The sequence below is a fragment of the Enterobacter cloacae complex sp. FDA-CDC-AR_0132 genome (assembly GCF_003010695.1).
Taxonomy (GTDB): Bacteria; Pseudomonadota; Gammaproteobacteria; order Enterobacterales; family Enterobacteriaceae; genus Enterobacter; species Enterobacter ludwigii.
Genome location: NZ_CP027618.1, coordinates 1 through 57,038, shown reverse-complemented (window position 1 = coordinate 57,038; position 57,038 = coordinate 1). Strand labels below are relative to the sequence as shown.

The 57,038-nt window shown below is 54.0% G+C and carries 51 protein-coding genes and 4 pseudogenes (1 of these 55 running past the window's edge); 32 read left to right on the top strand and 23 right to left on the bottom strand.

The annotated features are described in order from the left end of the window. From folE to mglC, 6 genes are all read left to right on the top strand, one after another. Window positions 1-267, top strand: the final stretch of a protein-coding gene (gene folE / locus AM379_RS00265; RefSeq protein WP_020883194.1) for a GTP cyclohydrolase I FolE. 402 nt of this gene lie to the left of the window's left edge; only the last 267 of its 669 coding nucleotides appear in the window; its start codon lies off the left edge, out of view; the stop codon is at window positions 265-267. Window positions 268-285: 18 nt separating this feature from the next. Then, entirely contained in the window at window positions 286-1,443 is a 1,158-nt protein-coding gene (gene yeiB, locus AM379_RS00260) for a DUF418 domain-containing protein YeiB (protein ID WP_014170909.1), read from the top strand. Between the two features lie 155 nt (window positions 1,444-1,598). Next, window positions 1,599-2,621, top strand: a complete 1,023-nt coding sequence (galS, locus tag AM379_RS00255; protein WP_020883196.1) for an HTH-type transcriptional regulator GalS — start codon at window positions 1,599-1,601, stop codon at window positions 2,619-2,621. Window positions 2,622-2,916: 295 nt separating this feature from the next. Next, entirely contained in the window at window positions 2,917-3,915 is a 999-nt protein-coding gene (mglB, locus tag AM379_RS00250; RefSeq protein WP_014170907.1) for a galactose/glucose ABC transporter substrate-binding protein MglB, read from the top strand. Window positions 3,916-3,994: 79 nt separating this feature from the next. Continuing rightward, a complete protein-coding gene (gene mglA, locus AM379_RS00245; protein WP_020883197.1) occupies window positions 3,995-5,515 on the top strand; it encodes a galactose/methyl galactoside ABC transporter ATP-binding protein MglA in 1,521 nt (506 codons plus the stop codon). Window positions 5,516-5,530: 15 nt separating this feature from the next. Next, window positions 5,531-6,541, top strand: a complete 1,011-nt coding sequence (gene mglC / locus AM379_RS00240; protein ID WP_014170905.1) for a galactose/methyl galactoside ABC transporter permease MglC — start codon at window positions 5,531-5,533, stop codon at window positions 6,539-6,541. 49 nt (window positions 6,542-6,590) lie between these two features. Here the strand turns inward: mglC and AM379_RS00235 are convergent, their stop codons facing one another. From AM379_RS00235 to AM379_RS00215, 5 genes are all read right to left on the bottom strand, one after another. Next, window positions 6,591-7,979, bottom strand: a complete 1,389-nt coding sequence (locus AM379_RS00235; RefSeq protein ID WP_106503352.1) for a glutamine synthetase family protein — start codon at window positions 7,977-7,979, stop codon at window positions 6,591-6,593. Window positions 7,980-8,100: 121 nt separating this feature from the next. Then, a complete protein-coding gene (gene sanA, locus AM379_RS00230) occupies window positions 8,101-8,820 on the bottom strand; it encodes an outer membrane permeability protein SanA (RefSeq protein WP_106503351.1) in 720 nt (239 codons plus the stop codon). A gap of 127 nt (window positions 8,821-8,947) precedes the next feature. Next, window positions 8,948-9,832, bottom strand: coding sequence for a cytidine deaminase (gene cdd / locus AM379_RS00225; protein ID WP_063214757.1), 885 nt, complete (start codon window positions 9,830-9,832; stop codon window positions 8,948-8,950). 129 nt (window positions 9,833-9,961) lie between these two features. Continuing rightward, window positions 9,962-10,657, bottom strand: coding sequence for a CidB/LrgB family autolysis modulator (locus AM379_RS00220; RefSeq protein WP_014170901.1), 696 nt, complete (start codon window positions 10,655-10,657; stop codon window positions 9,962-9,964). Next, window positions 10,654-11,052, bottom strand: a complete 399-nt coding sequence (locus AM379_RS00215) for a CidA/LrgA family protein (protein ID WP_063214759.1) — start codon at window positions 11,050-11,052, stop codon at window positions 10,654-10,656. The genes AM379_RS00220 and AM379_RS00215 overlap by 4 nt, the downstream gene beginning before the upstream one ends. A 194-nt stretch (window positions 11,053-11,246) precedes the next feature. On the opposite strand from AM379_RS00215, the gene dusC reads away from it, so the two are divergent. The 5 genes and pseudogenes from dusC (at window position 11,247) to AM379_RS00190 (ending at window position 18,243) form a co-directional block, all read left to right on the top strand. Then, window positions 11,247-12,179, top strand: a complete 933-nt coding sequence (gene dusC / locus AM379_RS00210; protein WP_040017989.1) for a tRNA dihydrouridine(16) synthase DusC — start codon at window positions 11,247-11,249, stop codon at window positions 12,177-12,179. A 312-nt stretch (window positions 12,180-12,491) separates the two neighbouring features. Beyond that, entirely contained in the window at window positions 12,492-13,847 is a 1,356-nt protein-coding gene (locus AM379_RS00205) for a carbohydrate porin (RefSeq protein WP_373687636.1), read from the top strand. 166 nt (window positions 13,848-14,013) lie between these two features. Continuing rightward, entirely contained in the window at window positions 14,014-14,847 is an 834-nt protein-coding gene (licT, locus tag AM379_RS00200; protein WP_014170897.1) for a BglG family transcription antiterminator LicT, read from the top strand. Window positions 14,848-14,872: 25 nt separating this feature from the next. Beyond that, window positions 14,873-16,836 (top strand): annotated as a pseudogene (bglF, locus tag AM379_RS00195) (PTS beta-glucoside transporter subunit IIABC). A 12-nt stretch (window positions 16,837-16,848) separates the two neighbouring features. Continuing rightward, the gene (locus tag AM379_RS00190; protein ID WP_106503348.1) at window positions 16,849-18,243 is read left to right on the top strand and encodes a glycoside hydrolase family 1 protein; all 1,395 of its coding nucleotides are present in this window, start codon (window positions 16,849-16,851) and stop codon (window positions 18,241-18,243) included. 38 nt (window positions 18,244-18,281) lie between these two features. Here the strand turns inward: AM379_RS00190 and yohP are convergent, their stop codons facing one another. Then, on the bottom strand, window positions 18,282-18,365 hold the full coding sequence (gene yohP / locus AM379_RS24585; RefSeq protein WP_015572324.1) for a small membrane protein YohP: 84 nt from the start codon (window positions 18,363-18,365) through the stop codon (window positions 18,282-18,284). Window positions 18,366-18,568: 203 nt separating this feature from the next. Between yohP and mdtQ the strand changes: the two genes are divergently transcribed. Further along, window positions 18,569-19,978, top strand: coding sequence for a multidrug resistance outer membrane protein MdtQ (mdtQ, locus tag AM379_RS00185; RefSeq protein ID WP_106503347.1), 1,410 nt, complete (start codon window positions 18,569-18,571; stop codon window positions 19,976-19,978). Between the two features lie 50 nt (window positions 19,979-20,028). Continuing rightward, entirely contained in the window at window positions 20,029-20,793 is a 765-nt protein-coding gene (locus AM379_RS00180) for an SDR family oxidoreductase (protein WP_020883205.1), read from the top strand. 42 nt (window positions 20,794-20,835) lie between these two features. Here the strand turns inward: AM379_RS00180 and AM379_RS00175 are convergent, their stop codons facing one another. After that, a complete protein-coding gene (locus AM379_RS00175) occupies window positions 20,836-21,408 on the bottom strand; it encodes a DedA family protein (RefSeq protein ID WP_032678567.1) in 573 nt (190 codons plus the stop codon). Window positions 21,409-21,565: 157 nt separating this feature from the next. Here AM379_RS00175 and AM379_RS00170 point away from each other — a divergent pair, with 157 nt between their 5' ends. Both AM379_RS00170 and pbpG read left to right on the top strand, forming a co-directional pair. Then, window positions 21,566-22,153 carry a Yip1 family protein gene (locus AM379_RS00170; RefSeq protein ID WP_014170891.1) on the top strand — a complete coding sequence of 196 codons (588 nt, stop codon included), beginning with the start codon at window positions 21,566-21,568 and terminating at the stop codon, window positions 22,151-22,153. Window positions 22,154-22,320: 167 nt separating this feature from the next. Further along, complete coding sequence (gene pbpG / locus AM379_RS00165) at window positions 22,321-23,244, top strand: D-alanyl-D-alanine endopeptidase (protein ID WP_014170890.1); 924 nt, start codon at window positions 22,321-22,323, stop codon at window positions 23,242-23,244. Between the two features lie 66 nt (window positions 23,245-23,310). Here pbpG and AM379_RS00160 read toward each other — a convergent pair whose 3' ends face one another. Together AM379_RS00160 and dld are read right to left on the bottom strand one after the other, a co-directional pair. After that, complete coding sequence (locus AM379_RS00160) at window positions 23,311-23,865, bottom strand: GNAT family N-acetyltransferase (RefSeq protein WP_020883208.1); 555 nt, start codon at window positions 23,863-23,865, stop codon at window positions 23,311-23,313. A gap of 111 nt (window positions 23,866-23,976) precedes the next feature. Beyond that, a complete protein-coding gene (gene dld, locus AM379_RS00155; RefSeq protein WP_020883209.1) occupies window positions 23,977-25,725 on the bottom strand; it encodes a D-lactate dehydrogenase in 1,749 nt (582 codons plus the stop codon). A 189-nt stretch (window positions 25,726-25,914) separates the two neighbouring features. Here dld and bglX point away from each other — a divergent pair, with 189 nt between their 5' ends. The 5 genes from bglX to AM379_RS00130 all read left to right on the top strand — a co-directional run bounded on the left by bglX (window position 25,915) and on the right by AM379_RS00130 (window position 32,110). After that, window positions 25,915-28,212 carry a beta-glucosidase BglX gene (gene bglX, locus AM379_RS00150; protein ID WP_047355768.1) on the top strand — a complete coding sequence of 766 codons (2,298 nt, stop codon included), beginning with the start codon at window positions 25,915-25,917 and terminating at the stop codon, window positions 28,210-28,212. A 146-nt stretch (window positions 28,213-28,358) separates the two neighbouring features. Next, complete coding sequence (gene osmF, locus AM379_RS00145; protein WP_014170886.1) at window positions 28,359-29,276, top strand: glycine betaine ABC transporter substrate-binding protein OsmF; 918 nt, start codon at window positions 28,359-28,361, stop codon at window positions 29,274-29,276. Between the two features lie 12 nt (window positions 29,277-29,288). Next, window positions 29,289-30,446, top strand: a complete 1,158-nt coding sequence (locus AM379_RS00140; protein ID WP_025203650.1) for an ABC transporter permease — start codon at window positions 29,289-29,291, stop codon at window positions 30,444-30,446. Continuing rightward, window positions 30,439-31,389: an ABC transporter ATP-binding protein gene (locus tag AM379_RS00135; protein WP_032680601.1), complete on the top strand. Its 951-nt coding sequence runs from the start codon at window positions 30,439-30,441 to the stop codon at window positions 31,387-31,389. The genes AM379_RS00140 and AM379_RS00135 overlap by 8 nt, the downstream gene beginning before the upstream one ends. Continuing rightward, entirely contained in the window at window positions 31,373-32,110 is a 738-nt protein-coding gene (locus AM379_RS00130) for an ABC transporter permease (RefSeq protein WP_025203651.1), read from the top strand. The genes AM379_RS00135 and AM379_RS00130 overlap by 17 nt, the downstream gene beginning before the upstream one ends. Here AM379_RS00130 and AM379_RS00125 read toward each other — a convergent pair. Both AM379_RS00125 and mlrA read right to left on the bottom strand, forming a co-directional pair. Next, on the bottom strand, window positions 32,085-32,198 hold the full coding sequence (locus tag AM379_RS00125; RefSeq protein WP_010433613.1) for a protein YohO: 114 nt from the start codon (window positions 32,196-32,198) through the stop codon (window positions 32,085-32,087). The genes AM379_RS00130 and AM379_RS00125 overlap by 26 nt on opposite strands. Window positions 32,199-32,267: 69 nt before the next feature. Next, on the bottom strand, window positions 32,268-33,008 hold the full coding sequence (mlrA, locus tag AM379_RS00120; protein ID WP_020883214.1) for an HTH-type transcriptional regulator MlrA: 741 nt from the start codon (window positions 33,006-33,008) through the stop codon (window positions 32,268-32,270). Between the two features lie 217 nt (window positions 33,009-33,225). On the opposite strand from mlrA, the gene AM379_RS00115 reads away from it, so the two are divergent. From AM379_RS00115 to AM379_RS00105, 3 genes are read left to right on the top strand one after another with little or no spacing between them, the layout of a single operon-like run. After that, the gene (locus tag AM379_RS00115; RefSeq protein WP_025203652.1) at window positions 33,226-34,911 is read left to right on the top strand and encodes a sensor histidine kinase; all 1,686 of its coding nucleotides are present in this window, start codon (window positions 33,226-33,228) and stop codon (window positions 34,909-34,911) included. Next, complete coding sequence (gene btsR / locus AM379_RS00110; RefSeq protein WP_020883216.1) at window positions 34,905-35,624, top strand: two-component system response regulator BtsR; 720 nt, start codon at window positions 34,905-34,907, stop codon at window positions 35,622-35,624. Before AM379_RS00115 ends, btsR begins: the two co-directional genes overlap by 7 nt. A gap of 52 nt (window positions 35,625-35,676) precedes the next feature. Further along, on the top strand, window positions 35,677-36,147 hold the full coding sequence (locus AM379_RS00105; protein ID WP_014170878.1) for a DUF1456 family protein: 471 nt from the start codon (window positions 35,677-35,679) through the stop codon (window positions 36,145-36,147). Window positions 36,148-36,211: 64 nt separating this feature from the next. Here the strand turns inward: AM379_RS00105 and metG are convergent, their stop codons facing one another. Further along, entirely contained in the window at window positions 36,212-38,245 is a 2,034-nt protein-coding gene (gene metG, locus AM379_RS00100; protein WP_020883217.1) for a methionine--tRNA ligase, read from the bottom strand. 137 nt (window positions 38,246-38,382) lie between these two features. Here metG and apbC point away from each other — a divergent pair, with 137 nt between their 5' ends. Continuing rightward, window positions 38,383-39,492 (top strand): iron-sulfur cluster carrier protein ApbC, encoded by a 1,110-nt coding sequence (gene apbC / locus AM379_RS00095; RefSeq protein WP_020883218.1) that lies wholly within the window; start codon window positions 38,383-38,385, stop codon window positions 39,490-39,492. A 94-nt stretch (window positions 39,493-39,586) separates the two neighbouring features. Here apbC and AM379_RS00090 read toward each other — a convergent pair whose 3' ends face one another. Together AM379_RS00090 and AM379_RS00085 are read right to left on the bottom strand one after the other, a co-directional pair. After that, a complete protein-coding gene (locus AM379_RS00090; RefSeq protein ID WP_236900319.1) occupies window positions 39,587-40,042 on the bottom strand; it encodes a GNAT family N-acetyltransferase in 456 nt (151 codons plus the stop codon). Beyond that, entirely contained in the window at window positions 40,017-40,349 is a 333-nt protein-coding gene (locus AM379_RS00085; RefSeq protein ID WP_008500887.1) for an RcnB family protein, read from the bottom strand. Before AM379_RS00085 ends, AM379_RS00090 begins: the two co-directional genes overlap by 26 nt. A 490-nt stretch (window positions 40,350-40,839) precedes the next feature. On the opposite strand from AM379_RS00085, the gene AM379_RS00080 reads away from it, so the two are divergent. The 3 genes from AM379_RS00080 to AM379_RS00070 are packed head-to-tail and all read left to right on the top strand — an operon-like array spanning window position 40,840 to window position 44,626. Next, window positions 40,840-41,979 (top strand): polysaccharide export protein, encoded by a 1,140-nt coding sequence (locus AM379_RS00080; RefSeq protein WP_106503346.1) that lies wholly within the window; start codon window positions 40,840-40,842, stop codon window positions 41,977-41,979. Beyond that, window positions 41,979-42,428, top strand: coding sequence for an arsenate reductase/protein-tyrosine-phosphatase family protein (locus AM379_RS00075; RefSeq protein WP_106503345.1), 450 nt, complete (start codon window positions 41,979-41,981; stop codon window positions 42,426-42,428). Before AM379_RS00080 ends, AM379_RS00075 begins: the two co-directional genes overlap by 1 nt. Beyond that, a complete protein-coding gene (locus AM379_RS00070) occupies window positions 42,428-44,626 on the top strand; it encodes a polysaccharide biosynthesis tyrosine autokinase (RefSeq protein WP_106503344.1) in 2,199 nt (732 codons plus the stop codon). Before AM379_RS00075 ends, AM379_RS00070 begins: the two co-directional genes overlap by 1 nt. Here the strand turns inward: AM379_RS00070 and AM379_RS00065 are convergent. Beyond that, window positions 44,623-45,966 carry an NCS2 family permease gene (locus AM379_RS00065; protein WP_032678560.1) on the bottom strand — a complete coding sequence of 448 codons (1,344 nt, stop codon included), beginning with the start codon at window positions 45,964-45,966 and terminating at the stop codon, window positions 44,623-44,625. The two genes, AM379_RS00070 and AM379_RS00065, sit on opposite strands and share 4 nt — an antisense overlap. A 20-nt stretch (window positions 45,967-45,986) precedes the next feature. Next, entirely contained in the window at window positions 45,987-47,765 is a 1,779-nt protein-coding gene (locus AM379_RS00060; protein WP_106503343.1) for an adenine deaminase, read from the bottom strand. Between the two features lie 122 nt (window positions 47,766-47,887). Here AM379_RS00060 and AM379_RS00055 point away from each other — a divergent pair, with 122 nt between their 5' ends. After that, window positions 47,888-48,808, top strand: a complete 921-nt coding sequence (locus tag AM379_RS00055) for a LysR family transcriptional regulator (protein ID WP_175556439.1) — start codon at window positions 47,888-47,890, stop codon at window positions 48,806-48,808. Between the two features lie 70 nt (window positions 48,809-48,878). Continuing rightward, window positions 48,879-49,394 (top strand): protein disulfide oxidoreductase, encoded by a 516-nt coding sequence (locus AM379_RS00050; protein ID WP_014170867.1) that lies wholly within the window; start codon window positions 48,879-48,881, stop codon window positions 49,392-49,394. 36 nt (window positions 49,395-49,430) lie between these two features. On the opposite strand, the gene AM379_RS00045 is transcribed toward AM379_RS00050, so the two are convergent. Next, window positions 49,431-50,897, bottom strand: a complete 1,467-nt coding sequence (locus AM379_RS00045) for a pyridoxal phosphate-dependent decarboxylase family protein (protein ID WP_020883226.1) — start codon at window positions 50,895-50,897, stop codon at window positions 49,431-49,433. 18 nt (window positions 50,898-50,915) lie between these two features. Next, window positions 50,916-52,292, bottom strand: coding sequence for a diaminobutyrate--2-oxoglutarate transaminase (locus tag AM379_RS00040; protein ID WP_014170865.1), 1,377 nt, complete (start codon window positions 52,290-52,292; stop codon window positions 50,916-50,918). Between the two features lie 336 nt (window positions 52,293-52,628). Between AM379_RS00040 and AM379_RS24280 the strand changes: the two are divergent. Both AM379_RS24280 and AM379_RS00030 read left to right on the top strand, forming a co-directional pair. Further along, window positions 52,629-52,775, top strand: a pseudogene (locus AM379_RS24280) (integrase); the annotation flags it as partial. 142 nt (window positions 52,776-52,917) lie between these two features. Next, entirely contained in the window at window positions 52,918-53,232 is a 315-nt protein-coding gene (locus AM379_RS00030; protein WP_032679717.1) for a hypothetical protein, read from the top strand. Here the strand turns inward: AM379_RS00030 and AM379_RS00025 are convergent. Next, window positions 53,229-53,887: pseudogene (locus AM379_RS00025) on the bottom strand (DUF4225 domain-containing protein). The gene AM379_RS00030 and the pseudogene AM379_RS00025 overlap by 4 nt on opposite strands. 3 nt (window positions 53,888-53,890) lie before the next feature. Further along, window positions 53,891-54,037, bottom strand: a complete 147-nt coding sequence (locus tag AM379_RS24275; RefSeq protein WP_236900318.1) for a hypothetical protein — start codon at window positions 54,035-54,037, stop codon at window positions 53,891-53,893. 81 nt (window positions 54,038-54,118) lie between these two features. Between AM379_RS24275 and AM379_RS00020 the strand changes: the two genes are divergently transcribed. Then, on the top strand, window positions 54,119-54,799 hold the full coding sequence (locus tag AM379_RS00020) for a RipA family octameric membrane protein (RefSeq protein ID WP_032678554.1): 681 nt from the start codon (window positions 54,119-54,121) through the stop codon (window positions 54,797-54,799). Window positions 54,800-54,921: 122 nt separating this feature from the next. On the opposite strand, the gene AM379_RS00015 is transcribed toward AM379_RS00020, so the two are convergent. The 3 genes and pseudogenes from AM379_RS00015 to AM379_RS00005 all read right to left on the bottom strand — a co-directional run bounded on the left by AM379_RS00015 (window position 54,922) and on the right by AM379_RS00005 (window position 56,576). Next, entirely contained in the window at window positions 54,922-55,416 is a 495-nt protein-coding gene (locus AM379_RS00015; RefSeq protein WP_032678553.1) for a YrhA family protein, read from the bottom strand. Window positions 55,417-55,434: 18 nt separating this feature from the next. Further along, window positions 55,435-56,079: pseudogene (locus AM379_RS00010) on the bottom strand (HNH endonuclease signature motif containing protein); the annotation flags it as partial. A gap of 134 nt (window positions 56,080-56,213) precedes the next feature. Further along, entirely contained in the window at window positions 56,214-56,576 is a 363-nt protein-coding gene (locus tag AM379_RS00005; protein WP_106503341.1) for a hypothetical protein, read from the bottom strand. Window positions 56,577-57,038 lie beyond the last annotated feature (462 nt).

The following is a 57,038-nucleotide window of genomic DNA, read 5'->3' as shown; positions in this document are numbered from 1 at the left end:
CTGTCGAAGATCAACCGCATCGTGCAGTTCTTTGCTCAGCGTCCACAGGTGCAGGAGCGTCTGACGCAGCAGATCCTGACCGCGCTGCAAACGCTGCTGGGCACCAATAACGTGGCAGTATCTATCGACGCCGTTCACTACTGTGTGAAAGCGCGCGGCGTGCGTGATGCCACCAGTGCGACCACCACGACGTCGCTGGGCGGTCTGTTTAAATCCAGCCAGAACACCCGCCAGGAGTTTCTGCGCGCCGTGCGTCACCACAACTAATCTGACAGGGCAGGCTACATGGAGCGAAACGTCACGCTCGATTTTGTTCGAGGCGTCGCTATTCTCGGTATCCTGCTGCTTAACATCAGCGCCTTCGGCTTGCCGAAGGCGGCGTATCTCAATCCTGCGTGGTATGGCGACATTACCCGTAGCGATGCCTGGACGTGGGCCATCCTCGATCTCTTTGCCCAGGTCAAATTCCTCACCCTGTTTGCCCTGCTGTTTGGCGCGGGCCTGCAGTTACTGCTCAGGCGCGGCACGCGCTGGATCCAGTCGCGTCTGACGTTGCTGGTGATCCTCGGCTTTATTCACGGGCTGTTCTTCTGGGATGGCGACATTCTTCTCGCCTATGGCTTAGTCGGGCTGATTTGCTGGCGGCTCATTCGCGATGCGCACAGCGTAAAAAGCCTGTTTAACACGGGCGTGATGCTTTACGTCATGGGCCTTGGCGTGCTGTTACTGCTGGGGATAATCTCCGGTGATGCGGCAAACCGTTCATGGATCCCCGATGCCGCCAACCTTCAGTACGAGCAGTACTGGAAGCTGAAAGGAGGCACGGAAGCGATAAGCAACCGTGCGGATATGCTTGGCGATAACCTGCTGGCGCTGGGGGCGCAGTATGGCTGGCAGCTGGCAGGGATGATGCTGATGGGGGCATCACTGATGCGCACCGGCTGGCTGAAAGGGGAGTTTTCCCTTCGCCACTATCGCCTGACGGGAGCCGGGTTAATTCTTCTCGGCGTGCTGATTAATCTGCCGGCCGTGATCATGCAGTGGCATCTGCACTGGAACTACCGCTGGTGTGCGTTTCTGCTTCAGGTCCCGCGCGAGCTGAGCGCGCCCTTCCAGACGATTGGCTATGCGGCACTCATTTACGGCTTCTGGCCACAAATGTGTCGCGCATGGATTGTCAGTGCCATTGCCTGCGTAGGCCGTATGGCCCTCAGCAATTACATTCTGCAGACGCTGATATGCACCACGCTTTTCTATCGGTTTGGCCTGTTTATGAAATTCGACCGGCTTTCGCTGCTGGCGTTTGTTATCCCGGTCTGGATGGTTAACCTGGCGTTTTCTGTTCTCTGGCTACGTTATTTCCGCCAGGGGCCGCTGGAGTGGGTGTGGCGTCAGTTAACCGCACATGCTTCAGGGGTATCATTGAGAAATACATCCAGATAACGATCTGGATCACAATCATTAACAAAACGGATGTAAACGTTTTCATCTGTGTGAGCTTCTTCACGTAGTCCCCTTTCTCTCGCTGCCAAAATAGCCACCTTGCTAAACACAGGGGGTGTCTGTGAGTTGCTGCAATCCTTTGAAGGATGGTGAATATGATCACCATTCGTGACGTCGCCCGTCAGGCGGGTGTTTCTGTGGCTACCGTCTCACGCGTGCTGAACAACAGCGCGCTGGTCAGCCCTGACACCCGCGAAACCGTAATGAAAGCCGTGACCCAGTTGGGTTATCGCCCTAATGCCAATGCGCAGGCGCTTGCCACGCAGGTCAGCGATACCATTGGCGTGGTGGTGATGGATGTCTCTGATGCCTTTTTCGGTGCGCTGGTTAAAGCGGTAGACGTTGTCGCTCAGCAGCATCAGAAATACGTGCTGATTGGCAACAGCTATCACGAGGCTGAAAAAGAGCGTCATGCGATTGAAGTGCTGATCCGCCAGCGTTGTAACGCACTGATTGTGCACTCAAAAGCCTTAAGCGATGACGAGATTTCCGGGTTTATGGAGCAAATCCCGGGCATGGTGCTGATTAACCGTATTGTGCCAGGGTATGCCCACCGCTGCGTCGGGCTGGATAACGTCAGCGGGGCGATGATGGCCACCAAAATGCTCATCAACAACGGGCATCAGCGGATCGGTTTTTTGGCCTCCAGCCATCATATTGAAGATGATGAGCTGCGGCGCGAAGGCTGGCAAAACGCCCTTAAAGAACAGGGTATTACGCCGTCTGAAAGCTGGGTCGGAACCGGAACGCCGGATATGCAGGGCGGGGAGGCGGCGATGGTGGAGTTGCTGGGCCGTAATCTGCAGCTGTCTGCCGTGTTTGCCTATAACGATAACATGGCGGCCGGGGCGCTGACTGCGCTGAAGGATAACGGCATTGCGGTGCCACAGCATTTATCGTTGATTGGTTTTGATGATATTCCCATTGCCCGTTACACCGACCCGCAGCTGACCACCGTGCGTTACCCCATTGCCTCTATGGCCAAACTGGCCACTGAGCTGGCGTTACAGGGGGCGGCAGGGCTGCTGGATCCGGGCGCAACACACTGTTTCATGCCGACTTTAGTGCGTCGACATTCTGTCGCTGCCCGGCAAATTGTGGTTCCGATCACTAACTGATTACATCAGCTGATGTAACCGTTTTCAATCTGTGAGTAAATTCACAGTATCTTAACAAGGCGCTGACTATGATGTCAGCGTTTTAGGGGCTGAAACGCTATGTAACAGTGATTAATCACTTTCACCATAGCCAATGTGCCGCAAACAACGAATAAAACGCATTTCTGGAGCGTTACCGAACACGGAAGATAGAAATTTTATAAGTGAACTTCGGCTGTCAGTAACGTTTCATTAACACCTGCCTGCTGATCGTTATTCACAAGAACTACCCTGCATAAAAAAAACCGGAGATACCATGAATAAGAAGGTGTTGACCCTGTCTGCTGTAATGGCAAGCATGCTTTTTGGTGCAGCAGCGCACGCTGCGGATACCCGTATTGGTGTGACCATCTATAAATACGACGACAACTTCATGTCTGTTGTCCGTAAAGCTATCGAGAAAGATGCTAAAGCAGCGCCAGATGTTCAGCTGCTGATGAATGACTCCCAGAACGACCAGTCCAAACAGAACGACCAGATCGACGTTCTGCTGGCAAAAGGCGTGAAGGCACTGGCCATCAACCTGGTTGACCCCGCTGCGGCAGGCACGGTCATTGAAAAAGCGCGCGGCCAGAATGTGCCGATTGTCTTCTTCAACAAAGAACCTTCCCGTAAAGCGCTGGACAGCTATGACAAAGCGTTTTACGTCGGTACTGACTCCAAAGAGTCCGGCATTATTCAGGGCGATCTGATCGCTAAACACTGGGCGGCGAACCCGAACTGGGACCTGAACAAAGACGGCCAGATCCAGTTCGTGCTGCTGAAAGGCGAACCAGGCCATCCGGATGCTGAAGCCCGTACCACTTACGTTATCAAAGAGCTGAATGATAAGGGCCTGAAAACCCAGCAGCTGGCATTAGATACCGCGATGTGGGATACCGCTCAGGCGAAAGATAAGATGGACGCGTGGCTGTCCGGCCCGAACGCTAACAAAATCGAAGTGGTGATTGCCAACAACGATGCGATGGCTATGGGTGCGGTAGAAGCGCTGAAAGCGCACAACAAATCAGCCATTCCTGTGTTCGGTGTGGATGCACTGCCAGAAGCTCTGGCCCTGGTGAAATCCGGTGCAATGGCCGGTACCGTGCTGAACGATGCCAACAACCAGGCGAAAGCAACCTTCGATCTGGCGAAAAACCTGGCCGATGGCAAAGGTGCGGCAGACGGTACGACCTGGAAAATTGAAAACAAAATCGTTCGCGTACCTTACGTCGGCGTAGACCAGTCCAACCTGGCTGAGTTTATCGGTAAATAAGTTATTTGAATTGTCTTCACTGGGCGCAACTTGTTGCGCCCTTTTATAACGCGATATGCGAGGCCAACAAGGTATAATTATGGTCAGCACAAATACTCAGTCATCTGGTGAATACTTGTTGGAAATGAGCGCCATCAACAAGTCATTTCCCGGGGTTAAGGCACTCGATAATGTTAATTTAAAAGTTCGTCCTCACTCTATTCATGCATTAATGGGGGAGAACGGCGCAGGTAAATCAACATTATTAAAATGTCTTTTTGGGATCTATCAAAAAGATTCTGGCAGCATTCTTTTTCAGGGGAAAGAGATCGATTTCCATTCAGCAAAAGAAGCACTGGAAAACGGTATCTCAATGGTTCACCAGGAATTAAACCTGGTGCTGCAGCGTTCTGTTATGGATAACATGTGGTTGGGCCGTTATCCGACCAAAGGTGTCTTTGTCGATCAGGATAAAATGTATCGCGACACCAAAGCGATTTTCGATGAACTGGATATTGATATCGATCCGCGCGCCCGCGTGGGAACGTTATCCGTGTCCCAAATGCAGATGATCGAAATTGCCAAAGCGTTCTCCTATGATGCGAAAATCGTCATCATGGACGAACCGACATCGTCATTAACGGAAAAAGAGGTTAACCACCTTTTTACCATTATTCGTAAGCTCAAAGACCGCGGCTGCGGCATTGTTTATATCTCTCATAAAATGGAAGAGATCTTCCAGCTGTGTGATGAGATTACCATCCTGCGCGACGGCCAGTGGATTGCCACCCAGCCTCTCGAAGGGCTGGATATGGACAAGATCATCGCCATGATGGTGGGGCGCTCTCTGAACCAGCGCTTCCCGGACAAAGAGAACAAGCCGGGTGAAGTGATCCTTGAGGTTCGCAATCTCACCTCGCTGCGTCAGCCGTCTATTCGCGACGTCTCTTTTGACCTGCATAAAGGCGAAATTCTCGGTATCGCAGGTCTGGTCGGGGCAAAACGTACTGATATTGTCGAAACCCTGTTCGGTATTCGTGAGAAAGCCGCGGGCACCATCACGCTGCACGGTAAGAAAATCAATAACCACAGCGCCAACGAAGCCATTAATAATGGTTTTGCGCTGGTCACGGAAGAGCGTCGTTCGACCGGTATTTATGCGTATCTGGATATTAACTTTAACTCGTTAATTTCCAATATTCGCAACTATAAAAACAAAGTCGGGCTGCTGGATAACTCCCGCATGAAGAGCGATACCCAGTGGGTGATTGACTCCATGCGCGTCAAAACGCCAGGTCACCGCACGCAAATTGGTTCGCTGTCAGGCGGTAACCAGCAGAAGGTCATTATTGGTCGTTGGTTATTAACCCAGCCAGAAATCCTGATGCTGGATGAACCGACCCGCGGTATTGACGTCGGCGCGAAGTTTGAGATTTATCAGCTGATTGCCGAGCTGGCGAAAAAGAATAAAGGGATCATTATTATTTCTTCCGAAATGCCGGAATTGTTAGGGATCACAGATCGTATTCTGGTTATGAGCAATGGTCTCGTTGCCGGTATTGTTGACACCAAAACGACAACGCAAAACGAAATTTTGCGTCTTGCGTCTTTGCACCTTTAAGATCAGGGGCTCCTCATGAGTGCGTTAAATAAAAAAAGTTTTCTCACTTACCTGAAAGAAGGCGGTATTTACGTTGTTCTTTTAGTACTGCTGGCTATCATCATTTTCCAGGACCCTACGTTCTTAAGCCTGTTGAACCTCAGTAACATCCTGACCCAGTCCTCCGTGCGCATTATTATCGCGCTGGGCGTGGCGGGACTTATCGTGACGCAGGGGACTGACCTGTCAGCGGGACGTCAGGTTGGCCTCGCGGCGGTTATCGCGGCAACGCTGCTGCAGTCGATGGAAAACGCCAACAAGGTGTTCCCGGAAATGGCGACCATGCCCATTTTCGTGGTGATCCTGATTGTCTGTGCGATCGGCGCAGTGATTGGTCTGATTAACGGCATCATTATCGCTTACCTGAACGTGACGCCATTTATCACTACCTTAGGTACGATGATCATCGTTTACGGTATCAACTCCCTGTACTACGACTTCGTGGGGGCGTCGCCAATCTCTGGCTTCGACAGCGGGTTCTCGACCTTTACGCAAGGGTTTATCGCGCTGGGCAGTTTCCGCCTGTCGTACATTACCTTCTACGCCCTGATTGCCGTCGCTTTTGTCTGGATCCTGTGGAACAAAACCCGCTTCGGTAAAAACATCTTCGCTATCGGCGGTAACCCGGAAGCGGCGAAAGTGTCCGGCGTCAACGTTGCCCTGAACCTGCTGATGATCTATGCCCTGTCAGGTGTGTTCTACGCCTTTGGTGGGATGCTGGAAGCGGGCCGTATCGGCTCTGCAACGAACAACCTGGGCTTCATGTACGAACTGGATGCGATCGCAGCCTGTGTGGTCGGCGGCGTCTCCTTTAGCGGCGGCGTGGGTACCGTGTTCGGCGTGGTAACCGGTGTCATCATCTTTACCGTAATCAACTACGGTCTGACCTACATCGGTGTGAACCCGTACTGGCAGTACATCATCAAAGGCGGCATCATCATCTTTGCGGTCGCCCTGGATTCACTCAAATACGCGCGTAAAAAATAATCGCCTCTGGCATTACCTGGCCCGCTCATCGAGCGGGCTTTTTTGTGCTTCACGCCAGACTCGACTCCTCCCGGGTGACAATGCTCTCGAACCAGTCGAGCTCAGAGAGCTTGCAGGCAACCCACTGTTGAGAAAAAGCCTCTCCCAGGCTGCCGGTGAGATACTGACAGCGTGCAAATGTCTCAATCGCCTCCTGCTGAAACAGCGGCAGATCCGGCCCGTCCTGCTGAGGTTCAGGTAAATCCTGCTCGTCAAAATTTTCCAGCCCGTACAGCATTCCGCTCAGAAGCGTTGCCGCCACCAGATACGGGTTAGCATCAGCCCCGGCCAGCCGGTACTCAATACGCCGGTTATGGTCATCGGAGCAGGGAATACGCAGCGCGGCGGAGCGGGTATTATAGCCCCAGGAGTTAAATAGCGGTTCCGTGAGGTTTTTACGCAGGCGGCGGAATGCGTTAACGCCAGGGGCGAGAATGGCGATGGAGGCGGGCATCAGCGCCAGCTGGCCAGCGATGCAGAGGCGCATCATGCTGTTCAGCGCTTCCACCGGAGATGCGAATACGTTTTCGCCATGAATATCGTTCAGGCTGAAATGGAAGTGCAAACCGCTGCCGGACTGCTGGCTGAACGGTTTGGCCATAAAGTTGGCCTGCAAACCCTGTTTCTCCGCAACGTAGCGGGTCAGGCGTCGCAGGGCCAGCACGTTATCGCAGACTTCAACGACGCGATGGCTATGCTTCAGGTTTAACTCGAACTGGCCAGATTCGGCTTCGGCCACGATCCCGGTCAGGGGGATACGCTGCAGGTGCGCCAGCTGCTCCAGCTCGTCAAACAGTGCCGCGTGTGCCGTTGAGGTATCCATATGAAAGCAGCCCTGATTTTGTGGATCCTGCGTGCCGCGTCCGGTCAGATAAAACTCAATTTCCGGGGCAATCACCGGGAAGAGCCCGTGCTGATGGAAACGAGCCAGAACGTTTTGCAATATCACCCTTGGCTCAAGCGGGCACGGTTTGCCGTCACTCTCTTTCATGGTCAGCAGGATCTGCGCGTTATGCTGAGGGTCTTGCGAACAGGGGCGCAGGGAACCGCCGACGGGAACGCAGAGCCGGTCGGGCTCATCATCAAGCGGGGCGGCTATTTTGCCTTTATGGTCCATGGAGTAGACGGAGAGGGGGAAGTAACAGCCTTTTTCCAGATTTAGCATGCTTTCCACCGAGAGCCGCTTGCCGCGCATAATGCCATTGATATCGTTCAGGTAAACGTCAATATGTTTTGTCTGCGGGTAACGTTCCAGGTAATCCGCCACTTCCAGCGAGACGTTGTGCTGCATGGCATCAAGTTTGTCATCAAGCCAGAGGCCAGCGTTGAGTGCCGTCGGGAGAGATAAACCCGGGAAGTTAAAATAGGGGCGGATATTTTTCAGGAAAAACGCATTCATTATTGAGTTCATAGTCATTCTTCAATGAAGCCGTAGCGGCAGTGAACTCAGCTTAAAAGGGGCGGCGTAAAGGCGGGATAAAAAGCGTTACGCCCGGTATAAAGAAAGTATAAAGGCGAGGCTATTTGTTCTCTTTTTTCTGCATATCAAGCAGTTGTTCTGGCGTGACGGCCGGGTAGCCCTGCGCATCTTCCGGCACTTCATGCATCGCCGGAATGGGTACCAGCGGGCCTAAAAAGCGCGGTTCACGTTTGAAGATGTACAGATCGGCCAGAGCGCCAAAACGCGCGCCAAACTCACGTACGCGGACGCTCAGCATATCTTTTGGCGACGGCACGGCGTAGCACTGCGCCTGGATACCCATATGCAGCGCGATAAACAGCGCGCGTTCGCAGTGGAAGCGTTGGGTGATGATGATGAAATCGTTGGTGTCGAACACCTTGCGCGTACGCACGATGGAATCCAGAGTACGGAAACCCGCGTAGTCGAGCACGATATCGGCCGGATCGACGCCAGCGGCAATCAGGTCTTTGCGCATGGTGACCGGTTCGTTATAGCTTTGCAGCGCATTATCGCCGCTCAGCAGCAGGTAATTCACTTTGCCGCTGTTATACGCGTTCAGCGCGCCCTGAATGCGGTAACGGTAATACTGATTAATCACCCCGGTGCGGTAATACTTGGCGGTACCCAGCACAACGCCGACCTGACGATAGGGCAGGTCCTGCAGGTCGTCAAAGATATACGGAGCCGTTTTCCAGCTCATCCAGCGATCAAGACCCAGCACGATCAACAGCAGTATGCCGACCAGGACAGACAGGCTGTAAAAAGCGCGCTTTAACATGCAGATGGCTCGTACCGAAGGTGAAATTTAACTCAGGCTACTTTACCCGCCTGGTTAGCGCAAGAAACAGCGAATCAACTGAGGGGTTTTTCAGCAAAGCGGCGGGCATTTCTGCCCGCCGGAGGCATTACGCAAGCAAAACACGGTCAATAGTTGAGCAGCCGAGCGCTTTCAGCGTTGCGGCGGTGGCATCCCACTGGATCAACGGCGCGTCGGCTTTCTCTGCCAGAATAGCGCGCTGAATGTCCGGGTAGTCATAGCCATTGAGGCTCAGCAAATTCAGGGCGCCCTGAAGCGGTGGCAGCGTCGGGTTAAAGGCGGCGTTTTCGGCATAGCTTCCGGTAAAGATGCGACCATCACGACACTGCAGCGCCACACCGCTTGGGGAGTGACTGTATGGTGTGTGGCTCTTGTTCGCCGCGCGAATCGCGGCTTCGCTCAGCGCATCACCGGAAAGGGCAAAACCGTGATCCTGTTCATCCATCAGCAGCGTTTTGATGTCGAGATCTTTCGGACCAAACGCGTCAGGCAAGTAATCCCCGAGGGTATGTGGCGCACGGCCTGGCAGATTGATGCGTAACTCCAGCCCGCTGTTCAGCTCGTTCATGAACTGGCGGCAGTGGCCGCAAGGGGTGTAGTTAACGGTAATGGCGCTCAGCGATTGTTCACCGCGCAGCCAGGCGTGGCTGATGGCGCTTTGTTCCGCGTGAACGGTCTGCTGCATGGTCGCGCCGAGGAACTCCATGTTGCCACCGAAGTACCAGGTTCCACTTACGCCGCGTGCAATCGCACCGACGTTGAAATGAGAGAGATCGGCGCGGGCGCAGGCTGCCGCCAGCGGCAGCAGCGCGAAGGCCAGCGCGTCGTCGTCCAGCCCTGTGGCTTCTTTCAGTGCCGTGACGTGTTCAGCCGTCAGCAGGGCCGGGAAATGCTCATCCGCCAGAATCGGGGCCAGAGCTGATTGCACATTCTCTGCAAGCTGGGCGAAAGCAGCTTGAAAACGTGGATGCATGGCGTTTGCCTCATAAAGGTTAATGGATCGGTAGTTTACGGAGCCGCTGAGGCTTTATATGTGATCCATTTCTCATTATGTATGCAACTTATGAAAACAAAATGAAATTTGCGCGACGCATCGCAAATTTTAACCCATGACCGCCACAATCAGCGGGAAAATAAACGGTGCGAGCAGGGAGGTGATAATCCCGCAGATCACCAGTGCGAGTGAGCTAAACGCCCCTTCCTGATAATCCAGTTCAGCGCAGCGCGCGGTGCCCAGGGCGTGCGACGCGGTACCCATCGCCAGACCTCGTGCCGCTTTGGTGTGGATACGCATCGCATTCAGCAGGGTATGTCCAAAGACCGCGCCGAGGATCCCCACGAATATCACACACATGGCGCTGATGGCCGGAATCCCCCCCAGGCTGCCGCCCACGGCCATCGCAATAGGCGTGGTGACCGACTTAGGCAGAATAGAGGCCGCAATTTGCGGGGACGCGCCCATCAACAGCGCCACCGAGGTGCCGGTGATCATCGCCACCAGGCTCCCGACAAAACAGATGGTAATGATGGATTTCCAGCGGGCGCGGATCTGGTGCAATTGCTCATATAAAGGAAAGGCGAGCGCCACCACGGCGGGCTGCAGAAGGTCGTTCAAAATTTTGCTGCCGGCAAAGTAGCGTTCATAAGGAATGCCGGTGAGAAGCAGGAACGGGATAATCACCACCATCGCCACCAGCAGCGGATTAAGCAACGGCATTTTGAAACGTGCGGCGAGTTTGCGTGCGGCGAAGAACACTGCCAGCGTTAACGGCAGCGACCACCAGATATTGGCCATCATTGTTTTGTTCCTTTCTGCCCAACCACTTTACGTTCGCCATGCACCAGATGCGAACTCCAGCTTACTACCAGGAAAACCACCAGCGTACTGACCGCGCAGGAGACCACAATGGGTCCGAACTGCGCCTGGAGCAAATCAAAATACTGCATAACCCCGACGCCGATAGGCACGAACAGCAGCGCCATATAGCGAATAAGGACAAAGCAGCCAGGGTTAACCCATTTGGCAGGCAGAATTTGCAATGCCAGCAAAACAAAGAGGATCAACATTCCAATGATGCTGCCGGGAATGGTAATGGGAAGCAGGGATGCGATAAAGATTCCGGCATACAGGCAGGCGTAAATCAGAACGAATGCGCGAAGATATTGCCAGATAATGTTCAATGATTTTCTCATGGTGAAAGTCCTTGATGAAACGCATTCATCATACAATTAAACCTAAAAATGTGCCACGGATCACATCATGAATTTTGAGCATACCAGACATTCCGAAATGGAACGTCTGGTATAACCTCACCGGGTTAACCGCCGGGCTTTCCTCATGCCGGGAGAGCGGCTACTATAGCGCGTCTTTTTTCACAGGTACTGCTATGCGTGTTTTACTGGCCCCAATGGAAGGCGTGCTCGACTCCCTCGTGCGCGAGCTTCTGACCGAGGTGAACGACTACGATCTCTGCGTGACGGAGTTTTTGCGCGTGGTCGATATGTTGTTGCCAGTTAAATCATTCTATCGCCTTTGCCCGGAACTGCATCATCAGAGCCGCACCTCTTCCGGCACGCTGGTGCGCATTCAGCTATTGGGTCAGTATCCCGAATGGCTGGCGGAGAACGCGGCCCGTGCCGTAGAGCTTGGTTCCTTTGGGGTTGACCTCAACTGCGGTTGCCCATCAAAACTGGTGAATGGCAGCGGCGGCGGCGCCACCTTGCTGAAAGATCCGGAGCTGATTTACCGTGGCGCAAAAGCCATGCGTGAGGCTGTACCGTCGCATCTGCCGGTGACGGTAAAGGTGCGTCTGGGATGGGACAGCGACGCGCGGCAATTTGAGATTGCCGATGCCGTGCAGCAGGCCGGGGCCACTGAGCTGGTGGTGCATGGCCGCACCAAAGAAGATGGCTATAAAGCCGAACGTATTAACTGGCAGGCGATTGGCGAGATCCGCAAAAGACTCACCATTCCCGTTATTGCCAACGGGGAAATCTGGGATTACGAAAGCGCGCAGGCGTGCCTGAAAGAGACTGGCTGCGATGCGGTGATGATTGGCCGCGGCGCGCTTAACGTACCAAACCTCAGCCGGGTGATTAAATATAACGAACCACGTATGCCGTGGGCTGATGTGGTCACGCTGCTGAAAAAATACAGTCGCCTCGAAAAACAGGGTGATACCGGGTTATATCACGTCGCGCGAATTAAGCAGTGGCTCAGTTATTTACGCAAAGAGTACAGTGAAGCACTGGGGTTATTTCAGGAGATCCGCACGCTGCAGACTTCCGCTGATATTGCACGGGTGATTCAGTCCAAATAATAAGCGTTAATTTGCTCACACTTTTTTAAAATATAAAACAAAGCAGGTTTTCAACGTGACGCCACGATGTTAAGGTGCCACTGTATTCAACGCAGGATTGTTACTGGTTAACAGGCAAAACCTAAGCGTTTCACAGCACGTATCGCTGTGGAGCGCTTAGGTTTTTTTTTGCCTGTCATTTACGCAGGAGAGAAATTTGGCTTAACAATTTTTACTGACGTCTTTCACTGAAATGAATAATTAATCGCGACAGGAAAAGAGAATTTTCCTGCGACGGCTTACGCACTCAATATTCACTCACAGGTTGTTATGATGGCATATAAAAATATACACACTACACTGTGCGCGCTCGCTTTAATAACATTCCCCCCTTTATCAGGGGCACAGGAATGGAATGGAACGGTGTTAGGTTTTGAAGCGCCACCGGACCCTCTCCTGGGCGATATGGGCGGCATCCGCAAGATCATTAACGATAACGGGTTTACTTATAATCTGGGCTATCTGAACGAAATCGCCTGGAACGGAGGTGGCGGCTATAACCACGATTCTCACGTGGCGTATATTGATCAGTTTGCGCTGACCTTTAATCAGGATCTGGAGCGCTGGACAGGCGTGCCGGATGCGCGGATCGAAGGAAATATCGTCAACCGTAATCACAATGACGATCTCACCACCAGGCGTGTTCAGGATCCGCGCGTTAACTTTAACGACCTGACCCAGGAAAGCTGGGGAGGGCAGTCTATTACCCGCCTGGGCTGGCTCACCTTTGCCCGCAGTTTTGACGATCGGCGTCTGACCTGGCGCATCGGGATGATGAACAAAGTGCAAACCTTTGATCAAATCATCCCGTGTGACTTCCAGTTGCTCTCGCAGTGCGGCGGGAAATCTGCCAACTCACTGACCTGGAACAACTGGAACGTGCATACCTGGGGCTCCACGCTAGCGTATAAAGTAACGCCCACGCTGACCATAAAAGGCGGTGTGATGGAGCAAAACCCGGACGCGTCAAGCCGCAGCCATGCCTGGAGCTGGTCAACAAAGGGCAGTAAAGGAATATTACTCCCGGTTGAAATCGAAGCGCGTCCGCATATCAACGGTCTGCCGGGCGCGTACAATCTGGGCGTAGTGTTTACCAATGCGCCGCAAACCGATCTTTTTCGGGGTAAATCCGGTGGGGCGGGTGCGAGCGACCCGGATGGATTTGATAAGCACAACCGCACCTGGTTTATGTATGCCGGGCTAAACCAGCAACTGACCCAACATCAAAATGATCCGAATCGTGGGTTGAGCGCCTCTTTCAGCATGAGTCTTGCCGATCAACGCACGAACTCTATGCACCAGGTATACGCAGCCTCTTTGCGATACCGTGGGTTGTTTGATGCGCGTCCACAAGACTGGATTGGCTTCGGTCTGACCTGGATTGATATGAGCAGCCAGTACGCACGCAACCAACGTTACCTGAACAGCCTGAGCGGGGCTTCCGATTATAACGATCCGGCATTCCATCCTGTGCCGGACCATTCGCTGAACGGTGAGTTCTACTATCGCTTTCGTCCGCTGTCATGGCTGGAGCTACAGCCGGGCATTCAATACTGGCACCATCCTGGTGGGGTTTCCCGCACGCAGGATGCCTGGGTAACTGAGCTGAAAACGGTGGTGACCTTCTGAGATCACCGTCGCAAGTTCGATCTGCGTCACGTTTCTAACTCGTGACATATTGAGGCTACGAATGAAACTGATAGAGTGCCAGAACTGGATTGTTACTGCTTAGGCAGGCAAAACCTGATTTTCTGGCATCTGCCGGAGGTCAGGTTTTTTTGTTTCTGGGGTTCCGATGAAAATCGCCAAAATTCTTAATAATAATGTGGTGGTTGTTCAGGATGAACGCGGATGTGAACAGGTCGTGATGGGGCGTGGGCTGGGGTTCCAGAAACGCGTCGGTGATGAACTGGATACCGCGCTTATTGAAAAGGTGTTTGCATTACAAAGCGATGAGTTGATGCGTCGACTCGGAGAGCTGCTGAGCCAGATCCCGCTTGAGGTGATGACCACCTGTGACTGCATTATTGGGCAGGCAGCGCAGCGGCTGGGGAAACTGCAGGACAGTTTGTATATCACCTTAACGGACCACTGCTACTTTGCGATTGAACGCCAAAAGAAAGGGCTGGCAATCAAAAATGTGCTGCTGTGGGATATTAAACGTCTCTATCCGAAGGAGTTCGAATTAGGGCAGGAGGCGCGGGCCATTATCGCCAAACGCCTGAATGTTGAACTCGAGGAGGATGAAGCCGGGTTTATCGCGCTGCATCTGGTGACGGCGCAACTGAATAGCGAAATGCCGGAAGTGATGCACGTGACGCGGGTGATGCAGGAGATCCTGCAACTGGTGAAGTATCAGCTACAGCTTGAGTATGACGAAGAGTCGCTCAGTTATCAGCGTTTTGTCACCCATCTGAAATTTTTTGCTCAGCGGATGCTTACCCGCACCGTGGTAGAAGATGATGATGTTTCGTTGCATACGGCGGTAAAGGACAATTACGCGAAAGCCTGGAAATGCGCAGAGAAAATCGCGCAGCATCTGAATAAGAGCTATCAGCGTGAGCTGACAACCGAAGAAATTATGTTCCTCGCGATTCATATTGAGCGGGTAAGAAAAGAGGGGCGCTAAGCCTCAACAATGGGATTGTTACTGCATAATGCAGGCAAAACCCGGGTGCGGTCTTTGAAAAAAGACCGTTCTCGGGTTTTTTATTTTGTACTCAGTCAACAGGTGCCTTCGGGCATCGGATGTAAGGAAATCGAGATGGAATACCAGGCTTTAGCACAGGATATTCTCGGGCACGTTGGCGGGAAAGCGAACATCGTCAGCCTTGTTCACTGCGCCACCCGGCTTCGCTTCAAACTGAAAGAGAATCAAAAAGCGGATGCGGAAGGGTTAAAGAAAAACCCGGGGGTGATCATGGTAGTTGAAAGCGGCGGTCAGTTTCAGGTCGTGATTGGTAACCATGTGCATGATGTGTGGCTGGCGGTACGCAAGGAAGCAGGGCTGACAGATGATACCCCTGTGGTGGACGATAAGACGGAAAAAGGCAACCTGCTGGGCCGTCTGATCGACATCGTTTCCGGGATCTTCACGCCGTTTATTGGCATCCTTGCTGCGTCCGGTATTTTAAAAGGGCTGCTTGCGCTGGCCGTAGTGTGCGGCTGGCTCACGACTGAAAGTGGCACCTATAAAATCTGGTTTGCCGCAAGCGACGCGCTGTTCTTCTTCTTCCCGCTGGTGCTGGGCTATACGGCCGGGAAAAAATTCGGCGGCAACCCGTTTATTACCATGGTGATCGGCGGGGCGCTTACCCATCCGATGATGATCGCCGCCTTTAATGCGAGCCAACAGCCGGGGGCGGTATCGGAAGCCTTTCTTGGTATTCCGGTTACCTGGTTCAACTACAGCACGTCGGTGATCCCGATTATTCTCGCCTCGTGGGTAAGCTGCTGGCTGGAAAAGCAGAGCACCAGGTGGCTGCCATCATCGATGAAAAACTTCTTCGCTCCGCTGATCTGTTTAGGCGTTACTGTTCCACTGACGTTCCTGGTCATTGGTCCGCTGGCGACCTGGCTGAGTCAGATACTGGCGAACAGCTATCAGGGGATCTATGTGCTGGCACCGTGGCTGGCGGGGGCGGCAATGGGGGCACTGTGGCAGGTATGCGTAATTTTTGGCCTGCACTGGGGGCTGGTGCCGCTGATGATTAATAACCTGGCGGTACTGGGGCATGACTCGATGCTGCCCATGTTGCTGCCAGCAGTATTTGGTCAGGTGGGTGCGGCGCTGGGCATTTTCCTGCGTACCCACGATGCCCGCCAGAAAATGCTGGCAGGCTCATCCGTCACGGCCGGGATCTTTGGCATCACCGAGCCAGCCGTGTATGGCGTAAACCTGCCGCTGCGCCGTCCGTTTATCTTTGGTTGTGTCGCTGGTGCTATCGGCGGGGCGATTGTCGGCTTCAGCGATACCCACGTTTATTCCTTCGGCTTCGCGAATATCTTTACCATCGCACAAATGATCCCGCCGGGTGGGGTGAATGCCACGCTGTGGGGCGGCGTTATTGGTACGGTGGTTGCGCTGGTACTGAGCTGTGGCCTGACACTGGTGGCCGGTATGCCGGGGCGCACAATGCCTGAGTCTGCAGTGTCGGTCGGAGAAAACGACGTGTTATCCCCGATGACCGGTACCGTTCTGGCGCTCGATCACGTGCCGGATACCACCTTTGCCAGCGGCCTGCTGGGCAGCGGGGTTGCCATTATTCCTTCAGATAACAAAGTGGTTTCCCCTTTTGCTGGCGTTGTAGCTTCGCTTTTCCAGACCAAACACGCCATCGGCCTGCTCAGTGACAACGGTATTGAAGTGTTAATCCACGTAGGTATCGACACCGTGAAGCTCGACGGCAAGCCATTTACCGCTCATGTGAAGGTGGGGGACAAGGTACAGCCGGGGGATCTGCTGCTGGAGTTTGATCGTCAGGCGATTATCGATGCCGGATACGACCTGGCGACCCCGATTATTATCAGTAATAGCGACGAGTACCGCGAAGTGGTGACCGTGGCGGCAACCTCCGTGAATGCGGGAGCACCGTTACTCAGCGTAAACCATCAATAACAGGAGAATGGAATGAAGACTTTCCCGGATGATTTTTTATGGGGCGGTGCGGTTGCCGCGAATCAGGTAGAAGGCGCTTATCGGGAAGACGGTAAAGGGTTGTCCACCTCTGACGTCCAGCCGCAGGGAGCTTTTGGCCCGGTGGTTGAGCGCGTCGAGGGCGACAGCGGCATCAAGGATATCGCGATTGATTTCTATCATCGATACCCCGAGGACATCAAACTGTTCGCCGAGATGGGCTTTAGCTGCCTGCGCGTTTCCATTGCCTGGACACGCATTTTCCCGAACGGCGACGAGCAGCACCCTAACGAAGCGGGGCTGGCTTTTTACGACAAACTGTTTGACGAACTGGCCGCGCACAACATCACGCCGCTTGTCACACTGTCGCATTACGAAATGCCGTGGGGGTTGGTGAAGCAGTACGGAGGCTGGGCCAGTCGTCAGACCATTGGGTTCTTTGAGCGCTATGCCCGTACCGTATTTACGCGCTACAAAACGAAGGTAAAGCTGTGGCTGACGTTCAATGAGATCAATATGTCTCTGCATGCACCGATGACCGGCGTCGGCCTGCCGGAAACCAGCAGCAAAGGTGAGGTGTATCAGGCTATCCATCATCAACTGGTGGCTAGCGCGCTGGCAGTGAAAGCCTGCCATGAGATCATTGCAGACGCCCGGATTGGCAACATGTTGCTGGGCGGTCTGATGTATCCGCTGACCTGCAAGCCGGAAGATGTCCTGGAAACACTGCAGGAAAACCGCGCCTGGCAATTCTTTGGCGATGTGCAGTGCCGTGGTGTTTATCCGGGGTATATGCAGCGCTTCTTCCGCGATAACGATATCCAGATTGATATCACCGATGCCGATCGTGAGGCGCTGAAATCGACCGTCGATTTTATCTCGTTCAGTTACTACATGACGGGATGTGTCACCGCGGATGAGGCGCTTAATCAGCAGGCTCGGGGCAATATCCTTAGCATGGTACCTAACCCGCATCTGGCTAGTTCCGAGTGGGGCTGGCAGATTGACCCTGTCGGCCTGCGTACCTTGCTGAACGTGCTCTGGGATCGCTATCAGAAGCCGCTATTTATCGTGGAAAACGGTCTGGGCGCGAAAGACACGCCGGATGCTGACGGCGTAGTGCAGGATGATTACCGCATCAGCTACCTTAACGACCACCTGGTACAGGTGCGTGAAGCCATTGAAGATGGTGTGGAGGTAATGGGTTACACCAGTTGGGGGCCGATCGATCTGGTCAGTGCGTCTAAAGCAGAACTCTCAAAACGTTATGGCTTTATTTATGTCGATCGTGATGACAGTGGAAAAGGGACGTTAGCGCGCAGTCGTAAGAAAAGCTTCTACTGGTATAAAGAGGTTATTGCCACAAAAGGCGCTTCCCTGAAAGCATAATGATGTGAATTTGCCCGGCGCTGAGCCGGGCAATGAAATCAGAAAATCATCTTGAATACACCGGTTACCACCAGCAGCCCTATCAGAAATATAATTAAAATAACCCACAGTAATATTTTCATTCGTTTCTCCTGCGTCTGTTTGTCGAAAGTAAGTGTAGCAGTGAATTTATAATGAAGATGAATTCACTCATTTAATTCATTCTTATGATGAATAATTTTCTGAGTATGAAAATGTATGACAAATTGCGGGTTGCCACGCGTTACTAAAAAAAAGAGCGACGTCTGGCGTAAGTTGCGCCTTTATTTTTCGCGTGAATGGCGTAATGAAACCTTTATCTCTGAGTATTCCCCTGGTTTTTATTCTGGTGGCCTGCGCGCCGGAACATGCCTCGGTTTCCCCTGTAAATATGCAATCAACAACGGCTGCGGTGAATACTACGCTGAGCCATACCGCGTGGCCGAAAGATGCATGGTGGAAAACGTATAACGATCCTGAACTCAATTCGCTGATTGCGAAGGCGCTGAACGATGCGCCGGATATGCAAATTGCCCGTCAGCGCATCACGCTGGCGGAAGCGCAGGCAAAAGCCACCCTGGCCGCCGGGGGGCCGGAAATTGATTTCGCAGCGGATGCTGAACGGCAAAAAATGTCGGCCGAGGGGCTGATGGGGCCCTTTGCGATAACCGATCCGGCGGCGGGAACCACCGGACCGTGGTACACCAACGGTACTTTTGGTCTGAGCGCGGGCTGGGATCTCGATTTGTGGGGGAAAAATCGTGCACGGGTTGAAGCCCGAATTGGCCGGGTAAACGCGCAAAAAGCGGAGCTTGAGCAAACCCGGCAACTGCTTGCCAGCAGCATCGCACGTCTTTACTGGGCGTGGCAAACCCAGGCCGCGGTGGGGGATGTCCTCACGGAGATTAAACACCAGCAGGACACGATTATTGCAGCCGACCGCGAACTGTATCAGCATGGAATCACCTCTTCCGTAGAGGGCGTCGAAACCGACATCAACGCCAGCAAAACTGACGAGCAGCTGGCAGAAGTGAACGGAAAAATGAAAGCCGTTGAGGCGCGTCTGAGCGCCCTGACGAACACCCCCTCAGTGACGCTTACACGCCACGCCTTACCCACGGTAGAAGCCTCGCTCCCGGCCACGCTGGGGTATGAACTGCTGGCACGTCGACCTGATTTGCAGGAGGCTCGCTGGTATATCGAGGCCTCCATGAGTGACGTTGAGGCCGCCAGAGCAGCCTTCTATCCCGATGTGAATCTGATGGCTTTCTTACAGCAGGATGCCCTGCACCTGAGCGATTTGTTCCGCTCTTCTGCGCAGCAGATGGGCGTCACCGCCGGTCTGACGCTGCCCATTTTCGACAGCGGCAGGCTAAACGCCGAGCTGGATATTGCCCAGGCGCAGAACAATCTCTCCGTCGCGCGTTATAACAAAGCGGTGGTGGATGCGGTGAATCAGGTGGCGCGCACGGCCAGCGAAGTCGAAACACTGACCGCAAAAAACCAGCACCAGCAGAGTGTCGAAAAAGAGGCTGCCCGCGTTGTTGCACTGGCTCAGGCCCGCTTTCGCGCCGGCATTATCGCCGGCTCCCGCGTGAGTGAGGCCAGAATACCGGCCCTCAGGGAGCAGCTCACCGGGGTGATGCTCAAAGGCCAGTACGTTGACGCCACGCTGCAGCTGACCTCGGCGCTGGGTGGCGGCTATCATCAGGGCTAAAAAGCGCGATTATCTATACTTACCTCTTTGCAGCTTTTCTGGAGGTGAGTATGACCAAAGTCGCGATTGTTACCGCATCGGATTCCGGGATTGGGAAAACCACGGCCCTGATGCTGGCTGAACGAGGGTTTGATATCGGCGTCACCTGGCATTCTGACGAAAAAGGTGCGCTGGAAACCTGCCGCGAAGTCGAGGCGAAGGGCCGGCGTGCAGAGGCGGTTCAACTTGATTTAAGCACTCTCCCGCAGGGCGCGCAGGCCATTGAAACGTTAATTACGCGCTTTGGTCGGCTGGACGTGCTGGTCAACAATGCCGGGGCGATGACCAAAGCGCCGTTTCTCGACATGCCGTTTGAGGAGTGGCGGGGAATTTTTACCGTTGACGTGGATGGCGCGTTTCTCTGTTCACAGATCGCTGCGCGTCAGATGGTGAAGCAGGGAGAAGGGGGGCGAATTGTGAACATTACCTCGGTGCATGAACACACGCCTTTACCGGATGCCAGTGCGTATACGGCGGCCAAGCATGCCCTGGGCGGATTAACCAAATCCATGGCGCTGGAGCTGGTCGAGCATAACATCCTGGTGAATGCCGTTGCGCCAGGTGCCATTGCCACGCCAATGAATGATATGGACGACAGTGAAGTGAAGGCCGGTTCGATGCCCGCGATCCCGCTCGCGCGGCCGGGGCATACCAAAGAGATTGCCAGCCTGGTGGCGTGGCTGTGTGACGGTGACGCCAGCTATGCTACCGGGCAATCATTTATTGTCGACGGCGGTTTTATGCTGGCGAATCCACAATTTAAGCCCGCCGGGTAGAAACTTTTCGCCCTCTCTTTGTGCGAGAGGGCGCCATTGCACTTACTCTTCATCCCGCGTCTTTTCCCGATGCTTCAGCCACAGCCGGACCGCAATTACCACCACGACAATCAGGATAACCCATGCCCAGTGCTTCAGATGCTGGTCAACATTATGCAGCCACGGACCAATCACTTCTCCACCCACATAACCGAGCGTGGTAAAGATCAGGGCCCAGGCAATCGCGCCAAGAATGTTCAGCGGCAGGAAAATTTTCGGCGGTAAATGGCTGGCGCCAATCAGTATTGGGCCGATAATCCGAAAGCCGTACATAAAACGGGTGCCAATCACGAACAGGTAAGGGTGACGCTGGATAAGCCGTTGGGCACGGTGAATTTTCTTGCGGTGCTTTGAAAAGCGCTTCAAAAGCGTGGGGCCAAAGCGCAGTCCCAGAAAGTAGAGCAGCTGATCGCCAATCATCCCGCCGAGTGCGACTGCGGCAACAACAAGTGGGAATTTGAGTAACCCCTGATGCGCGGCCACCCCGCCGAGCAGCGTGATGGTTTCTCCTTCCGCCACGCTGCCAACGACCAGTGCAGCGTATCCATATTGTTCAATAAGACTGTTGATATCCATTACGTCAATGTCATCTCCCTTATTATGCCTCGGTTAATCATATACCCCATGAATCAATAACGGGGCAATCAACGGAAATTTCCCACTGTACATAAAATAATCTCTGGCCTGCATTATACTTAAGATATTGCTGACGGGCCGACAACAAGGGGGCGTTATGAACCATGTCTGGGGACTTTTCTCCCATCCCGATCGTGAAATGCATGTCATCAAAACGGAGAACGAAACGGTCTCGCATCATTACACGCATCATGTGCTGCTGATGGCAGCGGTGCCTGTAATCTGCGCGTTTATTGGCACAACACAAATCGGCTGGAACTTTGGTGATGGCACCGTGGTTCAGCTTTCCTGGTTTACCGGTCTTTCACTGGCCATTCTCTTTTATGGCCTGATGCTGGCGGGTGTGGCTGTCATGGGGCGTGTCATTCACTGGATGGCGCGTAACTATCCGCAACGTCCATCGCTGGCACACTGTATGGTTTTCGCCGGGTATGTCGCGACGCCGCTGTTCTTAAGCGGTATTGTGGCGCTGTATCCACTGGTCTGGTTGTGCGCGCTGATCGGTACTATTGCCCTCTTTTACACCGGTTATCTGCTGTATCTGGGGGTACCAACCTTCCTCAATATCAATAAAGAAGAGGGCCTGAGCTTCTCCAGTTCAACGCTCGCCATCGGCGTGCTGGTGCTGGAAGCGCTACTGGCTCTGACGGTTATTCTGTGGGGTTATGGATACCGTCTCTTCTAGGCTCACTGCATTGCTGGCGTAAATGCCAGCAATGCAGCATCTGTTCACGATTATCCTCTGGCGACAAAGCCCGGTGACCGCTATGATGCCGAAGCCAGCCTGCGTTTCTCCATCGACACAGGCGGTGTACGTCATAACGTGCGTGAATAATTATCAGAAGTCTCACCATGCTGAAATTCCGAGTCTCTTTACTTAGCCTGGCCCTGTTGCTGGGAGCGTCCGCTGCCGCGCCAGCGATCGCCAAAACGCCCGCCGTGACCACCGCTGCTGCCCAGCCGCAAATCGCTTCCGGCAGTGCGATGATTGTTGATCTCAACACCAATAAGGTGATTTACGCCAGCCATCCGGATCTGGTACGCCCGATCGCCTCGATTACCAAATTAATGACCGCGATGGTGGTGCTTGATGCACATCTGCCGCTGGACGAAAAACTGAAAGTGGATATCAGCCATACGCCGGAGATGAAAGGGATCTACTCCCGCGTGCGACTGAACAGCGAAATCAGCCGTAAAAACATGCTGCTGCTGGCGCTGATGTCTTCTGAAAACCGCGCGGCGGCGAGCCTGGCCCACCACTATCCGGGTGGCTACGACGCATTTATTCGTGCGATGAACGCAAAAGCCAAATCGCTGGGGATGACCAATACCCGTTACGTCGAGCCGACTGGCCTGTCGATTCACAACGTCTCCACGGCCCGCGACCTGACAAAACTGCTGATTGCCAGCAAACAGTACCCGCTGATTGGTCAGCTCAGTACGACCCGTGAAGAGATGGCGACCTTTGCGAACCCGGCCTATTCGCTGCCGTTCCGTAATACTAACCATCTGGTGTACCGGGATAACTGGAATATTCAGTTAACGAAAACCGGGTTTACCAACGCGGCGGGCCACTGCCTGGTGATGCGTACCGTATTCAACGGTAAACCGGTGGCGCTGGTGGTGATGGATGCCTTTGGTAAATACACCCACTTCGCGGATGCAAGCCGACTTCGTACCTGGATTGAGACGGGGAAAGTGCAGCCGGTACCGGCCGCGGCGTTGACCTACAAAAAGCAGAAAGCAGAGCAGATGGCAACCGCCCAGAACGACTGAGCCGGATTGCCGATGACTGTGTTTTCGCCCTCTCCCGCGGGAGAGGGCAACAGACCTCGCTGCGCCTTACTCCGGCAGCGTCCAGTCTCCGTCATTGAGTGAGCGCTGCATGATCACCGTATCCCGCCAGTCACCTTTCTTATACCCGACGCTGCGTAACTGACCGACGATTTCGAAGCCGTATTTCTTATGCAGCCGTAACGAGCCGGCATTGTTGTTGCCATCCCCCACAACGGCAATCATCTGCCGCCACGGACCTTGCTCGCAGCGGGCGATCAGCGCATCCATCAGGACGGAGCCAAAACCACGACCGGTAGTACTCGCATCCACGTAAATCGACTCTTCCAGAGTGTAGCGATAGGCATGGCGCGGACGGTAAGGCGTCGCGTAGCAGTAGCCTACGACGATGCCGCGATACAGCGCGACAAGCCACGGTAAGCCATTCTCGGCCACGCTTTTCATTCGCTGACGCATTTCATCAATGGTGGGGGGAACTTCTTCAAAGGATGCGCGCCCGTGAAGCACATGCCAGGCGTAGATAGCGGCGATAGCATGCACATCGTCGGGAAGGGCATCGCGCACTTCCACTTCGGTTTCGGATAAAATATCAACAGCCGACATGATGTGCCTGCTCCTCGTAACAGATGCCGGAGAAACGTTTCTCCGGCGACAGAACGCTACTCTAGTATGATTAAGGCGCGCTTAACAATCTCTCAAATTTGGCTGTGGGAATTAATCAGACGCTTGCGTCACGGGCTGCTCCGCGTCAGGACTCTCTTTCCAGTATTTATTCCGCGTTGTTTTACCAATGCCGGGGTTCATGCTGTTTGTGGGGTCATTCTCGCGATAAAACTGCTTAAGTGCGTCAGGAGCCTTATAAAGATGCCCCACGTTATGTTCCGCAGGATATTGTGCGCCTCGCGCGTGCAGCAGCGCGAGCATCTGCTCTTTCAGCGCGTGCGCATCCACCCCTTTCTTAACGATGTAATCCTGGTGGAAGACGTAGCACATAAAGTGGCCGTAATAGAGCTTGTGGACCAGCTTGCTGTCAATTTCCGGCGGCAGGTGTTCAAACCACTCGGTATCGTTGCGGCGAAGGGCGATATCCAGCGCCAGAATGTCTTCCACCTCGTCTGAATGCACCGCCTGATAACGAATGGCGGCACCCGCAGCGGCGAAACGGTGCAGGAAGGCTTTGCTGCCCTCTTCAGGGGTACAGGCAAAGAAATCGCCTTCGGCAGTTTTGAAGAATTCACTGAGCCAGGTTTGCGCTTCGGCAATTCCGTCCCCGGCCATTTTCAGCAGCAGGTGATGCTCGTACTTATCGCGCCAGGTTTTCATCCGCTCCGGCAGATGTGACGGGAAGACGTTGCCCAGTTTCTGCATAAAGCGGTCGGTAAAGTGGGGTTTAAACAGCGGCACTTTTTCCAGCATCGCGTCGGTACGGCCCTTCATGGTGAAGAAGAACGGCATTTTATCGGTGCCGAGCTTGTCGATCATCAGGAACGTATCTTTGCCGTAGCGTTCCGCGATGTCGTAAATATCACGGTGCATGTACTCGCCCGCCACCGGCAGGTGAGCGAACTCGCCCAGAATATGACGACGGATCTCAGTCAGCACGTCCGGCTGATTGGTGCCGATGTAGAACACCTGCTGTTTTTTCTCGGCCGGGAAGGTGTCGAGGCGCACGGCAAAAACAGCCAGCTTGCCCGCACAGCCCGAAGATTCAAACAGGCGGTCAGGGTCGGCGTTGTAACGTGCCGGGGTATCCGCTTCGATATCCCGCACGCGGGTGATGTAATCGTGGTCGTGAGCATGACGACCGTCGTGCTGGACGTCTTCATCTTTCACCCGATCGTCGTCGAGCTTACTCAGGATCTGCTCCGGCGTAACGCCAAGATCAATGCCCAGATGGTTGACCAGGGTCAGCTTGCCGTTTTCGTCGATACGGGCAAAAAGTGACATCTCGGTGTAAGCCGGGCCGCGCTGCACCAGCGAACCGCCGGAGTTATTGCAGATCCCGCCGATCACGGAGGCGCCAATACAGGATGAGCCAATGACCGAATGCGGTTCGCGTCCCAGCGGCTTAAGCGCTTTTTCAAGGGAGTAGAGCGTCGTGCCAGGGAACGCGAGCACCTGCTCGCCTTTATCCAGCAGATGCAGTTTGTCGAGACGCAGGGTGCTGATGATCACGATGTCACGATCGTAATCGTTGCCGTTCGGCGTTGAGCCTTCCGTCAGACCGGTGTTAGCCGCCTGCATGAGAATAATTTTGTCGGCGGCCACGCAGGCGCTCAGGACGCGCCAGAGTTCAAGCAGCGTGCCGGGAAACACCACCGCCAGCGCCTCGCCCTGACCGGAACGAAAGCCCTTACGGTAGCGGGCGGTTTTTGCCGGGTCGGTAAGCAGGTGAGAGGAGCCAACCAGGCGCGACAGTTCGTTAATAAACGTCGTGTTATCGTGAGTTCGAACAGAAGACATCTTCCACTCCTTGTGGTGGGGCAAATTTCTCGCTGTAAAGCATAGCGCGATTAACTGTTAAGCGGTCGAGTATTCATGAGAAAAATCAGAGAATAACCCTGCAACGTTCTGAGGGTTTGTGGCACACTGCGCTTTTCGCACGGTCTGGCCGAGTTCTTCCGGCGGTTATTGATGAGAGAGTAAAACGACATGAAATGGCTATGTTCTGTAGGTGTCGCCGTCAGCCTGGCGCTGCAACCTGCGCTGGCAGAGGATTTGTTTGGCAATCACCCGCTCACGCCTGAAGCCCGGGACGCGTTTGTCACGGAATTGCTCAAGAAAATGACGGTCGATGAGAAAATTGGCCAGTTGCGTCTTATCAGCGTCGGCCCGGATAACCCGAAAGAGGCCATCCGCGAGATGATCAAAGACGGGCAGGTCGGGGCTATTTTTAACACCGTCACCCGCCCGGATATCCGCAAAATGCAGGATCAGGTAATGGAACTCAGCCGCCTGAAAATTCCGCTGTTCTTCGCCTATGACGTGGTGCACGGTCAGCGTACCGTCTTCCCGATTAGCCTTGGTCTGGCATCGTCCTTTAACCTTGATGCGGTGAAAACCGTGGGGCGCGTTTCCGCCTATGAAGCGGCGGATGATGGCCTGAATATGACCTGGGCACCGATGGTGGACGTCTCCCGCGATCCGCGCTGGGGCCGCGGCTCAGAAGGGTTCGGTGAAGATACCTATTTAACAGCCACGATGGGGAAAACCATGGTGGAAGCGATGCAGGGTAAGAGCCCGGCAGATCGCTACGCGGTGATGACCAGCGTCAAACACTTCGCGGCCTATGGCGCCGTGGAAGGGGGTAAAGAGTACAACACCGTGGATATGAGCCCGCAGCGGCTGTTCAACGACTACATGCCACCGTACAAAGCGGGGCTGGATGCCGGCAGCGGCGCGGTGATGGTGGCGCTGAACTCCCTCAACGGCACGCCGGCGACCTCCGATTCGTGGCTGCTGAAAGACGTTCTGCGTGACCAGTGGGGCTTTAAGGGCATCACCGTCTCTGACCACGGCGCCATTAAAGAGCTCATTAAGCACGGTACCGCCTCCGATCCGGAAGATGCGGTACGCGTGGCGCTCAAGTCCGGCATCAACATGAGCATGAGCGACGAGTACTACAGTAAATACCTGCCGGGGCTGGTGAAGAGCGGTAAGGTGACCATGGCGGAGCTGGATGACGCCACGCGCCACGTGCTGAACGTGAAATATGATATGGGGCTGTTTAACGACCCGTACAGCCACCTGGGGCCGAAAGATTCTGACCCGGCGGACACCAACGCGGAAAGTCGTCTGCACCGCAAAGAGGCCCGCGATGTGGCACGCGAAAGTCTGGTGCTGCTGAAAAACCGCCTCGACACGCTGCCGCTGAAGAAATCCGGCACCATTGCCGTGGTGGGCCCGCTGGCTGACAGCAAGCGCGACGTGATGGGGAGCTGGTCTGCAGCGGGGGTGGCCGATCAGTCCGTCACGGTGCTGACCGGTATCAAGAATGCCGTGGGTGAGAACGCGAAAGTGGTTTACGCCAAAGGGGCGAACGTCACCAACGATAAAGACATTGTCACCTTCCTCAATCAGTACGAAGAGGCGGTGAAGGTCGATCCGCGTTCGCCGAAAGAGATGATTGATGAAGCGGTGAACACCGCTAAGCAATCTGACGTGGTTGTCGCGGTAGTGGGTGAAGCGCAGGGGATGGCGCATGAGGCCTCCAGCCGTACCGACATCACCATTCCGCAAAGCCAGCGCGATCTGATTGCCGCCCTGAAGGCGACCGGCAAGCCGCTGGTACTGGTGCTGATGAACGGTCGTCCGCTGGCGCTGGTCAAAGAAGACCAGCAGGCCGACGCGATCCTGGAAACCTGGTTCGCCGGTACCGAAGGCGGTAACGCGATTGCCGACGTGCTGTTTGGCGATTACAACCCGTCAGGGAAGCTGCCAATGTCCTTCCCGCGCTCGGTCGGGCAGATCCCGGTTTACTACAGCCACCTGAATACCGGCCGTCCGTACAACGCCGACAAACCGAATAAGTACACCTCCCGTTACTTCGATGAAGCGAACGGCCCGCTGTATCCGTTTGGTTACGGTCTGAGCTACACCACCTTCAAGGTTTCTGACGTCAAAATGTCTGCGCCGACCCTGAAGCGTGACGGCAAAGTTACCGCAAGCGTCGAGGTGAGCAACACCGGTAAACGCGAAGGGGCAACGGTCATTCAGATGTACGTCCAGGATGTGACCGCCTCCATGAGCCGTCCGGTGAAACAGCTGCGTGGCTTCGAGAAGGTCAACCTGAAGCCGGGCGAAACCAAAACCATCAGCTTCCCCATCGACGTGGATGCGCTGAAGTTCTGGAACCAGCAGATGAAATATGATGCGGAGCCAGGCAAGTTTAACGTCTTTATCGGGGTCGATTCCGCCCGCGTAAATAAAGGCGAGTTCGAGCTGCTCTGACGTTTCCCTCCCTTGCATCCCCCGCTTTGCGGGGGATGCGTCTTACCTTATGTTAAAAAGGCATTTTGACGGTTAATTCCGCCGTTTTAAGCTACGCTTTTCTCTCAAGCCTCTGAAAAAGGCAGCAAAAAAATGAGGACAGTGGAATGACGATTGCAAAGGGGATGTTGGGTTCAGCGGTGTTACTGGCGGCGCTGAGTCTGCCATTACAGGCGGCAGAACCGGTAAAAGTGGGTTCCAAGATAGATACCGAAGGTGCGTTGCTCGGTAACATTATTCTGCAGGTACTGGAAAGCCACGGTGTTAAAACCGTCAATAAAGTCCAGCTGGGAACCACGCCTGTGGTACGCGGCGCGATTACCTCCGGCGAGCTGGATATCTACCCGGAATACACCGGCAACGGCGCGTTCTTCTTCAAAGATGAAAACGATCCGGCGTGGAAAAATGCCAAAGCCGGGTATGAAAAAGTCAAAAAACTCGACGCTGAGCAAAATAAGCTGGTCTGGCTGACGCCGGCGCCGGCCAACAATACCTGGACCATCGCGGTGCGCAAGGACGTGGCGGAGAAAGGAAAGCTGACCTCGCTTGCGGATTTGAGTCGCTACCTGAAAGAGAAGGGTGACTTTAAGCTTGCGGCTTCCGCTGAGTTTATTGAGCGTCCGGATGCGCTGCCGGCGTTTGAAAAAGCCTATGATTTCAAACTGGATCAGGCCCAGCTGCTCTCTCTGGCGGGCGGTGATACCGCGGTGACCATCAAAGCCGCTGCGCAGCAAACGTCGGGCGTTAATGCGGCGATGGCTTACGGCACCGACGGCCCGGTCGCGGCGCTTGGCCTGCAAACCTTAACCGATCCAAAAGGCGTCCAGCCGATTTACGCCCCGGCACCTGTCGTGCGGGAAGCGGTACTTAAAGCGTACCCGGATATTGCTGAATGGCTCAAACCGGTCTTCGAAAAGCTGGATGCAAAAACGCTGCAACAGCTGAATGCCAGCATTGCCGTTGAGGGACTGGATGCCAAAAAAGTGGCCGCCGATTTCCTGAAACAACAAGGGCTTGTGAAGTAACAGGACAGGGCTGTGCCAATAAAATGTCATAATCGCGTACTGCTGCTGTTGGCCTGTGTGGCCATCGCGGCGGTCGCGTTACCGTTTGTGAATGTGGCCCCGAATCGTCTGATGTCGGGGGAGAGTCGCTCGCTCTGGCAGGTCTGGTCATTTACGCCGTGGTTACTGGTGACGGCACTGGGCGCGTGGGTTGCGTTGTCGCTCTGGCAAGGACGCACGGCCCAGTGGCTGACGCTGCTGCTTTGTGAAGGGCTGTTTATCGCCTTATTCTGGGGAGGCGGGCTTGCGGCAACACACATGACCTCGGCGGAAAGTCCGCTGGCAAGAACCTCTGTGGGTAGCGGTTTGTGGCTCTGGCTGGCGCTGTGTCTGCTGGCCTGCAGCGACGCTATTCGCCGTCTTATCTCAACATCCGTCTGGCGCTGGATACTCAATGCCCAGATATGGTGTATTCCGCTGCTGCTGCTGTTTAGCGGTGAGCTGAATAATCTCTCGCTGTTAAAAGAGTACGCCAACCGTCAGGAGGTGTTTAATGACGCCCTGGCGCAACACCTCACGATCCTCTTCGGCACCCTGATCCCGGCCTTACTGCTCGGCATACCGCTGGGTATGTGGTGCTATCGCCACCCTTCACGTCAGGGCGGGGTGTTTGCCGTGCTGAATGTGATTCAGACTATCCCGTCCGTCGCTCTGTTTGGCCTGTTGATTGCTCCGCTGGCCGGGCTGGTGAAGTCGTTCCCGGTGCTGGGAACGATGGGGATCGCCGGAACCGGTTTAACGCCAGCCCTTATCGCGCTGGTGCTCTATGCGCTGCTGCCGCTGGTGCGCGGTGTGGTGGCCGGGCTGAGCCAGGTCGCGCCGGACGTGCTGGAAAGTGCCCATGCAATGGGGATGAGCGCGAGACAATGTTTCTGGAAGATCCAGCTGCCGCTGGCTTTGCCCCTGCTGCTGCGCAGCCTGCGGGTGGTGGCGGTGCAAACCGTTGGCATGGCGGTGATTGCGGCGCTGATTGGCGCGGGCGGCTTTGGCGCGCTGGTTTTCCAGGGGCTGTTGAGTAGCGCCCTGGACCTGGTGTTATTGGGCGTGGTGCCCACGATTGCGCTGGCGGTTGTCATCGACGCGCTGTTTGCCTTATGGCTCGCGCTGCTCAGGAGAAGAGCCAATGATTGAATTTCACGATGTCAGTAAAACCTTTGCGGGTCGTCCGGCGGCAAGCCATCTCAACCTGAATTTTGCCGAGGGCGCATTTTCCGTGCTGATTGGCACATCGGGGTCGGGAAAATCCACCACCCTGAAGATGATTAACCGCCTGGTTGAACATGACAGCGGTCTGATCCGCTTTGCCGGAGAGGAGATCCGCAGCCTGCCTGTGCTGGAACTGCGTCGTCGTATGGGGTATGCCATCCAGTCTATCGGCCTGTTCCCGCACTGGACGGTCGCGCAGAACATCGCCACCGTGCTGCAGCTGGAGAAATGGTCGCGGGCAAAAACTGCCGACCGGGTTGATGAACTGATGTCTCTGCTCGGGTTAGAACCTGCGCTACGTGACCGCTACCCGCACCAGCTTTCCGGAGGCCAGCAGCAGCGGGTGGGCGTGGCGCGTGCGCTGGCGGCCAATCCGCAGGTGTTACTGATGGATGAACCCTTCGGCGCGCTGGATCCGGTCACGCGTGCCGCACTGCAGGCGGAAATGACCCGCATTCATCGCATTCTGGGGCGAACAATCATTCTTGTGACGCACGATATTGATGAGGCGCTGCGTCTGGCCGACCATCTGGTGCTGATGGACCATGGTGAGGTGGTGCAGCAGGGGACGCCGCTTGAGCTGCTGACCTGGCCGAAAAACGATTTTGTGCGTGAGTTTTTTGGCCGCAGCGAGCTGGGTGTCAGGCTGCTCTCGCTGCGTACGGTCAGCGACTATATGCGTCGACAGGACGCGACGGTGCGTGGCGAGCCTCTGCAGGAACAGATGAGCTTGCGGGATGCGCTTTCGGCGTTTGTTGCCCGTCAGTGTGAAGTGTTGCCCGTTGCGGATGCCCGGGGCGCGCCAAGTGGCACCCTGCATTTTCGCGATCTGCTGGCAGGGGAGGTGACACGTGAAGGCACTTCGTGATCCGCTGCTCTGGCTGGTCGTGCTCTTTGTCGCTTTGCTGTTTCTGATGCCGCACAGCGCGGCGCTGTTTAGCACACTCTTCCCCGACTTGCCGCGCCCGGTGTATCAGCAGGAGAGTTTTATTAATCTTGCCCTGGCCCATCTCTGGCTGGTGGTGCTCTCAAGTGCCATCGCTATTGTACTGGGCGTGGGGGCGGGCATCGCGGTCACGCGCCCCGCGGGCCGGGAGTTTCGCCCGCTGGTGGAGACCATTGCGGCGATTGGCCAGACGTTTCCGCCGGTGGCGGTGCTGGCGATTGCAGTGCCGGTGATGGGTTTTGGTCAGCAACCGGCCATCATTGCGCTGATTTTATACGGTGTGTTGCCCATTCTGCAGGGTACGCTGGCCGGTATTGCGGCGGTACCTGCGTCGGTACTGAGCGTTGCTGAAGGGATGGGGATGAGTCGCGCAGAGCGGCTGCGCAAAGTTGAACTCCCCCTGGCGGCACCGGTCATCCTTGCGGGGATCCGTACGTCGGTGATCATCAACATCGGGACGGCGACCATTGCGTCGACGGTGGGGGCCAACACCCTGGGAACGCCGATTATCATCGGCTTAAGCGGGTTCAATACGGCCTATATTGTGCAGGGGGCGTTGCTGGTGGCGCTGGCGGCAATCGTCGTCGATCGCGTTTTTGAGCGTCTGGCGCAGTATCTCAGCCGACACCGCCACGAACAATAAACGAATACCCGGCCAGCATCACGCCGCCGATACCGCTTACGGCCATCAGAACAAAAAGGGTAATTACGGCCAGTTTGGTTGCCTTCATCATGTGCTCCTGTTGTTAACGGAACAATTATACGGTGAAGCGCAGCTGTTAATGAACCATTAAATGCCGTTACGGCTCTTCCGGGCCAAGCGAGTAAACCGGGTAGCCATGTTCACGCCATTCCGTCATCAGCTGTTGCTGCGAGGCGGAAGGCACTTCTCCGCACCAGACCAGCAGGGTCTGGCCGTCGAACAATTCAGGGCGAAATTGCGCCAGCGAGTGCACAAGGACGTCAACGCGCCAGCCATTCTGGGTGGCAATCCAGGCCTCCAGCCACAGGCGAGTAGTATCGTGCACGTTCCAGCCGACCACCAGCGCGTCTTTTCCGTGCTTGTTCTTCGCCGAGGCAAGGCAGACGGCAATATAGTTGATCAGGACGCCGTCGAGCATACTCAGCAGCGCCTGCAGGGTGGTCTGCTGACACTGCAGGCGTCGACGGAGCGGGATGAAAAGATGCGTAATCAGCGTTTGCGCAGGATAATCGCGCCCTTGCTCTTTTATCCATGCGCGCAGGCGCTGCAGATTGCCCGCCTGCAGAAGGCGCAGCAACGTTTCCTGTTGTTCGCGCCAAAGAAGCTGCGTGTCAGGATCGTCATGGCTGAGCAGGGATTTCACTTTGCCAACCTGCACACCGTTATCGATCCAGCTTTTGATCTCGCGGATCCGGTCGATATCGGCATCGTTGAAGAGACGATGGCCTCCGTCCGTTCTCTGCGGTTTGAGTAATCCATACCGTCGCTGCCATGCCCGTAGCGTGACGGGATTGATATCACAAAGGAGTGCCACTTCACCGATTGTGTAAAGCGCCATATTCGCCCCCTGGCTTACGCGTCCCCAGCTTAACTGTAGTCCCTGTTTACTGAACCAGGAAGAAATGGTTGTTTTTTGCACGAATAATGCGAAGCAGGCGTTAGGTTCGGCAAAAGGTGTGATGCCGGGCACGAATTGCAGCTTTTTTGCCGCGCTTCAAAGAAAGTTTACCGCCAGCAGTGTATGTTACGCGTTTTGAGGGTGTGCGGTTTTGAGTATGTACGAGTTTAATCTGGTGCTGCTGTTGCTTCAGCAGATGTGCGTGTTTCTTGTCATCGCCTGGTTGATGAGTAAAACGCGTCTGTTCATTCCGCTGATGCAAGTTACCGTACGCCTGCCGCACAAGCTGCTCTGCTACGTGACCTTCTCTATTTTCTGCATTATGGGAACCTATTTTGGTCTCCATATCGAAGACTCCATTGCCAATACGCGAGCCATCGGTGCCGTGATGGGCGGGCTGCTTGGCGGCCCTGTGGTCGGTGGGCTGGTCGGGTTAACCGGTGGCCTGCATCGGTATTCGATGGGTGGCATGACGGCGCTGAGCTGTATGATCTCAACGATCGTCGAAGGGCTGCTCGGCGGCCTGGTTCACAGCTACATGATTAAGCGCGGTCGTCCGGATAAAGTCTTTAGCCCGCTCACCGCCGGGGCGATCACCTTTGTCGCTGAAATGGCGCAAATGGCCATCATCTTGCTGATTGCCCGACCGTTTGACGATGCGCTTCATCTGGTGAGCAATATCGCCGCACCGATGATGGTGACGAATACCGTGGGTGCTGCGCTGTTTATGCGTATTTTGCTCGACAAGCGCGCCATGTTTGAGAAGTACACCTCGGCGTTTTCCGCGACGGCCCTGAAGGTCGCCGCCTCGACGGAGGGGATCCTGCGTCAGGGCTTTAACGAAGAGAACAGCATGAAGGTGGCGCAGGTGCTTTATAAGGAGCTGGATATCGGCGCGGTGGCGATAACCGACCGTGAACGGTTGCTGGCTTTTACCGGCACGGGCGACGATCACCATCTGCCCGGGAAACCGATCTCCTCCGCCTATACGCTGCGCGCCATTGAAACCGGCGAAGTGGTGTATGCCGACGGCAACGAAGTTCCTTACCGCTGTTCGCTGCACCCGCAGTGCAAACTGGGCTCCACGCTGGTCATTCCGCTGCGCGGGGAAAACCAGCGGGTAATGGGCACCATCAAGCTTTATGAAGCGAAAAACCGTCTGTTCAGCTCTATCAACCGTACGCTGGGAGAGGGCATCGCTCAGCTGCTCTCCGCGCAGATCCTCGCCGGGCAGTATGAGCGTCAGAAAGCGTTGCTGACGCAATCCGAAATTAAACTCCTGCACGCTCAGGTGAATCCGCATTTCCTGTTCAATGCGCTTAATACGCTCAAAGCGGTGATCCGCCGCGACAGCGATCAGGCCGCGCAGCTGGTTCAGTTCCTGTCGACGTTTTTCCGCAAAAACCTTAAACGTCCGTCCGAGATTGTGACCCTGGCTGATGAAATAGAACACGTTAATGCTTACCTGCAGATTGAGCAGGCACGCTTCCAGACTCGTCTGCAGGTGTCGTTATCCGTCCCGGATGAGCTGGCGTATCAGCATCTTCCGGCCTTTACCCTGCAGCCTATTGTGGAAAACGCCATAAAACACGGTACGTCACAGCTGTTGGGGATTGGGGAAATCACCATTTCCGCCAGCCGCTTTAACCATCATCTGGTGCTGGATATTGAAGATAACGCCGGGCTTTACGTGCCTTCCACCTCAGGCGGATTAGGGATGAGCCTGGTGGATAAACGCCTGCGCGCGCACTTTGGTGATGACTGTGGCATTACCGTTGCCTGTGAGCCCGACCGATTCACCCGTATTACGTTACGACTGCCGCTGGAGGAAAACGCATGCTAAGAGTGCTGATTGTGGATGATGAGCCGTTAGCACGGGAAAACCTGCGCGTTCTGTTGCAGGAGCAGCCTGACATTGAGATTGTGGGGGAGTGCGCAAACGCCATTGAGGCCATTGGCGCCGTGCACAAACTGCGCCCGGACGTGCTGTTCCTCGACATTCAGATGCCCCGAATTAGCGGCCTGGAGATGGTCGGAATGCTCGACCCGGAGCATCGCCCCTACATTGTGTTTTTGACCGCCTTCGATGAATACGCCGTCAAAGCCTTTGAGGAGCACGCATTCGATTATTTACTGAAACCGATTGAAGAGAAGCGTCTTGAAAAGACCCTCAGCCGTTTGCGCCAGGAGCGCACCGTGCAGGATGTCACGCTGTTGCCGGAAAACCAGCAGCCGCTGAAATTTATCCCCTGCACCGGCCACAGTCGGATTTACCTGCTGCAGATGGACGATGTGGCGTTTGTCAGCAGCCGTTTGAGCGGCGTATTTGTTACCAGCGCGGAGGGGAACGAAGGCTTTACCGAGCTGACGCTGCGGACGCTGGAGAGCCGAACGCCGCTCGTTCGTTGCCATCGCCAGTATCTGGTGAACATGGCGCACCTGAAAGAGATCCGGCTGGAAGACAACGGACAGGCAGAGCTGGTGCTGCGTGCCGGGCAAACCGTCCCCGTCAGTCGCCGCTACCTTAAGAGTTTGAAAGAGGCGATCGGCCTGTAAAACTGGTACACTGCGCCCCATTGCATCATCGACAGTTAAGTTAAAGGCACCCATGCTCAGTAATGATATTCTCCGTAGCCTGCGCTACACCCTGAAAGCAAACAATAACGATATGGTGCGCATTCTTGCGCTTGCTGGCATGGAGTCCACCTCTGCCGGTTTCGACACCTGGATGACAAAAGAGGATGAAGAGGGGTTTGTTCGCTGCCCTGACATTATCCTGTCTGGCTTCCTGAACGGCCTCATCTATGACAAGCGCGGGAAAGATGACTCAGCACCAGAACTGGCGCTTGAGCGTCGGGTGAATAACAACACGGTGCTGAAAAAGCTGCGTATCGCGTTTTCACTGAAAACAGACGACATTCTGGCGATTATGACAGAGCAGAAGCACCGCGTGTCGATGCCGGAGATCACCGCCATGATGCGTGCGCCGGACCATAAGAACTACCGCGAGTGCGGCGACCAGTTTTTGCGTTATTTTTTACGCGGACTGACTCACCGGGTGCATCACGCTAAGCCGTGAGTGGTAGCGGGGCGTGAAGGATGAAGAGGCAAAAAAAAGCCGGAGATTATCTCCGGCTTTTTTATTATTTCACCTGCTGACCTGGTTTGGCGCCTTCATCAGGGCTTAACAGGAAGATATCTTTCCCGCCAGGACCTGCCGCCATCACCATGCCTTCCGAGATGCCGAAGCGCATTTTGCGCGGTGCCAGGTTGGCGACCATCACGGTCTGACGGCCAATCAGCACCTGCGGATCAGGATAGGCAGAACGGATACCGGAGAAGACGTTACGCTTCTCTCCGCCCAGATCCAGCGTCAGGCGCAGCAGTTTGTCCGAGCCTTCGACAAATTCCGCGTTTTCAATCAGTGCGACACGCAGATCGACCTTGGCGAAATCATCAAAGGTAATGGTCTCCTGAATCGGATCGTCTGCCAGCGGGCCAGTCACCGGCGCAGCGGCAGCCTTCACCTCTTCTTTAGACGCTTCCACCAGGGATTCTACCTGCTTCATCTCGATGCGGTTGTACAGCGCCTTGAAGGTATTCACCTTGTGGCCGAGCAGCGGCTGCTGGATAGCATCCCAGGTCAGCTCGGTGTTGAGGAACGCTTCAGCGCGGGAGGCCAGCTGTGGCAGTACCGGCTTCAGCCAGGTCATCAGCACGCGGAACATGTTCAGGCCCATGGTGCAGATCGCCTGCAGGTCGGCGTCGCGGCCTTCCTGTTTCGCGACAACCCACGGTGCCTGCTCGTCAACGTAGCGGTTAGCCACGTCAGCCAGCGCCATGATTTCACGAATCGCTTTACCGAACTCACGGCTTTCCCAGGCTTCGCCAACCGCCGCGGCGGCGTCGGTGAAGGTTTTGTACAGCTCAGGATCGGCCAGTTCGGCAGACAGCACGCCGTCGAAACGCTTGGCGATAAAGCCTGCGTTACGGGAAGCCAGGTTCACGACTTTGTTGACGATGTCGGCGTTCACGCGCTGCACGAAATCTTCCAGGTTCAGGTCGATATCGTCGATGCGGGAAGAGAGCTTCGCCGTGTAGTAGTAACGCAGGCTGTCCGCGTCGAAGTGGTTCAGCCAGGTGCTGGCTTTGATGAACGTACCGCGAGATTTGGACATCTTCGCGCCGTTGACCGTCACGTAGCCGTGCACAAACAGGTTGGTTGGTTTACGGAAGTTACTGCCTTCCAGCATCGCCGGCCAGAACAGGCTGTGGAAGTAAACAATGTCTTTGCCGATAAAGTGATACAGCTCGGCGTCGGAATCTTTCTTCCAGTATTCGTCAAAGCTGACGGTGTCGCCGCGCTTGTCGCACAGGTTCTTGAAGGAACCCATGTATCCGATTGGCGCATCCAGCCAGACGTAGAAGTATTTACCCGGTGCGTTCGGAATTTCGAAACCGAAGTACGGTGCATCGCGGGAGATATCCCACTGCTGCAGACCGGATTCGAACCACTCCTGCATTTTATTCGCGACCTGCTCCTGCAGCGCACCGCTGCGGGTCCACGCCTGCAGCATTTCGCTGAAGGACGGCAGGTCGAAGAAGAAGTGCTCGGAATCACGCATTACCGGTGTGGCACCCGAAACAACAGATTTCGGATCGATAAGCTCGGTCGGGCTGTAGGTTGCGCCGCACACTTCGCAGTTATCGCCATACTGATCCGGTGATTTACATTTCGGGCAGGTACCTTTGACAAAGCGGTCCGGCAGGAACATGCCTTTTTCCGGATCGTACAGCTGAGAGATGGTGCGATTTTTAATAAAACCGTTCTCTTTCAGGCGAGAGTAGATCAGCTCCGACAGCTCACGGTTTTCGTCGCTGTGCGTGGAGTGATAGTTGTCATAGCTGATGTCAAAGCCCGCAAAATCGGTCTGATGCTCCTGACTCATTTCGGCAATCATCTGCTCTGGGGAGATCCCCAACTGCTGCGCTTTCAGCATGATCGGCGTGCCGTGGGCATCGTCCGCGCAGATGAAGTTAACCTCGTGGCCGCGCATTCGCTGGTAACGGACCCAGACATCAGCCTGGATATGCTCCAGCATGTGGCCGAGGTGGATTGAGCCGTTGGCGTACGGCAGTGCGCACGTTACCAGAATTTTCTTCGCGACTTGAGTCATAGTAGGCATTACTTCTTTTAACTGTGAAAAGGGTTTTTGATATTACCAAAAGGGGCATTATTAAGTAAGCACAAACCACGGCCTTTCAGGTAAACTTGTTCATCTAAGGTCTTATTCACAAGAACAAAGGAGTCGGGATGAGTTCTCAATCCCAGGCCAAATCACCGGAAGCCTTAAGAGCAATGGTCGCCGGGACGCTGGCTAACTTTCAGCATCCAACCCTGAAGCACAATCTCACCACGCTGAAAGCGTTACACCATGTCGCATGGCTGGACGATACGCTGCACATCGAGCTGCAGATGCCCTTCGTCTGGACCAGCGCGTTTGACGCGCTGAAAGAGCAAACCAGCTCTGAGCTGCTGCGCATTACCGGCGCGAAAGCCATTGACTGGAAGCTGACCCACAGCATCGCCACCCTCAAGCGTGTGAAAAACCACCCGGGCGTGAACGGCGTGAAAAACATCATTGCCGTCAGTTCAGGCAAGGGTGGGGTGGGTAAATCCTCCACGGCGGTAAACCTGGCGCTCGCGCTGGCAGCCGAAGGGGCGAAAGTCGGTATTCTGGACGCCGATATTTACGGACCGTCTGTGCCTAACATGCTGGGCGCGGAAAACCAGCGCCCAACCTCGCCGGATGGCACGCACATGGCACCGATCATGGCCCACGGTCTGGCAACCAACTCCATTGGTTATCTGGTGACTGACGATAACGCCATGGTGTGGCGTGGCCCGATGGCCAGCAAAGCGCTGATGCAGATGCTGCAGGAGACAATGTGGCCCGATCTGGATTATCTGGTGCTGGATATGCCGCCGGGCACCGGTGACATTCAGCTGACACTGGCGCAAAACATTCCGGTTACGGGAGCGGTCGTGGTGACCACCCCGCAGGACATTGCGCTGATCGACGCCAAAAAAGGCATCGTGATGTTCGAGAAAGTGGACGTGCCGGTGCTGGGTATTGTCGAGAACATGAGCATGCATATCTGCAGCAACTGCGGACACCATGAGCCTATCTTTGGCACCGGTGGGGCAGAAAAACTGGCTGCGCAGTATCACACCCAGCTGCTTGGGCAGATGCCGCTGCACATCTCGCTGCGTGAAGATCTGGACAGCGGGAAGCCGACGGTCGTCAGCCGTCCGGACAGTGAATTTGCAGAGATGTATCGACAGCTGGCGGGGCGCGTTGCGGCGCAGCTTTACTGGCAGGGCGAAGTCATCCCGAGTGAAATTGCGTTTCGCGCGGTGTGAGTGCTTTAGTCTGAATTGCCGGGCGGCGTTTGCGCCTGACCCGGCCTACGGAGATAACGTGTTGTAGGCCGGCTCAGCGAAGCGTCACCCGCGTTTAACGCTGTACGTAATGCATTAAAAAGTACTCGCCTTCCGGCGAGTCACCCTTCGCTTCAATATGCCAGCCGTGGCGCTGGTAAAAGGCAACAGCCCGGTCATTCTTTACCAGACACTTCAGCGAACCCGTACTGGTGAACGCCTTTTGCACCTGTTTAAGGAGCAAATGACCGACGCCCAGACCTTGATACTGCGGATCGACAAACAGATTGTGCAGGAAATTGTCGTTCGTCCACACCGAAGCAAAACCCAGTCGATGCCCGTCCTGAACGGCCACCCAAATCACTTCGTCGCGGGTTGCCGCGTCAAAGTCTTCAAGCTGCCACTCGGAACCGTCCAGCCATGGCCAGGCCTCGCGCCGTGCGTGGAGATAGAGTGTTCGCAAAAAGGGGCGATCGCTCTCCTGCCAGGGCCGGATTAAAATGTCATTAGCGGTGATAGAAGATATCTCCATTGTAGGCTTTGTAGATTTTGCCATCGGCATCGCCAATCAGGACGTAGTTCTCGCCCATATAGGTCCAGTGGGTACCCGCATCCGGGGCCGGCAGGTTACGCAGCTGGTACTGTTTAATGGTGTACTCAGGCGTTTGATACTGCGCCGGTGCGGTGTCGCCAATCTTGAATTTGGTGAAATCAGCGATGAACTCTTGTTCCTCATAGGCTTTAATGCCTGATGGCGCAGCGGCGGTTTGCGGGGCAGAAAACGCGGAACCCGCCAGAGACAGTAATACACCCAGAAGCAGCAATTTACGCTTAGCCATTTTTTCTCCAGTGATATCGTTACAGATACTTTTCGTCTGCGGGTTCATGGAACGCGAGGCAGACAGTCCATTTTAAGTACCAAAGCATGGTGTGTTTGAAAAAAAATGTAACAAAAGTGGACGGTTTTGTGTAGTCGTAATGACGCGCGCAGTATCACTACAGTCAATATCTCCCGAATTTGATATTTCCAATATTTATTATTTCATTAATCAATTCTGAAAATACCTTCTCACTTCGCAAATGGACTGTTCAACGCATGCTTTCCCACGTAAGAACATTTAATATCGCCTCCGTATGACATCAATCTCTTTCCATTTTTTTCAAAAGAATGGGAACGATTTTGCTTTTTTTATCGCCAGGAAGGGAAACGTTGTCCGTTTTTTGTAATACGTCCGCTAAAACAATAACCCGTTGAAAATTTTAATGTAAATGAATTTATTTTTTATCTGTTTAACAACAAACACAACAATAAAAGAACTTTTTATATAAATGAAAAATACAACGCTATTTTCACTTTTATTTCTTTCAGTCGGCCAGTTAACTGGTTGCGTATTTTCGCCAGGTCAGGATCTCAGCATTACCGGGAAAAAAGTCATGGCTGACGGAGAAGCGAATTATCAGCTCGATCAACACGTGGAAATTTATCCCCTGACCCCGGCGCTCATTGAAAGATTGCGACCGCCTGTCCTCAAATCTCAGGCAAATCCTACTCTGGATGAGCAGGTCAAAAACTGGGAATACCGCATAGGCACCGGCGACATCCTGACGGTCACCGTCTGGGATCATCCGGAATTAACCACGCCCGCAGGGCAGTATCGTGCCGCGAGTGACGCGGGTAACTGGGTGAATGCGGATGGAACGCTCTTCTATCCCTACGTCGGAAAACTGCATGTTGCAGGCAAAACGGTCGCGCAGGTGCGTGAAGCAATCACCGCGCAACTGGAGAAGGTCATTGAGAGCCCGCAGGTGGATGTCAGCGTGGCGTCTTTCCGCTCACAAAAAGCCTATGTGACGGGAGAGGTGGCAAAATCAGGCCAGCAATCGATAACCAATATTCCGTTGACGGTAATGGACGCAGTCAACGCCGCAGGTGGGCTTTCCGCGGATGCCGACTGGCGTAACGTGGTCCTCACGCATAATGGCCAGGACGCGCGCCTTTCGCTGTATGCGCTGATGCAGCACGGTGATTTAAGCCAGAATAAGCTGCTGTATCCGGGCGATATCCTCTTTGTTCCGCGTAACGATGCCTTAAAAGTGTTCGTGATGGGTGAGGTGGTGAAGCAGAGCACATTGAAGATGGATCGTAGCGGAATGACCCTGGCGGAAGCCCTGGGGAATGCAGGCGGGCTGGATCAGAATATGGCCGATGCAACCGGGATTTTTGTTATTCGCTCGGTAGCCAAAAAAGGGGCGACGGACAAAATTGCCAATATCTATCAGCTCAATGCGAAGGATGCCTCCGCGATGGTACTGGGGACGGAATTCCAGCTTGAACCGTATGACATTGTCTACGTCACCACCGCGCCGTTGTCACGCTGGAATCGCGTGATCACACAGCTGGTACCCACCATCAGCGGTGTCCATGACCTGACCGAAACCGTCCGCTTCATCCGTTCATGGCCGCAATAATGTTCAACTCAATCTTAGTGGTTTGCACCGGCAATATTTGCCGTTCGCCGATGGGGGAGCGGCTGTTGCGACAACAGCTGCCCGGCAGACTCGTGACATCGGCTGGGATTTACGGATTTGAAGGACGCCCGGCGGATGCAACTGCACGGGAGGTGGCCCGGTGTTACGGCGTTTCGCTGGAGGGGCACGTGGCACGCAAGATGACGCGCAGCATGTTGCAAACCTCCGATTTGATCTTGGTGATGGAGCCGGAGCACCTGCGTTTTATTGCCGCTGTGTCGCCCGAATGTCGCGGAAAATCGCTGCTGTTTGGCCAATGGCTGGAAAACAGGGACATTCCCGATCCTTACCGCAAAAGTCGTGAAGCGTTTGAATATGTTTTCGGGCAACTGGTAAAAGCCAGTCAGGAATGGGCTCGTCGTGTGGGTCAAAAAGGAAGGAAGCATTAATGTCTTCTCATACATCAGACAAATACGGTGCTGCCGCACCGCACAGTAATGAAATCGATCTTATGCAGCTACTTGCTGAGATGATTGATCACCGCATGTTAATCGGGCTGGTCACGCTCCTGTTTACGGTGTGCGCGGGGCTCTACGCGTTTAGCGCCACGCCGGTCTACCAGGCGGATGCCCTGGTACAGATAGAAGCAAAGCAGGACAACTCGTTGCTTAAAAGCTTAAGCCAGTTTGGGTCTGACCTTTCACCCGACGCTGAACCTGAACTGTTGCTGCTTAAATCGCGCATGATCCTGGGGGGAACCGTTGATAATCTGGGGCTGACATATCAGGTAAAACAGCGCGTTCTCCCGGTTGTGGGGCGTCTCTGGGAACGTCTACGCGGCAGCAAACCGGGCAACATGACGATAGGTGAGCTTAACCTGCCCCAGCAGGAGGGGAAACCGCAAGCGGTTGTCCTGACCGTGCTGGGGCAGGGCCGGTATCGTCTGGAAGGGGAGACGCTTAAGGCTGACGGTAGGGTTGGCAAACGGCTGGTGAAAGACGGGATCACGCTTCTGGTGACCTCGCTCAGCGCGGAGCCAGGGACCCAATTCACCCTTCAAGCCTTTACCAGGCTTGAGGCAATTAACGCGCTGCAGAAGAGACTCTTTGTCGCGGAATCCGGTAAACAGAGCGGTATGATCACCCTGACGCTGACGGGTGAAGACCCGGACAGGATAGCGGTGGTGCTCAATACGATTGCAGAAAATTATCTCAGCCAGAATATTGCGCGCCAGGAGGCACAGGATGCCCGAAGTCTGGCGTTTTTACAGGAGCAGTTGCCTAAGGTCCGTCACGAACTGGATGAGGCCGAAGCACGACTGAATGCCTATCGGGCGCAGCGCGATTCCGTCGACTTATCCCTTGAGGCGAAGTCCGTACTGGATCAGGTCGTTAACGTGGAAAATCAGCTCAACGAACTGACCTTTCGTGAGGCAGAGGTTTCTCAGCTTTTCAAAAAGGATCACCCGACCTATCGCGCATTACGGGAGAAGCGACAAACGCTCGAAGAGGGACGCGCGCGCCTGAACAGCCGGGTTTCATCTATGCCTTCTACCCAGCAGGAAGTGTTGCGCCTGAGCCGTGATGTCGAGTCCGGGCGTACCATTTACCTGCAGCTGCTGACACGCCAACAGGAACTGAATATTTCACGCTCCAGCGCCATCGGCAACGTGCGGATCATTGATACCGCGGTTACGCAACCTGAGCCAATAAAGCCCCGTAAAGCGCTTATTATTCTGCCTGGCGTGCTGTTAGGGCTGATGGTCTCCATGGGCTGGGTGTTGGTTCGTACTGCCTGTCGGCGAGGGATCACCTCGTCAGAGCAAATAGAAGAGCAGGGGATGCCGGTTCTGGCGACGCTGCCGCGCTCGGTCTGGCTGTGGAAAAAAACGCATTTGCGCCGAAAGCACTTTTTGGCGCCCCACGGGAAACACAAAACTTCGGATATCCCCTTCCTGCCCACAGACCGGCCAGCGGATATGTTTGTTGAAGCGATGCGCGGACTGCGTACCAGCCTGCACTTCACGATGATGGACGCCTCAAACCAGATCGTGGTGATTACGGGCCCCACGCAGAATTGCGGCAAAACGCTGGTCAGCACGTCACTGGCATCAATAGCGGCTCAGGCCGGAAAGCGGGTGCTCTTTATCGATGCGGATATGCGTAAAGGCTATGTGCATAATCTCTTTAAGCTGAACAACCATCACGGATTATCCGCTGTACTTGAGGGAAATGTGGCGTGGCAGGAGGCGATCCAGCGCGTTGATAAGGCGGGATTTGATGTTCTGACCTGCGGTCCCCAGCCGTTACGTCCCGTGGAGCTGCTCATGGGAGAACGCTTCCAGGAGGTGATGTCGGGGATGAATGCACATTATGACGTTGTTATTGTTGATACACCGCCGGTGCTGGCCGTGACCGATGCGGTGCTGATTGCCAGAGTGGCCGCAACCACGTTACTGGTTGCCCGCTTTGGTAAAACCAACGTGAAAGAGACGGAAAACTGTGTAAAGCGTCTGCAGCAGATGGGTGTGCAGGTGAACGGTGCCATTCTCAATGATATCGTGAAATCTGCGGCGCTGTATTACAGCGCGGGGTATAGCCATTTCGATTACGGCTATACCCCGAAGGAAAAGCGGCGCGAGGGTTAGTGCTTCACCAGCGTGGCGAAGTAATACACCAGGGGAATGGCGAGGATCCAAAGACCGACGGGGATATCGCGCCATTTCCCGGCAATCGCTTTGATAACGATATAAAACAGCAGCCCGCCCGCAATACCGGTCCCGAAACTGTTGGCAATCAGCGTAATCATCACCATCATCAACACCGGCAAGCCGTCGGTGAAGTTCGCCAGATCAACCTTACGTAAACCGCTAAACATATTCAGCCCGATGAGGATCAGGGCGGGCGCCGTGGCTTCTTTCGGGATCATCAGCGCCACAGGGGTAAACAGCAGCATCAGCAGGAACATTACCGCCGCGGCCAGCGCGGTCATGCCGGTTTTGCCGCCGGCTTCTGCGGCTGCGGACGATTCAATCAGCGCCGTGGCGGCAGGAATACCTACCCACGGGCCAATTGCGGCGGCAATGGAGTCCACCATAAACGGGCGGTTAATGTTTGGCATATTGCCTTCTTCATCCAGCAGCCCTGCTTCCCCGCCCACCGCCAGCGTTGTTCCCATGGTGGAGAAAAACTCGGAGGCGAAGAAGACAAACAGGAACGGCAGAAAGGCAATATTCAGCGCGCCCAGCATATCGACATGCCCGAGGACGGGAGCGATGGAGTGGGGCACATCGATAAAACTGGCGGGTAATTTCGTGACGCCCATCGGAATACCCACGAGGGTCGCGAGCAGGATAGCCCACAGGATCGCACCCGGAATACGACGAGCCTGCAGGCCGATAGCCAGGAACAGGCCGAGCAACGCCACCAGCGCACCGGGTGATAAAAAATCTCCCAGCATCAGTGCGTTCGTTTTGGCATTCGCCAGCACCAGCCCGGCGTTGCGGAAACCGAGTACGGCGACAAACAGCCCGATGGAGGCCGTCAGCCCCAGCTTGATGGACTGTGGCACCGAGCGGGTTACCACTTCGCGCAGGCCAAACCGGGTCAGCAGAAAGAATAAAATCCCCGACCAGCAGGCGATACCCAGACCAATTTGCCAGCCAATGCCTTCACTGCCCGCAAGCGTCACACCGACCAGCACCGAGCCACCAATTCCTGGCCCGACGATAAACGGCAGGTTGGCGTAAAACGCCATCAGCAGCGTCCCGGCAACGAAGACCAGAATGGTGCCCGTGGTCGCGGCGCCTTTGTCCATTCCCCCCACGGCCAGCAGCCCTGGGATCACCACCAGCAAATAGGCGGCGGCGAGAAAACCGGTGATACCCGCCAGGCACTCGGTGCGCACGGTGCTCCCGCGTGCACGGAGTGCAAAACGACGTTCAAGCCAGCGCCCTGGTGCTGGCGAATTAACGGTATTGTCGGCCATTATCCGGCTCTCCTTCGGTATTATTGTGTGTTGTCCGGGGTTTCCCGGTAAGAAATCAGCGGATCGACAATCTGGCGCGTGCTGCCATCGGTCAGTCCAAGATCGGTCAAATGTGGCCCGGCATTACAGGCAAGGCAGGTTCCTTCGATGGCCTTAAAGACCCGATACGGCGGTTCCCAGTCGGCAATCAGACTGCTGCGATCGCGCAGCGTCCTGAACTGCAGCGCCAGCTCGGCAGGTGGCAGTTCCGACAGCATGCCCGCAATCGGCATGGCAACGTGGGCAATCACGTCACCCTGTTGCGCCAGCGCCATGCCACCACCGCTGTTGATAAGCGTATTGGCAGCCAGCGCCATATCGTTCGGATCGCGGCCCAAAACCACCAGGTTGTGAGAGTCGTGCGAGTAGCTGGTGGCAATCGCCCCGCGCAGTTCCCCCCAGCCTTCAAGCAGGGCAATTTGCGGTTTTGCTGCATGACGGGCATGGCGATGCTGAACCCAGATCAGGCTAAAACCGTCCGGGATCTGCACGCACCCGTCGCGCACCTGCACATCTGTTTCACCCCAGCGGGTAAAGCGCGCGCCGCAGATGTGGCGCAAGCGAGCCACGCCATGGTTCGCGTTGCCAATGCGCATGTAAAAATCATCAGCGGTCAGGGCAGACAACCGTACGGTATCACGCGGCAACGTAAGAGGCGTATCAGCAACAGGTTCGAGCGTTGCCCCGTCCCGGGCAATCAGCTTTCCGGCGACGTAGACCTGGCGCGCCGTCAGTTTATCCAGCGAGTCAAACACCACCAGATCCGCGCGACGCCCGGCGGCAATCAGCCCCAGGTCGTTACGCTGCAGGCGAATGGCTGCATTGAGCGTTGCAAAACGCAGTGCGTCGGTGGCCGCTAATCCATGTTCAATCAGCAGGTTCAGCAGCGCGATGATCCCGCCTTTTTCCATGAGGATGTCTGGCGGAACATCATCGGTACAAACCGTGATGTGAGACGAAAGATGGGGGAGCGTTTTCAGGGCGCTGACAATATCGGGCAGCAGATAAGGGTGCGAACCGCGGATCTCCAGCGTCAGCCCGGCACGCAGTTTTTCCAGCGCATCGTCAGCCGACGTTAACTCATGGTCAGAAGTCACGCCTGCTGCCAGATAAGCCTGTAAATCCGCACCGCTGAGACCGCGGGCATGGCCTTCAATCAGCTTTCCGCTGTCGAGCCCGGCCTGCATAATTTCAAGCATACGCTGGCTGCCATTAAGCACCCCATGCATGTCCATCACTTCAGCCACACCGCGCACTTCCGGCCAGCCAAGCAGGGTGTTCATCTCGTCTCCGGCAAAATCCGCCCCGGACATTTCCAGGCCGGGCGTTGAGGGCACGCTTGAAGGCGCGGCGACCATCACCTGCAGCGGCAGATTGCGGCTGGCCTCAATGGCAAAACGGACGCCGTCAATGCCCAGCACGTTGGCCAGTTCATGCGGATCCCAGAAGACCGCCGTGGTGCCCTGTGCAAGCACAATCTCCGCGTAGCGGGCGGGCATAAGATGGGAGCTTTCAAGGTGGACGTGGGTATCGATCAGCCCTGGCGACAGAAACTGGTTGTTCAGCGCGTGGGTCTCATGTGCGTCGTTGCGGCTGCCGCGCGGATGGACACTGGCAATCAGTGATCCCACGATACCAACATCCGCTTCGCGGATCTCACCGGTGACCATATCCACAATACGGGTATCGGTGAGCAGCAGGTCAAAGGGCATTTCGCCTCGTGCAGCCTGAACGGCGCGGCGTCGGGTTTCAGCAGTCATGCAATTAACAGTTCCAGCATCAAAATAATGACGCTACTCTATGCACACGGCAAACGTTTGCCCAGCTGATAAAATTTATCGCCCGATAACCCCGGGTTATTCTGTGACGCGTGTAATGGATAATCATGACGGAACCCTGGCAGCGCTTGCCCGCGCTCTCTCTTCGACAGCTACAGTATTTTGTCACTCTGGCGCAGCTGCGTCATTTTACTGATACCGCCAGCAAACTGGCTATCAGCCAGCCGGCCCTCAGCAGTGCGTTGCGGCAAATCGAGACGGTGCTTGGGGGCAAACTGGTTAACCGGACCGCCTCGGCCGTGACGTTGACGGAGCTTGGCAATGCCATCCTGCCGCACGCGCAGCGGGTGCTCAGCGTGGCGCAGCTTGCGTTTGACGACATGCAGCACATTGTTCAGGCGGGCGGAGAAGGTACGGTGCGTATCGGGCTGATCCCTTCCGTGAGTTCGCTGCTGTTCCCCTTGTTGCCCCGGACGCTCGCGCAGGCTTTTCCCCGCCTCAGGGTGGAATTTCACGATCAAACCAACGATGCGCTGGTGGTCCAGCTGCTGAAAGGGCAGATTGATTTCGGCATTGGTGCGCTCGATAACTCTGTTCCCGACCAGCTGAACGTGTTTCCCTTACAGGATGACCCGTTTGTCGCGGTCATTCACAGCGACGATCCGCTGGCCGCGTCGGCGCACCTGCCCTGGAAGCAACTGGCAGGGCGGGATATCGCCGTGTTCTCAAAAGGCAATATTCAGCGTCTGGTTGCGGCGCTCGCGGAAAGCCACCGTTTGTCGTTGCCGACACGCTATCAGGTGGACTACATCGAAACTTTGTATGGTCTGGTGCGCTCGAAACTCGCCGTGGCGATTTTACCGCAGCTCTATACCACGCACCTCCAGGACCCGCAGCTCAGGGTGGTACATCTTCAACAACCGGCCCTGGCCCGCACGGTGGCGTTAATGCGCGCCCCGCAGCCGCTTCCTCCGCTTATCGAATCCTGCTTTACGCTGATGGCCGACACGTTGCGAACGAAATGACCCGACACTTCTTTACAGCGTGATGGCGCATTGCTCGCTAAGATGACCGTCGATTCATCAAGAGGTCACAATGGAAAACCGCAAATTCAGTCGACTGCGCCGCTGGGCGCGGGAAGGGATCATCTTCTTTCTGCTCGCGCTGGCCGTAATGTGGGGTGTGGATCAATACCGCAAGCCCACACTCCCCGCCAGCTTTAGCGCTACACCGATGCACAGCATCGACGGAAAGATCCACGATATAACGGCACTCAGCCAGGAACGCCCGCTGCTGATATACGTATGGGCAACCTGGTGCAGCATCTGCCGGTTTACGACGCCCTCAGTCAATACGCTGGCAGAACAGGGTGGCAACGTCGTAAGTATCGCCATGCGTTCCGGCGACGATGCAAAGCTGGCGCGCTGGGTCGACAAGAAACAGCTGGTCATGCCGGTGGTCAACGATGCCAACGGTGCGCTGTCGCAGGCGTGGCAGGTGAGCGTAACACCGACGCTGGTGATCGTGTCGAAGGGGAAAGTGGTCAGTACTACTACGGGGTGGACAAGTTACTGGGGAATGAAGCTCAGACTGTGGTGGGCAGGGCTGTAAAGAGAGCCCCTCTTCCGGCGGAAGAGGGGCTGGATATTACTTCGCCAGAACTTCCTGTGCGGTACGCTCAACCAGCGACAGCAGGACTTTAATGTCCTCCAGAGTCACGGTTGGGTTCAGCAGAGTCAGCTTCAGGCAGGTGACGCCGTTATGCTCGGTCACGCCGACGTTAGCACGGCCGGATTCCAGCAGCGCATCACCAATTTTCTGGTTCAGCAGGGCGATACCCGCGTCGTCCATCTGTACCTGTCCACGGAAGCGGAACAGTACGCTTGCCAGCTGCGGCTGCATAACCAGTTCCAGAGCAGTCTGCTCTTTCACGTAAGCCGCAACCTGCTGTGCCAGCGTAACACCGTGATCGATGATCGCCGCGTATTGTTCCTGACCCAGCGCTTCCAGGCTCATCCACAGCTTCAGCGCGTCGAAACGACGGGTCGTCTGCAGAGATTTGGACACCAGGTTAGGCACGCCAGCTTCTTCATCGAACTCAGAGTTCAGATAGGCAGCCTGATAGCGCATCAGCTCATAGTGGCGCGCTTCTTTGAGCAGGAACGCACCGCAGCTGATAGTCTGGAAGAACTGCTTGTGGAAGTCCAGAGTAACGGAATCCACCAGCTCGATACCGTCCAGGTAGTGACGATACTGCTCAGACATCAGCAGCGCGCCGCCCCAGGCCGCATCAACGTGTACCCAGATATTCTGTTTCGCCGCCAGTTCAGCAATGGCACGCAGCGGATCGATTGCACCTGCATCGGTAGTACCGGCAGTGGCAACAATCGCCAGGATCTGCTCGCCGTTAGCATTGCACTGCTCAATTTTCGCTGCCAGATCGTTGAGATCCATGCGCGAGAATTCATCCGTTTTCACCTGCACGACGGACTGGTAGCCCAGACCCATCAGCGCCATGTTTTTCTGCACGGAGAAGTGTGCGTTTTCAGAGCACAGCACGCGGATTTTACGCAGATCGCCAACCAGGCCGTCCTGCTGAACGGAATGACCCTGACGCGCGAAGAACGCATCACGGGCCAGCATCAGACCCATCAGGTTACTCTGCGTGCCGCCGCTGGTGAACACACCGGCGTCGCCAGCCTGATAACCCACGCGGGTACGCAGCCATTCGATCAGCTTGATCTCAATGATGGTTGCGGACGGGCTTTGATCCCAGGAGTCCATGCTCTGGTTAGTGGCGTTAATCAGCACTTCCGCTGCCTGGCTAACCACCAGGCTTGGGCAGTGCAGGTGCGCCACACACTGCGGGTGATGAACGGACAGGCTGTCTTTCAGGAAGAACTCCACGGCGCGTTCAATTGCCGCTTCGTTGCCCAGCCCTTTCGGGTTGAAATCCAGCTTAATACGGTCGCGCAGTTCCGCGACCGTTTTGCCCTGATACATCTCAGGCTGTTTCAGCCACTGCATCACAGCCTGAGTGCTTTGTTCAATCGCCTGCTGGTAAGCTTCAATGCTCTGCGCAGAGGAGAACAAAATTGGGTTTGAATCTGACATCGTGTTCAACAACTCCGGTTACGCCGGGCGAACGCCCGCAGCAAGCAGCGCCTGCTCGAATTTATCCAGGAAGACTTTCAGCTCATCATCGCTGATCAGCAGGGAAGGCAGCAGACGCAGAACAATACCGTTGCGACCACCGCGCTCCAGAATCAGGCCGGCTTCGAAGCACTTCTTCTGAATCAGTGCAGACAGCTCGCCATCACCCGGGTAGCAACCCATGTGGTCTGCCGCTTCGTGTGGCTTAACGATCTCAATCCCGATCATCATGCCCAGGCCGCGAACGTGACCGATAACCGGATAGCGTTTCGCCATCTCGTTCAGCTGGCCTTTCAGCCATTCGCCCTGTGCGGCCACTTTGCCCGCGATATTCTGGTCTTTCAGGATTTTCAGCGTTGTCAGACCGGTTGCCATTGCCAGCTGGTTGCCGCGGAAGGTACCGGTGTGGTGGCCTGGTGCCCACGCATCGAACTGTTTTTTGATGCCGAGTACCGCCAGTGGCAGACCGCCGCCAACCGCTTTAGACATCACGATGATGTCTGGCTCAATGCCCGCGTGTTCGAAGGCGAAGAATTTACCGGTACGGGCAAAGCCAGCCTGAACTTCGTCGAGGATCAGCAGAATGCCGTGTTCCTGAGTCACTTTACGGATGCGCTGCAGCCACTCAACCGGAGCCGGGTTAACGCCGCCTTCACCCTGAACGGCTTCAAGGATCACTGCCGCAGGTTTACGCACGCCGCTTTCAACGTCGTTGATCAAGTTTTCGAAATAGTAGGTCAGCGCTTTCACACCCGCCTCACCGCCGATACCCAGTGGGCAACGGTACTGGTGTGGGTAAGGCATGAACTGCACTTCTGGCATCATACCGTTAACCGCTTCTTTCGGAGACAGGTTGCCGGTAACGGCCAGTGCGCCGTGAGTCATACCGTGGTAACCACCAGAGAAGCTGATGATACCGCTACGACCGGTCACTTTTTTCGCCAGTTTCAGCGCCGCTTCAACGGCATCAGCACCGGATGGACCGGTGAACTGCAGGCAGTACTCTTTGCCCTGACCAGGCAGCAGAGAGAGCAGATATTCTGAGAACGCGTCTTTCAGAGGCGTAGTCAGATCCAGAGTATGTAACGGCAAGCCGCTGGTAATGACATTTTGGATGCTTTTCAGCACATCAGGATGGTTATGTCCAAGCGCAAGGGTGCCTGCGCCTGCTAAACAGTCAAGGTATTCTTTATTGTCTGCATCGGTGATCCACACGCCTTCTGCTTTAGTGATTGCTAAAGGCAGTTTGCGCGGATAACTCCTGACGTTAGATTCAAACTCGGCCTGACGGGCCAGATAGGTTTCGTTGCTTTTGTGGGCATCTACGGTGTCAATACGGACTTTATCCGTCATCATATCACTCCTACAACCGCCGCTTCGTTATGAGCAACGATTGAATAAAAAGTTAAAAAACAGATGGGGGCCTGAAAAAAACGCCGCCAATATAGAGCCTTTTGTCACGAGGCTCAATGGTTAATTTGTTTACTGTTTTATGACATGCGGTACGGGGGAGGGAATATCCTCATTTCAAGAATAAAAATTGCGCTTTATGCCAAACAAAAACAGCCGGTTACGCGTATTTTGTCAGGACTGTAAAAAGAGAGAAAAGTGTGTGACAAATCGTGCCATTGAGGGACGTTAAGGGGGGCAGATAGCCCCTTTAAGCGCATTATCTCGACATTACCTGCAAAATATTTAGCTGGCTGGGTTGGTAGCCTGGCACACTTGCAACAGGTGGTAGGACATGAGAAAAGCGGTTCAGGGATTACAAGACGCTTTTTGCACACTTTTCCTTTATGTTCAGTTTGTTACGTGATTCATGGTTTGGACTGGTTGTAACGTCTTGGTACTTAGGGCTAAGGAAAGGGGCGGTAGAGTCTGCCGCAAAGTTTCGGCTGGATTGCTGTAAAGTTCATCAGTATGATTGCTGACTCAAGCAGGGATTGAGAAACCATTTATGGTAGACAAGGGTCGATACGATATGAAAGTGACTGATGAGGCTTTGTTACGTTCTGGTTTTACGCAGCCCGAATTGCAGAAGATAAAATGCAATATTGAAAAATATGGAGGAACGCTTGGAGAGGCCATAAATGACCTCGCTAGACGATTTGTTACCTTGGCGGGAGTGGTGAGTGCGTGTACCTTTGTCCTATTGCTACTTGTCGTCTTCAGCTCACCTGACAGAGCAATTGCATGGGGGCTGGCGATGGTCTTTGGGGTTGCCATTATGTCCTTCGCACAGCCTCCGGTAATTTCCTATAAATCCTGGCGTTACCGTAAAACCATCAAGGATTAACTGGTTCCATTTTCTGTTGTCAAAAGGTCGAAAATCACTTTTGCTTTAACACCATAACCGACAATCTTCATTGTTAACTTAGGGGGGCTCATTGTACTGACTTTGCGATAGTAATCGTGTGGAAGCCAGCGGAATAATCTCCAGGCTCCGGTTTTTCGAGCGAGTCCAGCTATGCTGTACACACCGGCAGCAAGAGTAACACCATTATAGAGAGCCAGGCCCGTGTTAGGATTAAATCCCATAAACTGGGCCGTATGCATCGCAGAGTCAGCAATAATACCTTGCGAGGGTTTATGTCCTGCTGGCTGATCAAAGTTGAGCACTTCTTTCGTTAATCCGTTCATTCCATCGGCAATCAAGACTGCCCCAGCCAGCATACCAATCGGCCCCATAGTGGATAACATCATAAAGCCACCAAAGAGAACCACGCCTGATAGAACCACATTTACAGCTGATATAACATAACCAACGATTTTATTATTTTCTCGAACAAATTCTATCTTCGCGTAAAGCTGTGCGGACTTGGTTCTTAACAGACGCTCATGTTCAATAGATTGTGTGTTTCAGCACGCAGATTTTTGATGCATACAATGCATTCTTCATCGGTTATAGCTCGTCGTGCTGTTTCAAATTCTTTCTCTACAACCTGTTTTATCTCTTAAACAAACTTGATACGAGTTATCCCATCTTGCAAATAGAATGCTGACAGCCGATTTGCTGTTTCGACGAGTTTCCGGGCTTCCAGATTCACCATGGTATCTGACCATGTTCTGTTCCAGCCCCTGTTGAGCAGCGTGATATCCATAAAGATTCCTTCCCAAAAACTCGCTTTCATGTCATAGCTATGCTGTTATTTTGTGTAGGTTATAACGGATAAGGGCTTACCATGCAATCCATTACAAATGAAAAAGACAATTCATTACAAAACAATCACTTCCAAAAAAATATCGATTATTTTGCCGCAATATTAGGTGAAGAAGTTTATAAACAATCAGCTCCAACAGAGAAACAATTAACTATATTAAGTGAAGCATATAAGCAAACGCTGGATACAAGAAAATTTGAGATTGAATTATACTGGAAAAGGGCTACTTTTATGTGGCCTGTAAATGGAGCATTACTTGTTCTTATTGGTATATTTGCAAAACTATTTTATGATGCCCCACTTGAGAAGCGGACAGAATACTTTTTAGCAATATCAGTTATTTCTTTATTAGGATACCTGATTTCCATGATTAGTAGTGGTATTTCTCAAAGCGGGAAGTACTGGCAAGAAAACTGGGAGTACCATTTAGATATGCTTGAGCCTTTCTTTTGTGGACATCTTTTTAAAACTCATATTTCACGCCGCCCTCAGCCATATTCAATATCTGAATTACAAGATACAGTCAATCTAATATTGATATTGTTATGGGTTCTTATTCTTACTTCTTCAGCAACCCAAACACCATTCTCTACCTGGCAGCAACTTACAGTTTTAGTATTTTCTTTTATATTGATTACCTACAAGTTAAAATACAACCCTTTCAGCAAGAAAAAATGGAACATAAAGCAGAGAGAGGTATAGTCTTCCATAGTTAGTCTGGAATGGTTGCCAGTAAATGTAATAAAGCGAAGTTCATGTTTTTATTTTAGGAAAGCCCCCTGTGCAACGTTTAATCAATAGGGGGCGGTTTACAGAGATAGTACTTACTTGACTGCTTCAAGTATTTCTTTTAGAAAATCATAGAAATTGTCAAATGATCCAAATACACTTTCTGTAGATATATTATCCCTAATTTCAAATAGATTGGATTTAGTGTCATATGTGAATAATGATATGCTATTTTCACCTATTACTAATCTTTCTGCAAGATCAGGATCTATAAAATCTTCATTATCTCTATAGAAATCATTCATTACAAATAGATTTTTAACTAATGGTTCAGGGGTAGACAAACTGAATAGAGTAAGACCGTCATATTCAAATCCGTCCATATACTCTAAAAATGTGATGTAGTCGGGTTGGTTGGAAAATAAAACACACAGTTCGTCTACTAAATTTTCTAACATTGGTGTTGTAGTTGAATCAGGTTTTCTGTTCAAAATACTATTAAGAAATGATTTCCCAATTGGGTCTTGAACTGGATACTCCCACTTAATCATTTCACTTTTCAGTTCTGCAAGAATGTTTTCTATTTTCATTTTCTTGATTCCATAAAGTTATTTAAGTGGGTAAATTGAACCAGTAGGTATTGCCCACGGTGTTACTCTACTTTCCCCTGGTACTAAATTTTTAACTGCTGACCTCTGCATGTTTGTAAAAATCTTATGAAATGGTTCCTTTTCGATTAACACTAAGTTCTTAAAAGAATTAGTACCACCATCATCTAATGGAAGTTTGTGGTGAACATCCCATCCATCTGGAGACTTCCCACTATTCATCCTAAGTAACTGTGATGGTGAAAAAATATTAGCTGCATCAGGAGTAGCAGCAATTTCTTTAACAAATTTCTTTCTTACTGTGCTATCGAATTCTTTTCTTAATAATGCTGCTTCTGCTGGATTTCTTTTAGTATAATTAATATCGGTAACTGTAATTCCATTAACTAATCTGGATTCACCTCTGAGTTTCCCCAGATAGCTTGTCATTTCATCATATAGTTGTGGGTTAGGTCGTTTCGCTAACAGAATGGAAGCCGCCGCAATAGCTGTACCTGCTGTTTGCTCATTCAGTACTTGATCATATCCCTTAACAGCGTCTCCACCTAACTGCTCTGCTGTTTTCCTGAAGCCCTCAACATTACCATTGTAGACACCGCCAGCCGCCAGTAGGCGTCCTGCGGCCTTGCTGTTAATCGTCTGGTATGTCGGCTCAGAAGCTGGTGCTGATGTTCCACCGGAGAAAGATAGTAAAAACGAAGTTGGGCGGGGCTTTCCTGAACAGTAGTACCTGCATCCTACAGAACTCCTGTATTCTTTCAGGATCTGTTCAGCACCATTCATTTAAACGCCTGGTACTTCTTACAGATAAGCTGACCTTGGTCGTCGATATAGAAAAGCTCTCCAGGGGAACCATAGCGGTCTAACATCACGATTTCACCTCTGAAGACAAGGTATCTCAGGCGTCTTTCAGTATTGAACCCATAGGTATGATTGTTTTGGTAAGCATAGCTACGTGAATATGACGGGCGAGGTCTTAGCCCTTCAACGTGATAATGATCGCGATATCTGTCATCGAACTCGTATTCCTGCCTGATGTAATCCCATGTAACAGAAGGACGGGTTATCAGTTCATACTTCTCTGGTTCAAGGTTATCCCTTGAAAGGTAGAACAAGTTAAACCCCGGCAGACTAAAACTCATAACCAGCTCCTTTTGGTAACGGTTTTTGCATTTTATAACCAGAGAACACTGAAAACAAATGATTGCGTCTCAGCATCATTCATTATGAAAAAGGCCGCTTACGCGACCTTTTTTAACACAGCAATCATTGAGAGCGATCGAGTACCATGTACGCAGGCTCGCACATTTAATCTGACGCCGTATATATATCGATTGATATTGATTATAGAGATTGTGATGGTGGATCAGGTCAGAAGTTGATTTGAAAAGTATTAAGTTCTATTGTTTTCCTATGAGGTACAAAATGGGGTACAAGGTGAGGTACAGCGTGAAGATGTAATATTCGTAAGATCAATCTTGTATCAGCACGTGACTTGGCGTAACCTACTAATTGATAAAGAAATGTAATCTTCATGACTCGGGGTGCCCTTCTTAAATGAAGGCTGAGAAATACCCGTATTACCTGATCTGGATAATGCCAGC

Bases quoted from the DNA above. Each gene is read 5' to 3' on its own strand.
- yeiB (WP_014170909.1), top strand. From the start codon at position 286: ATGGAGCGAAACGTCACGCTCGATTTTGTTCGAGGCGTCGCTATTCTC.
- galS (WP_020883196.1), top strand. From the start codon at position 1,599: ATGATCACCATTCGTGACGTCGCCCGTCAGGCGGGTGTTTCTGTGGCT.
- mglB (WP_014170907.1), top strand. From the start codon at position 2,917: ATGAATAAGAAGGTGTTGACCCTGTCTGCTGTAATGGCAAGCATGCTT.
- mglA (WP_020883197.1), top strand. From the start codon at position 3,995: ATGGTCAGCACAAATACTCAGTCATCTGGTGAATACTTGTTGGAAATG.
- mglC (WP_014170905.1), top strand. From the start codon at position 5,531: ATGAGTGCGTTAAATAAAAAAAGTTTTCTCACTTACCTGAAAGAAGGC.
- AM379_RS00235 (WP_106503352.1), bottom strand. From the start codon at position 7,979: ATGAATGCGTTTTTCCTGAAAAATATCCGCCCCTATTTTAACTTCCCG.
- sanA (WP_106503351.1), bottom strand. From the start codon at position 8,820: ATGTTAAAGCGCGCTTTTTACAGCCTGTCTGTCCTGGTCGGCATACTG.
- cdd (WP_063214757.1), bottom strand. From the start codon at position 9,832: ATGCATCCACGTTTTCAAGCTGCTTTCGCCCAGCTTGCAGAGAATGTG.
- AM379_RS00220 (WP_014170901.1), bottom strand. From the start codon at position 10,657: ATGATGGCCAATATCTGGTGGTCGCTGCCGTTAACGCTGGCAGTGTTC.
- AM379_RS00215 (WP_063214759.1), bottom strand. From the start codon at position 11,052: ATGAGAAAATCATTGAACATTATCTGGCAATATCTTCGCGCATTCGTT.
- dusC (WP_040017989.1), top strand. From the start codon at position 11,247: ATGCGTGTTTTACTGGCCCCAATGGAAGGCGTGCTCGACTCCCTCGTG.
- AM379_RS00205 (WP_373687636.1), top strand. From the start codon at position 12,492: ATGGCATATAAAAATATACACACTACACTGTGCGCGCTCGCTTTAATA.
- licT (WP_014170897.1), top strand. From the start codon at position 14,014: ATGAAAATCGCCAAAATTCTTAATAATAATGTGGTGGTTGTTCAGGAT.
- AM379_RS00190 (WP_106503348.1), top strand. From the start codon at position 16,849: ATGAAGACTTTCCCGGATGATTTTTTATGGGGCGGTGCGGTTGCCGCG.
- yohP (WP_015572324.1), bottom strand. From the start codon at position 18,365: ATGAAAATATTACTGTGGGTTATTTTAATTATATTTCTGATAGGGCTG.
- mdtQ (WP_106503347.1), top strand. From the start codon at position 18,569: ATGAAACCTTTATCTCTGAGTATTCCCCTGGTTTTTATTCTGGTGGCC.
- AM379_RS00180 (WP_020883205.1), top strand. From the start codon at position 20,029: ATGACCAAAGTCGCGATTGTTACCGCATCGGATTCCGGGATTGGGAAA.
- AM379_RS00175 (WP_032678567.1), bottom strand. From the start codon at position 21,408: ATGGATATCAACAGTCTTATTGAACAATATGGATACGCTGCACTGGTC.
- AM379_RS00170 (WP_014170891.1), top strand. From the start codon at position 21,566: ATGAACCATGTCTGGGGACTTTTCTCCCATCCCGATCGTGAAATGCAT.
- pbpG (WP_014170890.1), top strand. From the start codon at position 22,321: ATGCTGAAATTCCGAGTCTCTTTACTTAGCCTGGCCCTGTTGCTGGGA.
- AM379_RS00160 (WP_020883208.1), bottom strand. From the start codon at position 23,865: ATGTCGGCTGTTGATATTTTATCCGAAACCGAAGTGGAAGTGCGCGAT.
- dld (WP_020883209.1), bottom strand. From the start codon at position 25,725: ATGTCTTCTGTTCGAACTCACGATAACACGACGTTTATTAACGAACTG.
- bglX (WP_047355768.1), top strand. From the start codon at position 25,915: ATGAAATGGCTATGTTCTGTAGGTGTCGCCGTCAGCCTGGCGCTGCAA.
- osmF (WP_014170886.1), top strand. From the start codon at position 28,359: ATGACGATTGCAAAGGGGATGTTGGGTTCAGCGGTGTTACTGGCGGCG.
- AM379_RS00135 (WP_032680601.1), top strand. From the start codon at position 30,439: ATGATTGAATTTCACGATGTCAGTAAAACCTTTGCGGGTCGTCCGGCG.
- AM379_RS00125 (WP_010433613.1), bottom strand. From the start codon at position 32,198: ATGAAGGCAACCAAACTGGCCGTAATTACCCTTTTTGTTCTGATGGCC.
- mlrA (WP_020883214.1), bottom strand. From the start codon at position 33,008: ATGGCGCTTTACACAATCGGTGAAGTGGCACTCCTTTGTGATATCAAT.
- AM379_RS00115 (WP_025203652.1), top strand. From the start codon at position 33,226: ATGTACGAGTTTAATCTGGTGCTGCTGTTGCTTCAGCAGATGTGCGTG.
- btsR (WP_020883216.1), top strand. From the start codon at position 34,905: ATGCTAAGAGTGCTGATTGTGGATGATGAGCCGTTAGCACGGGAAAAC.
- AM379_RS00105 (WP_014170878.1), top strand. From the start codon at position 35,677: ATGCTCAGTAATGATATTCTCCGTAGCCTGCGCTACACCCTGAAAGCA.
- metG (WP_020883217.1), bottom strand. From the start codon at position 38,245: ATGACTCAAGTCGCGAAGAAAATTCTGGTAACGTGCGCACTGCCGTAC.
- apbC (WP_020883218.1), top strand. From the start codon at position 38,383: ATGAGTTCTCAATCCCAGGCCAAATCACCGGAAGCCTTAAGAGCAATG.
- AM379_RS00090 (WP_236900319.1), bottom strand. From the start codon at position 40,042: ATGGAGATATCTTCTATCACCGCTAATGACATTTTAATCCGGCCCTGG.
- AM379_RS00085 (WP_008500887.1), bottom strand. From the start codon at position 40,349: ATGGCTAAGCGTAAATTGCTGCTTCTGGGTGTATTACTGTCTCTGGCG.
- AM379_RS00080 (WP_106503346.1), top strand. From the start codon at position 40,840: ATGAAAAATACAACGCTATTTTCACTTTTATTTCTTTCAGTCGGCCAG.
- AM379_RS00075 (WP_106503345.1), top strand. From the start codon at position 41,979: ATGTTCAACTCAATCTTAGTGGTTTGCACCGGCAATATTTGCCGTTCG.
- AM379_RS00070 (WP_106503344.1), top strand. From the start codon at position 42,428: ATGTCTTCTCATACATCAGACAAATACGGTGCTGCCGCACCGCACAGT.
- AM379_RS00065 (WP_032678560.1), bottom strand. From the start codon at position 45,966: ATGGCCGACAATACCGTTAATTCGCCAGCACCAGGGCGCTGGCTTGAA.
- AM379_RS00060 (WP_106503343.1), bottom strand. From the start codon at position 47,765: ATGACTGCTGAAACCCGACGCCGCGCCGTTCAGGCTGCACGAGGCGAA.
- AM379_RS00050 (WP_014170867.1), top strand. From the start codon at position 48,879: ATGGAAAACCGCAAATTCAGTCGACTGCGCCGCTGGGCGCGGGAAGGG.
- AM379_RS00045 (WP_020883226.1), bottom strand. From the start codon at position 50,897: ATGTCAGATTCAAACCCAATTTTGTTCTCCTCTGCGCAGAGCATTGAA.
- AM379_RS00040 (WP_014170865.1), bottom strand. From the start codon at position 52,292: ATGATGACGGATAAAGTCCGTATTGACACCGTAGATGCCCACAAAAGC.
- AM379_RS00030 (WP_032679717.1), top strand. From the start codon at position 52,918: ATGAAAGTGACTGATGAGGCTTTGTTACGTTCTGGTTTTACGCAGCCC.
- AM379_RS24275 (WP_236900318.1), bottom strand. From the start codon at position 54,037: ATGGATATCACGCTGCTCAACAGGGGCTGGAACAGAACATGGTCAGAT.
- AM379_RS00020 (WP_032678554.1), top strand. From the start codon at position 54,119: ATGCAATCCATTACAAATGAAAAAGACAATTCATTACAAAACAATCAC.
- AM379_RS00015 (WP_032678553.1), bottom strand. From the start codon at position 55,416: ATGAAAATAGAAAACATTCTTGCAGAACTGAAAAGTGAAATGATTAAG.
- AM379_RS00005 (WP_106503341.1), bottom strand. From the start codon at position 56,576: ATGAGTTTTAGTCTGCCGGGGTTTAACTTGTTCTACCTTTCAAGGGAT.